Genomic DNA, 41,753 nt, shown 5'->3' on the forward strand with positions numbered 1-41,753 from the left:
TAAACAGCATCATAAGTGCGTTTGAGTGTTTGGGTAAAAGTAGGACCATCCCATTCTTCTGCACCTTGCCCTATACATGCTGGATTTGTGGCACTACATTGCTTATATCTGTAGCGTGTTTCAGTTACAATCTTGGTTGTTTCAATTAAATCACGCCCCTCATTGAGCAGCGTATCACCCTGCATCTCAATGTTGCCATTAGCAGCAATCAAACTATAGCTATTGCGGATATCACCGGCATGGACCGTGAGATGACGCCCTACCAAAATCTGTGCCGCATTATTGGTAAAATGAGGCTGCTGACGAATGATCGTAGTGTCGATATTTTTCTTGATCCTTGTGTGTTTATCAACATTTGGGATATTTTCCCATTCTCCTTGCACGTAACTGTGAGAAACCACTTTATCGCTAACTTCAACCCCACCTTCACGCATGTTGGTAAGCGCTGAGACATCGAAGGTCATATCGCCGGACACGGCTTCTAAAAGACCCGAGCTGTTGATCACATGACCAGCCCGCTCTCCACTTAAGCCACGGATGATGAGATTGTCTTCAGCAATGACATCGGCAAACTTATTAATAAAATCCCCATCCAAGGAGAAAATGGCAGATTTCTTGGCATAAATCAGCCCACTATTACTCAGATCAGCGCTCACATTGAGCGCAACCCCATCACCACTTGAACCAATACTGCCGGCATTGTCCAAAACATCTGCGGTTAAGACAAAAGAACCACCACTTTTGAGAACACCGTCTTCACCATTTAAAACCAGAGCAACTTGCCCCAATGACGGATCATAGCTTTCTGCCACAAGCGTAAAGGCGCCATTGGATAAAGTACTTCTAGTAGATATGGTTATAGCAGTGCTAATCTTCACTATGCTGTTCTACAAGGAGCTATTAACCTTGTCGCGCAGAAGGAAAAAATATCTACAACACATTTGGGTCTTGTCCGAACCTACGAGCAACTCTCTTTCACCCCAAAAGATATGCAAGATGCAAATAAGAGTACTGTGGAAAAATGGTTACTCACAACCTATGGAACCATACAACATGACAAGTAGTTTCTATCTTGATACGCTGTTATCCTATGTCTTCCTAAAGGGAAAGATCACCAATGCCCTCATTAGTACAACCGCAAAATTGAAAAATGCAAAAATGTTGGCGATCTCCACAACTGTTAGCAAACAATTTGCAACGGGTATCCAAGGCGTAACATTCGAACCGCAGGCACAGCTTGCCTATCAACATTTGATGTTTGATACCATTAAAGATGCTGATAATCTGACCATTGAGATGCAAAATCCTTCTCAATGGATAATCCCGTGTTGGTGGACGTTTGACAAAAACCATTGCCACTGAAAACAGTCGTCCTATGTCTTTCTATGGAAAAGTAAACTTAATCAAAACCTTTGGTGATGATCAGACATTCCATATTGATAAGTATTATAAATGTGACCCCTCGGGAAGTTCCGTTGAAGGTGGCCCACAATTGTCCGCTAACCTCTCCCTTCATGGTGATGTCAGCTATCAACAAAAGCTTCAAAAACTGGTATAAGTGGTGCAAGCTTTTCAGGAGGAATACTCTATCAGTTTTAAATCAAGACTGTAAAAATAGCCTATTCAATTTAACAAAAAGGCAGCATATTGCTGCCTTTTTGGTTTATTATAAGCTGTTTTTAAGCGCTTTTTTAAATAGAGAACAGCGAAATATTTGAAGACAGTCATTGACCATTGGCTGTTTTTTACAAAAAATTCTTTTTATAAAGAATAAAACTGTAAAAAAGAGAACAACCAAAAACAAAATGATATTGTAAAATAATGAGAAGCTTTTCTAGAAAATACAACATTACTATCTTTTTTATTTCTCACGAATTTAATGCTTAAAATTCCAAAATAAAACTTTTGAACATAAAATGATAAGTAAAAAATAATGCAATAATATCAAACAAAGGGATGTATGTTATAAGTCACTCATATATTTCAAAATGGAAGTTCTAATAGGATTTAAAATATTACAGCTCAAACACTGCCCAGAAAATTCATACTGAAAAAATCCTATTATCCCCTTCCCTCTTAACAATGCCGCCAAACATCTCCAGAAACTTCAAAACAAATAAAATTGCATTTTCTCTTCTGTAAAATTGATCATGCTCTTTGCTCTCTATGGACAATAGGCTCTATACTTGCTTCAAAAAACTCCTTTGTATAATCGTGTTGCGCATGTAGATTACGCAATTCATCATTGCTAAGCTCTTCAAGAATAATCCCTTTATGCATAATTCCAACACGTTCACAAATATGTGCAACAACAGCAAGATCATGGGATACCATTAAATAAGTAAGCTTTTTTCTCACGCGCAGTGATTTCAACAAGTTTAAAATTTCAGCCTGTACCGACACATCCAATGCAGATGTTGGCTCATCAAGCAACAACACCTCTGGCTCAATAATTAAAGCACGTGCAAGAGCAATACGCTGACGCTGCCCTCCAGACAACTCATGAGGATAACGATAAAGAAATGAAGAATCTAAACCAACGGAATCTAAAGCATCCTCCACCCACTCTCTTTGATTATCCATTCCATGGATTTTGAGCGATTCAGAAAGAACCGTATGGACCATTTTTCTTGGATGCAGCGAAGCATAAGGATCTTGAAAAACCATTTGAATACAGCGTAAAAAATCCTTACTTCTTTTCTTTTCAACTTCTTGTCCAGCAAAAAGGAATTTTCCACTATAATCTGGAATAAGCCCCACCAATGTATTCAAAATAGTTGACTTTCCACATCCGGATTCACCAATCAAACCATAAGCTTCACCACGCTTAATATGAAAATTAACATTTTTAACAACTGTTACTGCCTTATGCCTGTGCCCAAAAGTTACAGATAAATTAGAAACATCAATAATATTCTCACAATTTGTCATGAGGAACCTCCTCAACGCCATTAACAATCGTAGGATTATACAACCAATCAGGATCACGCTCAGGAACAGCCAAAATATCAACTGGATTATCAAGCCGTGGCAAACTCGCGAGCAACGCCTTTGTATAAGGATGACAAGCGTGAGACAAATCAGAAGCAGGCAACTCTTCTAAGACACGGCCCGCATACATCACCAAAATACGATCACAAAAATCAGCAATCATATTTAAATCATGACTAATGAAAATAAGTCCCGTTCCAGATTTTGTCACAAGTTCATCTAATACAGATAAAACTTGTCGTCTGACCGTAATATCAAGTGCAGATGTTGGCTCATCGGCAATAATTAAATCAGGTTTTGGAATGAGCATCATTGCAATCATCACGCGCTGCCCCATCCCCCCAGATATTTCATGAGGAAAGAGACGCATCACATGTTCAGGATCACGAATATGAACAGATTCTAACATAGATATGGTGCGCTCCCTCGCTTCAGCTTTTGAAACACGGTAATGAATACGGTAAGCCTCCATAATCTGTTCCCCGATCCGTATTAATGGATTAAGTGAATATTTGGGATCCTGTAAAATCATTGAAATACGTTTCCCACGGATTTTTCGCATCTGAGATTCACTTGCGGCCAATAAATCAACATCCTCAAAGCGCATTTTTTTAGCTTTAACAATGGCTGCTTTTGGACTCAACCTTAGTATTGCGCGCCCAGTCATCGATTTTCCAGATCCGGATTCACCAACAATTCCAATTTTTTCTTTTCCAACAGAAAAACTAACGCCACGCACAACTTCTGAAATGCCGCGCGTTGTAGGAAAAGAAATACGTAAATCTTCTACTTCTAATAATTTATTACCCATTGCGTGGATCCAATACATCACGAAGACCATCACCTAAAAGGTTGAAAGCAAGACTTGCAAATAATATTGCACAGCCTGGTATTGCCGCCAACCACCAATTTGTCATCATAAATTCCCGCCCTGAAGAAAGCATCGCACCCCATTCAGGACTTGGAAGTTGAGCTCCCAACCCTAAAAAACCAAGACCAGCAGCCGTTAAAATAATTCCAGACATATCCAAAGTTAATCGTACAATCACTGAAGGAATACACATGGGCGCAACATGAAACAAAATAATTCGCCAAGCAGAGGCCCCTTGCAGGCGAACTACAGAAACATAATCAGAAGAACGTATTGTCAAAGTCTCAGCACGTGCTAAACGTGCAATTGGTGGCCATGCTGCAATTGAAATTGCAATAGAAGCATTTTCAATCCCTGGTCCCAATGCGGCTGAAAATGCAAGAGCTAAAATCAAACCTGGAAAAGCAAGAAAAATATCGACAATGCGCATGAGCACAGTATCAACCCATCCGCCCATATAACCAGATACAGTTCCAACAATAAGCCCTATTGGACCTACAATAACTGTTGTAAGAAAAACAACATAAAGAGTAATACGGGAACCAAAAACAAGGCGACTAAAAATATCACGTCCCAATTCATCTGTTCCAAAATAATGCGCCATAGAGGGTGGCTGCAACCGATGCCCCAGATCATTGCTAAGAAAATCATGCGTAGCAATCCAAGGAGCAAAAAATGCACATATGATAATAATACAAATAATAAGCAGACCGAATACAGCCGAAAAGTTATGAAAAAACTTAGCCAGTGCGTGATAAATTCTTTGTATGTTCGCTTGAATTATGGAGTTTGGAACAGGATCGTTTAACCAACTACCCAAAGAAGATGATGATCGCGATTTATGATGATTACTTACTGTCATATTCAACGTGTCCTTGGATCAAAAATGCGATAAAGCAAATCAGAAAATAAATTAATGGCGACAAAGATAAATCCTACAAGTAAAGTACATCCTACAACTGCATTCATATCTCCGGCTAAAAGAGCATTTGTCAAGTAATGTCCAAAACCAGGCCAAGCAAAAACTGTCTCCGTTAAAACAGCCCCTTCTAATAAAAAAGCATAAGAAAGTGCAACAACGGTAATAATTTGAACAGCAGCATTTCGAAAGGCATGCCCCCAAACGGTTCGCGCCCACGATAATCCCTTTACACGTGCAGTAATGATATATTCCTGATTAAGCTGCTCAATCATAAACCCACGAGTCATACGGCTAATATAAGCCATAGCACCGAAAGCCAAGATCAAAGCAGGCATAATAACGTGACTAAAAACATTACCAAAAGCCTCCCATTGTCCTTGGCTTGCAGTATCCCAAAGGAAAAATCCTGTTTTTGGTTCAAAAGAATATTCATAAAGAAAATCAAGTCGTCCTGGGCCACCAACCCAGCCAAGCTTGGCGTAAAATATTAACAACGCCATTAATCCGAGCCAAAATGTTGGAGTAGAATAACTTACAAGTGTAAAAACACGGACAACATAATCAATAAATGAATCGCGATACATTGCTGCAAAAACACCAAATGGAATTCCAAGACTTGTGCCAATAACAATAGCAACGGTTGCAAGCTCTAATGTTGCAGGAAATACACGCATAATATCGGCTAGAACAGGTCGCCCAGAAGTTAAAGAATCTCCAAAATCAAACAAAAATACATTATGAAGATATTTCCAATATTGGACAATCAACGGCTTATCAAGACCCAGCTTATAATACATTGCATCATAAGCTTCCTGACTAATATTATCACCAAGAATAGATAGAACCGGATCTAGAGGAAGAAGATGACCAAGAAAAAAAGTGATCGTCACCAACCCAAGCAATGTGATAAAAACTGAAATAAGAAGTTTCAATCCTTTGCATAAAAAATCCCATAAAAATAATTTTTTCTGCTTTTCTGATACAGCTCTTTCAGTCTCTGAAAGTGGCAAAACCATTATAAAAATCCCCTCTGTAGCGACAAAACATAAAGCAAATACTTTTTTATATAACAAAACAATCTCTTATTAAGCATGTTCTACAATCCTTTTCTATAACATGCTTCTTTTTATTTTTCTGCTTCATTGTAATAAAGTCTATAACTGTTCCAAATCCATTTTTTGACATCAGGCCCCATACCAACGGTATAATATGTCTGAAATAAATAAACCATAGGACCATGCTCTAGCACATAATGCTGTAAAGTACGATATTGCATGATACGCTTATTGGGGTCTTTCTCAAACAAAGCATCCATCACCATGTTATTAATATTTTCATCATAATACCCAGCGCGCCAAGCTAAATACATATTGTGCTTTTTTGTAAATGTTGGATCAGGGTTAAACACGTGATTTAATGAAGCAGGATGTCCATCAGGATCGGCACTCCCCCACCCCATAATAGCAGTATCATAATTTCCACCACGTACACGGCTCAACAATTGATTTTGTGCCATTTTTTCAATTGTAAGCTCAACACCAATTTTGCGTGCATTGGCTTGAATAGACTGTGCAACAGACGACATATAACTAAGGCTTCCAACTAAAAGATTAGCTTTAAACCCATTAGGATAACCAGCTTCAGTAATCAGTTGTTTTGCTTTTTTCAAATCCAACTGAAAAGGCAAACCTTCTTTTTCATCTAAAGCACCTGGAACACCTAAAGACATATAAGTTGCCCGAGGAATAGCAATCCCTTTCAAAACAGTTTTTCCAAGACCTTCATAATCAACCAAATAACGAAGTGCCAATCTGACCTTTTCATTCGCAAAAATTGCATTCTTATTATTTAACGATAAGTAAATAATCTGCGGACGCAAAACACGACTAATTTTGACTGGGCCTCCTTTTTTTTCAAGATCTAAAATATCCTCTGAAGAAAGATCACGCACTATATCCACATCACCTTTTTCCAAAAGAAGTCTTTGACTTGATGAATCCGCTACATGCTGCACAACAATCTGCTTAATTTTAGGCACATCGCCCCAATAATGTTGTGTCGCCTCTAACACAACTTTATCTCCTGGAGACCAGCTCACCAATTTATAAGGTCCAACACAAGCTGTATGTGTTGCTAAATATTTATTCCCCATATCACCGTTAATACTCTGTGCTTCAATTGTTTTCCGATCAAGCAAAGCAGAAGCATAAGATTGTCCAATAACAGTCAATATGAGCTGAATAGGATAGGGTTTATCTAATTTTAATTGTAAAGTCTTATCATCAAGAGCCTGAATATTTGTTTCAATATTGTTTTTGGTAAACCCATAATCCATTAAAGATTGAGCATAGCTTAATCCTAATTTAATAATCCGTCGCATCGACCATACCAGATCTTGCGCTGTAGCCATCCTTCCATCATTAAACTTTAAATCATCACGAAGATGAAAGACTATTCTTTTGCCATTGTCTAAAACGTCCCAAGATTTTGCCATAGCAGGGCGAATTTTTGTAGGATCATGCTCATCATATTGCACTAACGCGCTGCAAATATTCGTCAATAACTCACTCGTCACAACCTCAACAGTTTGCGCTGGATCAAAACTACTAATTGAATCAATATTCCATGCCATTACCAATATATCTTTAGATGAGGCACTGAATGCCGATGTTACAGCCCCATTAAAAAAAACGATTGAGCTTAATAAAATAGAAAATTTTTTCAATATTCTTTGTTTTCCCATTTTATCTCTTCCTTTTGTATTCTTCTACCTTTTCACACAAAGTGATTGTTATTTTGCTTAAATAGCATAGCATTAGACATCAATTTCATTTAATCAAACTAAGCATCTATAAAATAATTTTCTTATACATCAGTCTATATTCGGGATGCAGAGACTATAACCATAAACAAAGATCCTCCCCAATATAACTTTCTATATTCATCGCTCCCTATAAACGATCTTAATTATATACTGCTACTACACAAATATCCCTCACAGTTTCATCCTAAAAAAACTGAAGAGCTTTATATGGGAGAATATTTTCATCATGCAATTATGATTAAGCTCTTTTTAGCTTTGATAACACTAAAAAGACACACTTATTTTTCAATTTTACTATAAAAAATACGCGGTGCACTATTCCAAACCCATTTTTTGACATCAGGCGTCATCGCGACAACGCTATATTGTTGAAAGATAAACGCATAAGGTCCTTTTTGCATTAATTCACGTTGTAAATCAGCATAAAGTTGTGCCCGTTTTTGCGGATCTTTTTGAAATAACGCCTCTTCAACTTTTTGATTCATATTGGCATCAAAATACCCATGCTGCCAACTAGGATAGGCTGTATTTCTAGCCTCAAAACGATTATCTGGATTGAAAATAAGACGTGAAGCCATTGTATGAGGATCCACAGAATCATTATTCCATCCGATAAAAGCCGTATCAAAAGCCCGTGCATTAACTTTTGAAAACAACTGTGTACCTGCTACACGTTCAATTTTAAGACGCACCCCCGCCTGTGCGGCACTATCTTGGAGTGACTGAGCAAGTAACAAAGTATAAGGAGTGTTTGACACGAGAAAATTTGCCTCAAATCCGTTCGGATAACCAGCCTCTGCTAAAAGCTGTTTTGCTTTTGCAATATCAAGTTTAAAGGGTTGCCCCTCTTTTTCATCCAAAGCCCCAACATTGCCAAGAGGAATAAAACTGGCCCGTGGGATACCAATCCCTTTGAGAAGCTTCTTGCCAAGACCTTCATAATCTATGAGATAACGCATCGCCAAGCGCACTTTTTCCTTAGCAAAAATAGGATTCGTCGTATTGAATCCCCAGTACATCATAGTTGGCACTAACACTCTTTCAACTTTAACATCTGTTGTTTTTTGCAGATCTGCAAGATCTTCAGGTGTCAAATTACGAGCAACATCAATATCATGTTTTTGCAACAACAAACGTTGTGTTCCGGGCTCTGCAACATGGCGAATTAAAATCTGCTTCAGTTTAGGCGCTTGTCCCCAATAGTGAGAGCTTGCACGCAACAAAAGAGCTTCTCCAGGGCGCCAACTTTTTAACTGATAAGGACCAACACAAGCAGCATGACTTTTCAAATACTGATTTCCAAAATCGCCATTTTTTTCGTGCTTCATAATCGTCTTACGATCAAGCAAAGCTGTTGCACGACTCGCAACAATATTATTAAGAATGAGCTCTGCTGGATAAGGCTTATCAAATTTCATCACCACTGTTTTCTCATCGGGAGCTTGCAAAGCATCATCAACATTTTGTTCTGTAATTCCATATTCATTAAAAATTGCCGCATTACCCATCTTCAATTTGACAATCCGCTTCATACCCCAAACAAGATCATTGGCATTGGCTGATCTGCCATCATTAAACTTCAAACCATCACGTAAATGAAAAGTAATCACCGTACTGTAATCATCACCTGAAACATCCCAATGTGTTGCTAAAGCGGGAACCATTTTAGCAGGATCATCTGTCGCAGTACTGACCAAATTATCACAAATATTGTAAATAATTTCACTTCCATAAACATCATTAAGTTGTGCGGGATCAAATGTACTAATTGCATCAAGATTCCAAGCCATCACAAGGGTATTAGCCGGTGTTTTTGCTGAAACTTGTTGTGCAACCATCGCCAAAGCTATAAAAGCAGAAACAAGAGAGCTGCTACTTTTCAATATTGTTTTCTTCAAGTTCATAAACTTTTCCCTTTATTTATTTTTTATCAATTAATGACGCTGAAATAATATAGCAAATTTATAATTATAACATTGAATAAATACGTTCTAATCGCCTATATTTCTAATCACCTACACAGAGTCATCTACTTGATAAATTCATTGACTTACGTCTCAATAAACCATAGCGAACATACAATATATGTTTTGCTAACCAGTATTACATTCTTTTCATAACCTCTTTGCATATGATAATGCACTATATCAGTTCCCTATTAATCATCAACAAGCCTTGTCGCCCAAAAAAATAGTGAGCTTTAAAAAGATCATTACGCAAAAATTTATGAATTCATTATTCTATTCCTTTAGGCGACATTTAAAATAAAATATGCAAACTTTAAAAATAGTCATCCCCCTCAAACACTCAGTTTCAAGATGCGGCGCATCTTTACTACATGACCAAAACGGCACTGAAACAGCAGAAAGACATAAGAAAATATCTTTTCTAAAACGCTACCCCCCACAACAATCTGCTTAATCTTTTGAAAACTAAGTGTCAAAAGTTTTACGTTTTTACCAACAAAACCAAACGCGTTAACAAAGATAAAGGAAAAATGAGAAGAATCATTCCCTCCACGCTTTATCTTTTTAGAAATAAAGCTTACAATAAAAGAATACACACTAAAATGCATTCTCCCATTGATAAAAACAAAATTCATTAGACGCTTCCCCCCAAAGACATAACGAATACAAACCCTTCTAAACTTTAGTGTGCATCATTGCTTTACCACTATAAAAATAGAACAGAAAGCAACATACCGCAATAGAACTCTCGTTTCCAGCGGAAACATACAGAGATTCAACGAAGCAATGCAGTGAATACCAGTCTGTCTGAGCTTAAGTATCCTCCCAAAACTGGAGCTCACACGCAGTAAAATTCCTCTCTAGTGAAGGAAAGTTATCAGATAATAAAACCTAACACAAGCAGCTTGAGTCATTTAACTTCAATTTTTCATCGCTGCATTTCATTTTATATTGCCTAGGTAAGCATTGGGCAATCGACCTACATATAAATAAACCAACAGTCATACAAGCAAAGTAAAACAATGCAACAACAGCACCCCATCTAAAAACCACTTTGCATTCGTCAATAAACATGAATAAAATATTCATTAATTATAACGGTCATGTCACTAACGGAAATAAAAACACCTCTTCTGAAGCATTATAAATGCCAAAGACTGTTACACAACATTGAGAGCTAGTAAATGTGTGATGGTGCCGATCTTCTCCTTCATAAGCGTAAAGATGGAGTGCACGATGGATTTACTGTCAAGCATTCATGAGCTGCATCGCAAAATGGGCTTTGGTGTAACTAGATGTTTCTTTAAAACATACAAGACATTACCATTATCTCACTTCAGATACATAACAGTTAAGATATCACTCCTTTTTGCGTCTGTTTTTTCATCCTCAAAATTATACCTTTATCGTTTTTAGTGCCAACAACAATAGAAAATCATTAATATTGTATAGTTTGTATATTTCAATTATCTTATACAGCGGAATTGTATAATTTATACATTTATTAAATAATTCAATTATTATCCTATTGATCATTACTCTTACAAAAGACAGTTTGCCAATTTATCGACAAAAACATCCTTCAAGATGATCATTAACAATCCCTACGGACTGCATAAAAGCATAACAAATTGTGGGACCAACGAATGTCCAGCCACGTCTCTTCAAGTCTTGAGAAAGACGAAGAGAAGCAGGTGTCATAGGGTTAGCCAACAGTGTTTGAAAATCTATCTTTTCATAACGCTCTGATGGTGGTGGTTGAAAAGACCAAAAATAGTGGGACAAACTTCCCCACTCTGTTATAATTTCTTGTGCTCTAAGTGCATTATTAAGCACTGATTGAATTTTTCCTTGATGGCGAACAATGTCTTTATTTTGCATTAACATTTTCACCTTTAGCTCATCGTAATGAACAATCTTTTCAAAGTCAAAGTGATCAAATGCAACGCGAAAAAAAGAGCGTTTTTTTAAAATTGTAAACCAAGAAAGCCCCGCTTGGAAACCTTCAAGACAAATTTTCTCAAACAAACGAATATCCTCAAAAACAGGCTTTCCCCATTCGGTATCATGATAAGCACAATAAAGTGGATCCGTTCCAGCCCATGCGCAACGAACTTTTCCATCTACTCCCTTAAGAAGACCTTCCGCAAGCATGGCATTAACCGTATTAAAAGAGAGTTCCTTGATCATCGCTTGGCGACTTTATCTGCTTGTGTTTTGACCGTTTAGCGGAAATAGGCTCTTGTGTTGCAACACTGATATCTCCATCAAAAAAACGTAAATTTATGTGCCCCATTTCAGGAAACTGAGCCAAGCGTTTAATGGGCTTATTCTCTTTCCCCAAAGCCAAAACAAAACCGCGCTCCAAAATATTCTGATATGAAGTGCTTTTTAAAAGCCTAGATACTACCTCTAACCCAGCACGTTGTTTTTCCACACTACGCACAAAAGCACGCTGAAGACGTACCGTATATTCCTTTGTATTGCGTTGTGCTTTTTCACTATTTAACAAACGCAGTGAAAGACGCACACCAAGTGCATGAAAAGAAAAACGTTTTTTATCGTAGCTTACACAAAGAGCACGCTGCAATCGACTTGAAGTTTCATCCAAACCACGCCGTGGTAGAGCAAAAAGTTGATCGGCAGTCGGAAGAGCTCGTAGAGTAGCACGCAATTTTTGTCGATAAAAATCCAAATAACGCGCGAGTCCCTTGCGCAAACGTGCATCAAGCGATGCCACCAGCACCTCGAGATCAAGCTTAACAGGAACAGCCCGTTCTGCTGCGGCGGTAGGAGTTGGAGCGCGCCAATCAGCCACATAATCAATCAAGGTCCAGTCCGTTTCATGCCCAACAGCAGAAATAACAGGAAGAGAAGATTCATAAATAGCACGAACAACAGCTTCGTCATTAAACCCCCACAAATCTTCTAAACTTCCTCCTCCCCGTGCAACAATAATAAGATCAGGTTTTGGAATAAGTCCACCTGGACCAAGAGCATTAAAACCTTCAACAGCAACAGCCACTTCCCTCCCACTTGTTTCCCCCTGAACACGTACAGGCCAAACCAAAATATGCAACGGAAAACGATCGGATATACGATGAATAATATCACGAATAACAGCACCTGTTGGTGATGTTACAACGCCTAAAATTCGAGGCATATAAGGCAAAGTTTTTTTCTTTTCTTCATCAAACAAGCCTTCTTCTAAAAACTTTTTCTTACGATTTTCAAGAAGTGTCATCAAAGCACCAACCCCCGTTGGTTCAAGAGCCTCAATGACAATTTGATATTTCGATGACCCTGGATAAGTTGTAAGTTTACCAACAGCAACTACTTCCATCCCTTCTTCAGGAGGAAATTTGAGCTTTTCCATAACTCCACGCCAAATAACAGCTTCCAACCGTGCCTTATCATCTTTTAAAGCAAAATAAGCATGTCCCGAAGCATGAGTACCACGGTACCCTGATATCTCCCCACGCACCCGTACATAACCAAACTTTTCTTCAACAATACGCTTTAGAGCCCCTGCTATTTCGGAAACAGTGAATTCTGCCACATTTGTTACACCTGTTTTTTCACTAAACAAACTTACCATTTTTCAATTCTTTACGCCCGTTTCTGTGAATCTTTTTGAAACAACACATCTTTAAACTTTTGATTTATAGCTTCATCAAAATACCCATAACACCGGCTAGAACAGCTTATATTTTTAATTTCAAATCGATTATCAGGGTTGTAAAAAAACTTGAAGCCGTTGTATGGGGATGTCTAAAGTCATTATTTCATCCGAAAATTGTATCAATAGAAGTTAAAATATTCAATCCTAACATCCAAACAAACACATCTTCTATAAGAATTCCTGAAATAAAATTCTCTACACAACATAGTAATCCATTCCCGATAAAATCCAATGTATTGCAAAGTATTAAAGAGCTTTGCAATACATCAAATATATCATGACCATGTTTTTTATATTTTATAAACCTGATACCTTTTTATTTTTCAATTGCACTATAAAAAATACGTGGTGCACTATTCCAAACCCATTTTTTAACATCAGGTGTCATCGCTATCGTGTGATACGTCTGATAGATAAAAGCATAAGGTCCTTTCTGCATAAATTCACGTTGCAAATCAGCATACATTTGCGCCCGTTTTTTGGGATCTTTTTGAAACAACGCATCTTGAACCTTTTGATTCATAGTTGCATCCAAATACCCATGGCACCAACTCGCATAGCCTGTATTTTTAGCCTCAAGCCGATTATCTGGATTATAAATAAGACGTGAAGCCATTGTATGAGGATCCGCAGAATCATTATTCCATCCGAAAAAAATTGTATCAAAAGTACGTGCAGATAGTTTTGAAAATAACTGCGTGCCTACGAAGCGTTCAATTTTAAAACGTACCCCTACCTTTTTTGCATTATCTTGGAGAGACTGAGCAATAGGCAAAGCAAAAGGATAAGGAGAGGCACCGGCAAAAATACTGGCCTCAAAACCATCCGGATAACCTGCCTCTGTTAAAAGTTGCTTTGCTTTTTGGAGATCAAGTTTAAAGGGTTGTCCCTCTTTTTCATCCAAAGCTCCAAGATTACCAAGAGGAATAAAACTTGCACGTGGAATACCAACATCTTTGAGAAGAGTCTTACCGAGTCCTTCATAGTCAATAAGATAGCGCATCGCTAAACGCACTTTTTCATTGGCAAAAATAGGGTTTGTCACATTGAACCCCCATATGATCACGGATGGCTCTAACACTCTTTTAACTTTAATATCCGTTGTTGCTTGGAGATCTGCCAAATCCTCTGGCATCAGATTACGTGCAACATCGATATCGTGTTTTTGCAACAATAAACGTTGTGTTCCAGGTTCCGCAACATGGCGAATTAAAATCTTCTTCAATTTAGGCGCCTCCCCCCAATAATTGGAGCTTGCACGCAACAAAATTCCTTCTCCAGGGCGCCAACTCTCTAGCTGATAAGGACCAACGCAAGCAGAATGGCTTGCCAAATACCGGTTTCCCATATCACCATTTTTTTCGTGTTTCATGAGTGTCTCACGATCAAGCAAAGCAAGAGTACGACTAGTGGCAAAATGGCTAAGAATGAGCTCTGCTGGATAAGGTTTATCAAATTTCATCACAACCGTTTTGTCGTCCGGTGCTTGAAAAGCCTCATCAACATTTTGTTCTGTAATCCCATATTCATTAAATGTTGCCGCATTAGACAATTTCAATTTGACAACCCGCTTCATGCTCCAAATAAGATCATTGGCATTCGCAGGACGACCATCGTTGAACTTCAAACCATCACGCAAATGAAAAGTAATCACCGTACTCTGATCATCACTTGAAACATCCCAACTCTTCGCTAAAGAAGGAACCATTTTAGCAGCATCATCTGTAGCAGAAACGACTAAATTATCACAAACATTAACAAGAACTTCATTACCATAACGGTCATTGATTTGTGCGGGATCAAATGTACTTATTGTATCAAGATTCCAAGCCATCACAAGCGTATCGGCAGGTGTTTTCGCTGAAACTTGTTGCACAAACATCCCCATTGCAAGAACAGCAGAAACAAAAGAACTGCCCTTTTTCAATATTTTTCTTTTCCCGTTCATAGAATTTTCCTTTTAAAATTTAAGGTTATTGTATAACTTCCCATGTGACAACATGCAAAAATGATAAGATCATGCTTAGAAAACACGCCTCCTAGAGGTAAAATATCAAAATCTCTAAAAGCAGCAGCCACTTTTCAAAAGCTCCTTCCCCCCCAAATACGTATAGAACAAACGAACATATGCAACGCAAAACGATCTGATTAAAATGAAGCTATCACGCACGATAGCACACGACATCACGGCACTTATAATTCAGAGCATATCAGACCAAAATCCTTCCTTGCTTCATTAAAAAGATTTCTTTTTCAAGTTTCTTCTTGCGATTTTCTAAAAAGTATCATCAAAGCGCTACTCTAATTACTTCAAAAGCCTCAAAACAATTTGATATTTTGATGATCCTGAATAAATTTTTTCGTAACCATTTTCACCCTTCTTCAGAAGAAAATTCGAACTTTATTATAACTCCGTATCAAATAACAGCTTCGAACCTATAGATTATCATATTTTAAGTCATAAGGAATGTAACCTGAGGTATGAGAAGAGTAGCTTGATGTTTCCCACGTACCCGCATACAACAGTTTTTTTCACCAAAACATTTTAAAGTCCCCATTTTTTCAGAAACACTAAATTTTGCTTTATTCGTTACACCTGTCTTTTGCAACAAACAAATTTATTACTTTTTATACATATAAATTGAAATATCAAATATTAATATCTATACATGTAGAATTTATCGAGATAAATAACCTCTCTTCCCAATAGAATGTTTTGAAATAAAATTCTCTACACAACATAGTAATCCATTCCCGATAGAATTCAACGTATTGCAAAGTATTAAAGAGCTTTGCAATACATCAAATATATCATGACCATGTTTTTTATATTTTATAAACCTGATACCTTTTTATTTTTCAATTGCACTATAAAAAATACGTGGTGCACTATTCCAAACCCATTTTTTGACATCAGGTGTCATCGCTACAGAAACATATGTCTGATAGATAAAAGCATAAGGCCCTTTCTGCATAAAATCACGTTGTAAATCAGCATACATTTGCGCCCGTTTTTTGGGATCTTTTTGAAACAACGCATCTTGAACCTTTTGATTCATAGTTTCATCCAAATACCCATGGCACCAACTCGCATAGCCTGTATTTTTCGCCTCAAGCCGATTATCTGGATTATAAATAAGACGTGAAGCCATTGTATGGGGGTCCCCAGAGCCATTATTCCATCCGAAAAAAATCGTATCAAAACCACGCGCATAAAATTTTGAAAACAACTGCGTACCTACAAAACGTTCAATTTTAAAACGTACTCCAACTTTTTTTGCATTGTCTTGGAGAGACTGAGCAATAGGCAAAGCAAAAGGATAAGGAGAGGCACCGGCAAAAATACTGGCCTCAAAACCATCCGGATAACCGGCTTCCGTTAAAAGTTGCTTTGCTTTTTGGAGATCAAGTTTAAAGGGTTGTCCCTCTTTTTCATCCAAAGCTCCAAGATTACCAAGAGGAATAAAACTTGCACGTGGAATACCAACATCTTTGAGAAGAGTCTTACCGAGTCCTTCATAGTCAATAAGATAACGCATCGCCAAACGCACTTTTTCATTGGCAAAAATAGGGTTTGTCGCATTAAATCCCCATATGATCATGGAGGGCGCCAACACTTTTTCAACTTTAATATCCGTTGTTGCTTGGAGATCTGCCAAATCCTCTGGCATCAGATTACGTGCAACATCGATATCATGTTTTTCCAATAATAAACGTTGCGTTCCAGGCTCCGCGACATGGCGAATTAAAATCTTCTTCAATTTAGGCGCCTCCCCCCAATAATTGGAGCTTGCACGCAACAAAATTCCTTCTCCAGGGCGCCAACTCTCTAGCTGATAAGGACCAACACAAGCAGAATGACTGGCCAAATATCGGTTTCCCATATCGCCATCTTGTTCGTTTTTCATGAGTGTCTCACGATCCAGCAAGGCAGCAGTGCGATTAGTGGAAATATTGCTAAGAATGAGCTCTGCTGGATAAGGTTTATCAAATTTCATCACCACCGTTTTGTCGTCCGGTGCTTGAAAAGCCTCATCAACGTTTTGTTCTGTAATCCCATATTCATTAAATGTTGCCGCATTAGACAATTTCAATTTGACAACCCGCTTCATACCCCAAACAAGATCATTGGCATTCGCAGGACGACCATCGTTGAACTTCAAACCATCACGCAAGTGAAAAGTAATCACCGTACTCTGATCATCACTTGAAACATCCCAACTCTTCGCTAAAGAAGGAACCATTTTAGCAGCATCATCTGTAGCAGAAACGACTAAATTATCACAAATATTGTTAACCACTTCAATTCCATAACGGTCATTGAGTTGTGCAGGGTCAAATGTATTTATTGGATCGAGATTCCAAGCCATCACAAGCGTATCGGCGGGTGTTTTTGCTGAAACTTGTTGCACAAACATCCCCATTGCAAGAACAGCAGAAACAAAAGAACTGCCCTTTTTCAATATTTTTCTTTTCACGTTCATAGAATTTTCCTTTTAACGTTTATTGTATAAATTCTCCATGCAGCAAAACGTGCTTAATTTAAGTTTAGACGAACGATAGGCTCCTAAAGACCAAACTTTAAAATCTTCAAGAACAAGCACCTCTTGCCAATGACTCCTCTTGTCTACACTTATAAGCCAAACTAAAACATACAAAGGAAAACACTCTGATATACAATGAACGCTCACCAACAACAGAGCTTAATCACGATATCATAACGCCTACTATTGAAGACTATAAAACCTGTATTTTTTCTATCTTGTTAAGCAAGCTTGTCTCGTATTTCTTCCGGCGTTTTCTATACCATCAAAGCACTATCCCTTTTAGCTCAAGTACCTTAATAACAAAGAGTCTTCATAACAATTTGACGATTTGATAAAACAGAAAAATTCGTTAGTTTGCCAAATGCAACGACTTTTATTCCTTCTTCAAAAGAAAATTTAATTTTTTCATCACTCCCCGTAAAATAACTCCCTCCAATTGACATCTCATCATCTTTCAAAGCAAAAGAAAATATAAACACCATAAAAAACTGATATCCCTTGTGTACCCCCATAACAAAACTTTCCTTCAACATCGCAAAACCTTTGCACCTTTAGCACTACTAAATTCCGCGACATTTGTTACACTTCGTTTCTTTATGTTATACTCAGTTTTTTAACAAATAAATTGACCACTTTCTAATTCAGAAAAATTGAAATATCTATCTTAACATCCACTTAAATACACCTCTAATGAGAATGAAAAATATCTTTAAACGAATGTCTTGAAAAGACACTCAACAATATATCACGCATTACCTATGATCTTCGACGCACTGCAAAGCTTAAAATTTATACAATACGCCGAATATATCATGACGATGCCCTTTATCTATTGAACAACATTGAAGACACTCTTATTTTTCAATTTTACTATAAAAAATATGTGGCGCACTATTCCAAACCCACTTTTTGATATCAGGTGTCATCGCGATAACGCTATATTTTTGAAAGATAAACGCATAAGGTCCTTTTTGCATCAGTTCACGTTGTAAATCAGCATAAAGTTGCGCTCGTTTTTGCGGATCTTTTTGAAATAACGCCTCTTCAACTTTTTGATTCATATTGGCATCAAAATACCCATGCTGCCAACTAGGATAGGCGGTATTTTTTGCCTCAAACCGATTATCAGGGTTATAAACAAGACGTGAAGCCATTGTATGAGGATCCGCAGAATCGTTATTCCATCCGACAAAAATCGTATCAAAAGCCCGTGCATAAAGTTTGGAAAACAACTGTGTACCTGCCAAACGCTCAATTTTAAGACGCACCCCTGCCTGTGCGGCACTATCTTGGAGTGACTGAGCAACCAACAGCCTATAAGGAGCATTTGATACGAGAAAATTTGCCTCAAATCCATTCGGATAACCAGCTTCTGCTAAAAGCTGCTTAGCTTTTGCAATATCAAGTTTAAAGGGTTGCCCCTCTTTTTCATCTAAAGCCCCAAAGTTGCCAAGAGGAATAAAACTGGCCCGTGGAACACCAACACCTTTGAGAAGCTTCTTGCCAAGACCTTCATAATCTATGAGATAACGCATCGCCAAACGTACTTTTTCCTTAGCAAAAATAGGATTTGTCATGTTAAATCCCCAGTACATCATAGATGGTTCTAACACTTCTTCGATTTTAACATCTGTTGTTTTTTGCAGATCTGCAAGATCTTCAGGGGTCAAATCACGAGCAACATCAATATCGTGCTTTTGCAACAACAAACGTTGTGTTCCGGGCTCTGCAACATGGCGAATTAAAATCTGCTTCAGTTTAGGCGCTTGTCCCCAATAGTGAGAGCTTGCACGCAACAAAAGAGCTTCTCCAGGGCGCCAACTTTTTAACTGATAAGGACCAACACAAGCAGCATGACTTTTCAAATACTGATTTCCAAAATCGCCATCTTTTTCATGCTTCATAATTGTCTGACGATCAAGCAAAGCGGTTGCCGGACTTGCAACAATATTATTAAGAATGAGCTCTGCTGGATAAGGCTTATCAAATTTCATCACCACTGTTTTTTTATCTGGGGCTTGCAAAGCATCATCAACATTTTGCTCTGTAATTCCATATTCATTAAAAATTGCCGCATTACCCATCTTCAATTTGACAATCCGCTTCATACTCCAAAGAAGATCATTGGCATTGGCTGATCGACCATCATTAAACTTCAAACCATCACGTAAATGAAAAGTAATCACCGTACTGTGATCATCACCTGAAACATCCCAATGTGTTGCTAAAGCGGGAACCATTTTAGCAGGATCATCTGTCGCAGTACTGACCAAGTTATCACAAACATTGCGAACAATTTCACTTCCATAAACATCATTAAGTTGTGCGGGATCAAATGTACTGATTGCATCAAGATTCCAAGCCATCACAAGGGTATTAGCCGGTGTTTTTGCTGAAACTTGTTGTGCAACCATCGCCAAAGCCATAAGAGCAGAAACAAGAGAGCTGCTATTTTGTAATATTTTTTTCTTCAAGTTCATAGACTTTTCCTTTTAAAGTTTACTATATAAATTTCCCACACAACAAGCACATGCTTAATAATAAGGTTAGATGATCCATAAGCGCCTCAAACAAAGTATTATTAAAACCTTCAAACAACACCACTTACCAACCACGGACTTCTACCCATGGCTATAAGCCAAGACAAACCAAAACATGCAACAACAAACACTCTGACATACAATGAATGCTCCCCCATAACAGAGCCTATTCATGATGTCATAACGCCTACGATTGAAGACTATAAAACCACTATTTTCTCTCTTTTGTCGGGTAAGCTTGTCTCTTCTTTCCTCTCGCCTTTTTATGCCATCAAAAGGCTCTTCCTTGTTAGCTTAAACGCCTTAATAACAAAGAGCTCTACTAACAATTTGACATTTTAACAAAACAGGAAAATTTACCCATCAACCGACATGACCTCCTCCCCTACAAGAGGAATTTTGAATTTTTCCATAATCCTCTGCTAAATAACAGCTTTTAAATTATATTTTATTTCTAAATAAAAGGAGCATAGGCTCCCCTGATATTCCTTTACGCACCCACACATAACAAAACTTTTTTCCACATCGTATTTTTAATATCTTTGCTCCTTTAACAACACTCAATTCATTGCTTACATTTTTTCAGAAAAAAAAAAGATCTTTTCAATGCACTAAGGTTGAAATATCTAAATATAATACCTATATAAGCACACCCTTATTAGAATAGATAGTCTTTTTTTAAGTAAACTGTCTTGAAATATTATTTCTATACACGACAATAATAAGTTCGTTACAAAATCTTCAATATACTAGAACTCTCACTCTGATAAGAAATGCTGAAACGTTATAAAATTTCTCTACAAATTCTCGAGACGAAAGGATATCCCTTCATTTAATAAAAGAAGCGCCATGAAAATATCGCAAAAAATGCAATAAAACATGTGTATATTTCAAAAACCAGCACCGTTAACCAGACTAAGGTGATAAACTCAAAAAGTAAGAAAAAATAAAAAAATGTTTTTCCTTTATGATAATAACATCGTTGTACTATGATAATACAATAAAAAACACGATCTTCGAAAGTATCTTAGAATGAAGCGAAAAAAAAATTTATTAAATTCTTTTCATGCGTTTCTTGGAGAAAAATTAAGCCGCGTTAGTCTAAAATTGCTTATTCTTTCATTCTTCATTGGCATCGTAATGAATTTTTTGGGATGGACACCTCGAAACCTCATACAAAAAATAGTAGATTTTTTTCAATCACTATGGGAAGCAGGATTTATAACGCTTACAAATTTCTTCCATATAACTATGACAGGAGCTATTGTTGTTGTGCCTATTTTTCTTATCTTACGAATTTTTCATAAAAAATAAAAGCCTTAACATTTTCCTTGCGTTAATCTTTTCGAAAAATCAAACGACACAAAAATCCTGTAGTAATAGCAATAATCACTGCAACAATACCATATAAAAAACGATACTTGTGCGCTGCATAAAAAATTGTATAGGTGATATGTGCTTTAACAATTTCAAGAGTCGTTGTTGCACTATCAATAAACTGTCCATCACGAAAAAGATAAGCACGAACTTTATAATGTCCAACTGGGATATTTGCTGGCAAACGAAAATGCGCTGTGAAAAGTGTGTCAGAACCAAAACGAACCCCACCCACTTCCTCATAATAAAGGCTTTTAGCTTTTTGCAATTTTATAAGTTCATCGCGAAAGATTTGTATTTTTTTCTGATCTTGTTCATCCGTCTGCAATGGCAAATAGAGTAATCCTAACCCTAAGCGTTTATAATCTTCAATGCTCGTAATACCGTCAATTTCACGTGTTGTGACCATAGAGTAAAAAAGAGGAACCTTTTTAAAAATAAGAGAATCTGTATTGACCCATACACCGGCATTGCGTTTTTTTTCTCGCATCACCATTGTCCGATCTTGTCCCTCCAAGCTTACAACAATATCATAACGGTTCTGTCGAGAATATAACGGATCAATATTTTCCAAAACACCAGCAATATAAAGATCACGACCAGCAAAATTTGCATCCACAGTGATCGTATTCGTTGTTACAATAATTTGGACAGTTTCGTGGTCAACTTGATCAATGAATGTAGCTGGCGTCCCAACATGTGACCATGTAGAAAAAGAAATAAAACAAAAGCAACCTGTAATGATGTATAAAGAAAATAATCTACCCATTTTTATCTCATAAGAATATCCAGAGAGAAAAGATTATCAGGGCGTATAAATAATTGAAAAGCAAGACGCATACACACAATCAACACTAAAAATGCAAGTGCCATACGCAATTGTTCAGCCTTTAACTTCCGTCCAACCCGTGTTCCATATTGCGCACCAATACTTCCTCCAAGCATTAACAAAAAAGCCAAGACAATATCAACGGACTGATTAGTCATACTTTGCAAAACTGTCGTGAAAGAAGACACAAATGTAATCTGAAAAAGTGAAGTCCCAATCACCACACTGGTTGGAACACGCAGAAGATAAATCAATGCTGGTATCATAAAGAACCCCCCACCAATTCCCATAATAGAAGACAACAACCCCACAATGAGACCAATCCCTAAAACTGGAATAATGCTAACATATATCATAGATGTCCGAAAACGCATTTTTAAGGGTAAGCGATGAATCCAATTATGTCGACCAGCAAGACGAATATTGGCTTTTCCTGCCTTACGCTTGCGCATCATATCATACCAACTTTCAACGATCATCAAGCTTCCTACACTTCCAAGAAGAATCACATAAAGAAGCGAAATCATTAAGTCTAATTGACCTAACTTTTTCAAAACAGAGAAAACCTGAATCCCGATTAAAGAACCAATCCCTCCTCCAATCGCCAAAAGAATACCAAGTTTAATATCGAGCGTACGTCTTCTAAAATGTGTAATTGCTCCTGTTACAGATGAAGCAATCATCTGGTTAGCACCTGTTCCAACAGCAATAGCAGGAGGAATATTATAAAAAATCAATAACGGCGTGATGAGAAACCCACCACCGATTCCAAAAAGGCCTGAAAAAAAACCAGCAACGACTCCCATACCAATCAAGATCAGCATATTGAGTGACATTTCAGCAATTGGTAAATAAATACTCACTTACAGAACCTTCAAGATAATTTTAGGTTTTTTTAACAATTAGAGAATCCTCTCCAATTATCCTCTTTTCCAATAATCTCTGTTGCGTGTTTAAAGGATAATTTTAGTTGCTACAGCTTCCGCACAAACACGAATGCGCAATACATTTCACATCTAACATCAACATCATAAAAACTAAAAAAAATGAGCTCCTTTTAAAAAGCTATAAAAACATAACGTTATCGCTACCACAAATGCAACGGTTAAAAAACAAAGAACACCTTTTTTTACCAAATAAGATAAAAACGAGACATGTTCCCGAGACTGCGTCCTTAAAGAAGAAAAATCATTCTCAATACAATGATTAGATGCCTGAGCACCCATCATCCCCTTTTCTTCTATCACAGCATGCTTCACTACTCCCTCAACCTTTTTAAAAGAAGATTGCAGAGCATCACTGGGCAAAGGGCTTCTATTTTCTTGCTGCAACGTATTTTCAACATTTGTTTGGAGTGAAATTATGCTGTTTTCTTTCGAAAAATTTTGCACCTTTTGAAGTAATAAGCGTTCTTGATTTCCCTCACATTCCATGTGAGCAAGTTTTTGTACAACAGAATCAGGTGATTTTGAACGAGACACCCGTCGTGTTACCGCTGCTTCTTCTAAGCTTTTTTTTTCACTCTGCAAACTTTGAACAATTGTTTTAATCTGCTCTAAAGACTGGAAAAGCTTTTTTTCTCTTTGACGACGTATATAATGTTCAGCCAAAATGGCCCGACTAATATCATCTAAGTAAGATTTAAAATGCTCTTCTACAGAACTCTGCTGCATTAAAGAACGAGGCGAATGCTTCATTTGCATTTGCGCATAAACGGTGCGTAATTTTTGAGCAATATCCGACATCGTTACTTCTACAGAAGTATCCATTCTCTCTTTCTGTTCAACAAAAGAAAAGACTTTATCGTTCCTAACCTGTTTGGTCGCCTGGTCGATCGTATGACCCTTCGTATTCACAAACGCCTACCCCTCATTAACCTTTTTGAAAAGAATCGCAACAAATGATGAGAAAGTGTGCTCTATTTTAGTAAATAGAGCTTTAAGAACTCTCAAAAACTTTTTTGTTAGAAATATTTTCCCCAATTTTTATCCAAAATATTTGAAAGAAAGATCTTTGATTTTTCTTTCTTCAAGATTTGAAGAGCAAAATCATTCCCCCATTTTTATCTTTTTCACTTAATTTTTCATTGCATAAAGGACCTATTGCACCATCATAAACAAAGCATAAGAAGCTAAAAAAGAATATTCTCACAAGACAGATTGATTTTTTTACTTTTTATTCAAGCAAATAAGGCAATTATGGCAATGCAAAAATATGAAGATTGAAAATGACGACGAGAAAGTACAAGTAAACATAAAAAAGCTTATACGAAAGAGAACACAAGTTATAAATTGAGACTTCATTCTAAACAATTTGGTTTCTTATGAGTATTGCTATAAACTTGTAACATACAAACAAAGAGGATCATTATGAAGATAATTGTCGCTGTCAAACGTGTTGTTGATTATAACATCAAGATACGCGTCAAACCGGATAGTACAGGCGTTGATCTGTCTCACGTAAAAATGTCTATGAATCCTTTTGATGAGATAGCCGTGGAGGAGGCCGTTCGCCAAAAAGAATCCGGTAAAATTTCAGAAGTTCTTCTTGTTTCAATTGGCCCAGAAGCAGCTCAAGAAACTCTACGAACAGGACTTGCAATGGGAGCTGATCGCGCACTTCTTGTCACAACGGATCAAACACTTGAACCCTTAGCAATTGCTAAGATTCTCAAAACCATTGTTGATGAAGAAAAACCCGACATGGTCTTTTTAGGAAAACAAGCAATTGATGACGATAGCAACCAAACAGGACAAATGCTCGCTGCTCTTCTTGGGTGGGGACAAGCAACTTTTGCCTCACATCTTAACATAGAAAATGAGCATGCTACAGTTACTCGTGAAGTTGATAATGGAACACAAACCCTTTGTCTTCCCCTTCCCATGGTTATGACCGCCGATCTACGGCTCAATGAACCGCGTTACACCTCTCTTCCCAATATCATGAAAGCAAAAAAGAAAATCATTGAACAAAAATCTCTTACTGATCTTGGCGTCGATACGAAAGCACGCTTAACAATTTTAAGCGTTGAAGAGCCAAAACCCCGTCAATCCGGTATAAAAGTGGCAAATGTAGTAGAACTTGTCAGAGCCTTAAAACAGAAGAACTGCATTTAATATTCTCACCACTAGAGTAAAAGCAACACTCACATAAAAGGGCAAAAACTTATGGCAATTCTTTTATTGGCCGATCATAATACAGAAGAAACAGCAAAAGTACTCACCGCTGCATGCGTACTCAGTAACGATATCGATATTCTGGTTTGCGGAGAAAAAATTCAAACGATAGCGGAAAATAGTGCTAAACTTAATGGTGTGCGGCAAGTTCTTATTGCAAAAGCAGACTATTTAGCCCATCAACTTGCCGAGCCTATGTCAGATACAATTCTCATGTTAGCAAAGGATTATGATGTGATCATGGCAGCATCCAGCAGTACTGGGAAAAATGTGATGCCGCGCGTAGCAGCTCTTCTTGATCTTATGCAAATTTCAGATATTACCGCCATTCTTTCACCCAACACCTTCAAACGACCAATTTATGCAGGTAATGCATTTGAAACTGTACGCACCAATGATTATAAAAAAATTATAACAGTTCGCACCGCTTCTTTCACCCCAACGCCTTCCCAAAATAATTCTGCTCCCATTAAAACAATAACACCAGCTCCCAATCCAAATCTTTCTTCTTTCGTAAAAGCAGAGACAAACAAAAGTGATCGTCCTGAGCTCACCTCAGCACGTGTTATTATATCAGGCGGGCGTGGTCTTGGTTCTCAAGAGAAATTTATGGCCCTGCTTCTTCCTCTTGCAAACAAATTAAATGCTGCTTTAGGTGCCAGCCGCGCAGCAGTGGATGCAGGCTATGCTCCCAATGATTGGCAAATTGGACAAACAGGAAAAGTCGTTGCCCCTGAACTCTATATCGCCGTTGGCATTTCCGGTGCAATCCAGCATTTAGCCGGTATAATGGATGCACAAATTATTGTTGCCATTAATAAAGATGAAGAAGCTCCCATCATGCAAATTGCCGATTACACCCTTGTAGGTGATCTCCACCAAATTATTCCAGAATTGGAGAAAGCTTTATAAGCCATGAAAGCACCTCTGCATGACCAACGTGAAAGTATGGAGTTTGACATAGTCATTGTCGGAGCAGGACCTGCAGGGCTTTCTGCCGCAATTCGTTTTAAACAAATTAATCCTGAGCTTTCTGTCACAATTGTTGAAAAAGGGACCGAAGTTGGTGCACATATTCTCTCTGGCGCAGTTGTTGACCCCATTGGTATCGATACACTCTTACCAGAATGGCGAAATGATAACGACCATCCCTTCACAACCCCTGTCACACAGGACCAATTTTTTTTTCTAAAGCCTCAAAAGTCCACAGTATTTCCCAATATTTTGCATCCTAAAATCTTATCAAATAACGGATGTTATATCGTTTCGCTTGGGAGCGTCTGCCGCTGGCTAAGCAAAAAAGCTGAAGCGTTGGGTGTTGAAATCTATCCTGGTTTCGCAGCAACAGAACCCATCATCCAAAAAGATAACGGAGCTATTATTGGTGTTCTCACCGGAGATATGGGGCTTAACAAAGATGGAACCCCTGGAAAAAATTATATGCCTGGTATGGCTTTATTGGCAAAATATACTCTGATTGCGGAAGGAGCACGCGGCTCAATTGCAAAACAACTGATACAACATTTCAGCCTTAGCAAAAATCGTGAACCACAAAAATTTGGTCTTGGTCTCAAAGAGCTCTGGGAAATTGATCCCAACAAACACCAACGCGGTTTAGTACAACATTTCACGGGTTGGCCCTTAGACAATAATACCGGTGGCGGTGGCTTTATTTATCACCAAGAAAACAATATCATTTCCGTCGGTTTTGTTGTGCACTTAGATTACAAAAATCCTTATCTTTCTCCCTTTGAAGAATTTCAACGTTTTAAAACACATCCAAAACTCTATAAAATCTTTAAAGGTGCAAAGCGTCTTTCCTATGGTGCACGTGTTATCAGCGAAGGAGGTTGGCAATCTGTACCAAAACTCACCTTTCCTGGTGGGGCACTTATTGGCTGCTCTGCTGGATTTGTCAATGTTCCTCGTATCAAAGGATCACACAATGCCATCTTATCTGGCATATTAGCTGCCGATAAAATCGCTACCGCTCTTGCACAAGGGCGTGCCCATGATGAGGTTAAAGAAATCGAAGAACAATGGCGAAAAGGGCTCATTGGCAAAGATCTTTATAAAGTGCGAAATGCCAAACCGCTCTGGGCAAAATATGGGACAAAATATGGAATTAAACTTGCTGGTTTTGATATGTGGTGGCAACAATTGTTCGGATTTTCCTTATTTAAAACACTCTCCCATGGAAAGGAAGATTATGCATGCCTTGAACCAGCAGAAAAATTTCAACCCATTGCTTACCCAAAACCAGATGGCGTTATAACCTTTGATCGCCTTTCAAGTGTTGCCCTTTCCAATACGCATCATGAAGAAAATCAACCTTGCCATTTAAAAATAGCCTCATTAAAAAAGCAAAAGGACTCTGAATATGCAATCTACGGAGGACCTTCCACAAACTATTGCCCCGCCGCTGTCTACGAGTGGCTAGAGTATAATGATCATCTGACTTATGTGATCAACGCTTCAAATTGTATACATTGTAAAACGTGTGACATCAAAGATCCAAACCAAAATATCACTTGGATCTGTCCGCAAGGCAATGAGGGCCCCTTCTATCCCAATATGTAATTTTCCAATGTATAATCATTGTTCATTCTCCTAAAATTGAAATATACAAAACGCAATGGATAAAAATATTTCCCTCAGATCAGAAATTTATCAATTACCTTCCTGCATACGTTCTTTCACAATGTAAAAAGAACTCTATTCTCATATAAAATACTCTCCCTACCGTATGACTTTTTTCAATAGAAAAACATAACATATTTTTATCAAAATTTTTTTATTTAAATGACAAAACAATAATGAATATATTCATGACAATTCTGCGATAAAGGAACAGCCGCGGTTCTCGAAAACCTGAAGGAAAATAAGCCTGTTCTACTTTACCCCCTCTCCCATATGATCCAAAATGCTTTTAGCCCTCTCATAAGAAACATCAATCGTTTTAACTAGCCAAGAGCCCCCCCTGAAGATGCGCTTCACATTTATTTTTTCTCCTACACTTGCCAAGTAATGCTCACTCAAGAAAAACCACGAATGAATGTAGAAAAAACATTGTGAGATAAAGAGATAAAGAGCATGCTTGTTCAAGCCCTTTATAATGTTTCTACTGATAATGACACGAAAAAATCTTAATCTCACATTAACCTTTTATTTTTGCATCAAGGATAATCGCCTTGCGTCTAACCTTTACCAATATACTGCAATGAATGTATACAAATACCGTAAGAATAAGCAGATGCCAAGCCATGGAGACTATCGCTATTAGCAAAACAACCTGATAAAAAACAAAATAGCTTTCATGACCACTTTATGACGCGTTTTATAGAGTTGTTTTTTATAAAGCTTGTGCTTTCGCTATTGCTTGTAAATCAACATCCAAATTGAACACAAGTGGTATATTTAAAAGAAAGATTAAGGTGAATGAAAGCTCTGCACGCCGTTCCAGCTTTTGTAGCTAGAGCAAAATATTGCATATTCTATTTGAGTAATCTCTGAAACGAAAATACTGCTTCATTTAGAAAGAATATGAAATCTGAAAGGAAAAATCTGTTTTCCTCTTTACTATCATCTGTCCATTCGGTTTTAAAACTTTCAAAAGCATCACAATATCCTCTAAAAAGAAGAGATAACGTATTGTCCCCGCTTTTATTACTTACGTTTTTTTATGAGAGCATATCCTTCAGAAAAAATAAGGTATCCAAAATTAAAGCAGACTTGTGTTGTTCAGTCATGGGCTTGTTTTTAAGAGATAGCTCTCATATCAAACAATTATTTTGCGACACTATCCGAAAAAGGTATAACGCAATCCTGTGAACGAACAGTTCCATATTTATGAAATAAAAAGTACAAGCTAACAGCATTATTTTCTCTGCGATCTCCAATGAGGCGATAATCTTTGTTTTAAGGAGGTTTCAAGATGCACAAAAATGATTTTGATTAATTGACTATAAGAAGATCTGAGATAATGTTACGATATTTAAAGCTCCTAATTAATAGGCAAAATAATAAATTTTCTATTATAAATCAAATCTTTAAGATAAAATTTAGCCTTAAACTTTTCTAAGGTACTCATTATACTGCATACTGTTAAAGCTGTAGAGAATATGAAAAAATAAAGTATTTTGCTGATAAGAGCTTATATTTGATCAATAACAATACAGTCAGCTGCCAGTTAACTGTATGTGTTTCAAAAGGGGCTGTTTACATTTGCTCAGAAAAACAGTTTGGATATCAATAGAATATTTGAAAAATCGGCGTTATGGAAATAATCTAAAAAGCTTAGCTTTTCAAAGAGCACAAACAAGCATGAGATTATAACATGGGTAAAGTTGTTTTTTTTGTTCTCGAAGGAAAAACTTTATAGAAAATCATGGGGCTGATAGAATATTGGTTACATTTGGAATTTGTTTTACTGGAAAAAATAACGCGGATCAAAATAGATAATAATGTTAAATTAAGACGTTAAATATGAAATTATCTTATTGTAGTGTAATCGGATTATTCGAATAAGGTAAGCCTTTGTAATGATAAAAAAGTGCTGGTAAAAAATGAGCCAAAATGGCTTATGAGTATGGATAAAAATCTTGTGGTGAGGAGAATTTAATGAAAAGAAAAGAGCATGTGTGAAAAAGCATATTTTATAGGTGCGCATGCTTATTCTGCACCCGTTATAGAATCAGGGCTTTATCTTGTGGCAACACCTATCGGAAATCTTGCAGATATTACGCTTCGTGCTTTGCAAGTGCTTGCAGGAATTGATATTTTAGCGTGTGAGGATACGCGAGTAACACGTGTTTTGTTGGAACGTTACGGCATTCAAAAAAAACCTTTTCTCTATCATGAATATAATGCGCAAAAAGCGGGTCCGAAGCTCTTAGCGGCTTTAGCAGAAAACAAAACAGTAGCACTTGTTTCAGATGCCGGAACACCACTTATTTCTGATCCTGGATTTCGATTGGTGGAAGAGGCCCGTAAAGCTGGTCATAAAATTATTCCTATTCCTGGAGCATCCGCTCTTTTATCCGCTCTTATACCGACAGGGCTTCCTACTGATAGCTTTTTTTTTGCAGGTTTTTTGAGTGCACGAAAACTACAGCGCCGAAAACGGTTGGAACAATTAAAAGAGATTCCAGCAACTTTGATTTTTTATGAATCACCGCATCGTCTTGTTGAAACTTTACAGGATATGGTCACACTTTTTTCGGCTGATCGACCTGCTGCCATTTGTCGTGAATTAACAAAAAAGTTTGAAACAGTAGATGTTTCCAATTTGGGAAATTTGTTAGAAAATTACAGAAAACAAGCACATATTCGTGGGGAAATTGTTGTACTTGTTGGAGAATCATCTTCTTCTTTAAATGTGATAAGTGATCAAGAAATTGATGAAATGCTATTAGAACGCGCACGGACACATTCTGCTGCTCAAGCGGCAGCTTTTGTTGCAAAAAAAACCGGTTTAAAAAAGCAAGAACTTTTTCAGCGATTAATCTTTTTAAAAAATGCGTAAAATGATACAAAAAAAACGCAGACAAAAGTCTTTTTATCGAGGGGTTCGTGCAGAAAAATTGGCAGCTTTGTGGCTACGTTGCAAAGGGTTTCACATTGCCGAAAGGCGTTTTAAAACAAAATGTGGAGAAATTGATTTAATTGCACGACGCGGAAATCTTGTGTTAATCGTTGAAGTTAAAGCACGTTCAACGTTGGCTGAAGCAATGGAAGCGGTTTCCCGAATGAATGAAAAGCGAATTGAGGCAGCTGCCGATATTTGGCTCGCACGGCAAAAAGATTATGCCCTTTTGTCTGTACGCTTTGATTTAATTGCAATTTTACCTTGGCGTTGGCCACAGCATATCCCTGCATTTTTTACATCTAATCAATAAAAGGCCTCCCCGTTTTAACCATATTCAATAAAAAACATTTCGTTTTTATGTGCATATGCGTTAAAAAGTGTGTAATAATTGAGCGCTATAAGGAGCGAAATATGGATGATTATGAAAAGTTTGCAACAGGTTTGCTCATCATTTTTGGAGCGCTAATTATTGGTGGCTTAATGGCAATGCATATTGTGCTTATGAATAAACCAGGTTTTTTATTTGCATTAGCCGCAGCTGTTGTTGGTTGGTTTTCTGCTTTTGCCGTTCTCTTTGACAAGCCTAAAATTTATTTGGGCTTGATTATTTTTGCTATGTTATGTGTTGCTTCTTCAATTAGCGTTTATGTTAGTTAAAACACCTGAAATGTTGATTGAAATTCCTTTTAAAATATGAAACTGAGAAATAGATAATGAGACTTGGCTTTTTGGGAACGGGTACAATCAGTGCTTCAATGGTGAATGGCTTAATGACAAGCAACTTTGATGTTTCTTCCATTATTGTTTCGCCTCGCAATGCACAAACAGCAAAGCGCCTTTCACGCACTTATGATAAAGTTATGATTGCTGAAAATAACCAAGCGTTGCTCGATGTTAGTGATTGTGTTTTTCTTTGCTTGCCCAACCAAATTGCAGAAGACGTTTTGCGCTCTCTTCGTTTTCGTCCAGAACAGCTGGTTATTTCCGTACTTGCTATGGCAAAAGCAGCAGAAATAGAAGAGTGGATTAATCATAAAGTTTATCGTGCTGTTCCATTACCTTTTGTTGCAGAATGCAAAAATTTGACACCAATCTATCCCAATCATCCCTTTTTACGCACTTTATTTGATGCATTGGGGGGCACATTGGTGCTGGATAAGGAAGAGCAGTTTAATCTTTTTATGACAGCTGGTTCACTTATGGGAGTATATTTTAATTTTATAGAAACTGCCCATCAATGGTTTATAACACAAGGGTTAAAAAAACAACAATCAGCAGAATTCCTTACCATGATGTTTGGAAATCTTACAGATGAAATGCGTAAAACTATAGCAACGGATCGTTCTGTATCTCTCGATTTTGCACTGCTTGAAAAAGAGTTTTCAACAAAGGGTGGAACAAATGAATTTTTGTCAAATTACTTTTCTCAACAAGGGGGAAGGAATGCTTTAACAATGGCTCTTGAAGCTACTTTGCAAAAAATGAATGCTTCTAAAAAGACTTGACCAATATTTTTATCATCTCAATAAGAAAAAACTAAATGTTGAAGATGTATATCAAGAAAACTCACATCAAAAAATGCTTTTTTATGAAAAAATTGATTATTAAAATATTTTTTACAACCTTTTACAATTTTTCTAAATTATTTTTATTTTCTGTCTTCTTCTTTTAGCCTCAAGTCCAATATTTTTTCTACCTCACGGCTCTAACTCTTCAATTTGCTTCCCCTTCAGGTTATCCAAAAGCATAAATAGTTTTTTATTTATTTAACCTAATATACTCCATTCTCACATTAAAACTTCCCCTTCCAAAGAAGAAACTATTTTTATGTTTTTCATGATTGTGTTTTAATAAACTCTCTAAAAAAACATTCAAAAGAGTTGATTTTTTATTTGATCAACAATTTTACGATATAGTTTAGCATGCTCTTCACTAGGCTTAGCAACAAAAATAGGGATTCCTTCATCTGAAGAAAATCGTAAAGCTGCATCAAGCGGTATTTCCGCTAAGAAAGGGACTTCTCGACGTTCCGATTCTGCCCGTGCACCACCATAGCCAAAAATATCATAGCGTTTTCCCGTATCAGGAGCGATAAAATAACTCATATTCTCAATGAGTCCTAAAATAGGAACATTAACTTTCATGAACATTTCTATTGCTTTACGTGCATCCACTAAAGCAAGATCTTGGGGCGTAGAGACAACCAACGCACCTGTTAATTGTACCTGTTGGGCAAGCGTTAATTGTGCATCCCCTGTACCGGGCGGCATATCAACGACTAAAACGTCCAGAGGCCCCCATACAACATCTCGTAACAATTGCGTTACAGCTGCCATAACCATAGGACCACGCCATACTACCGGCTTTTCTTCCTCAACCAAAAATCCCATCGACATCAATTTAAGTCCAAATTTTTCAAGAGGTTGAATCTTTTTTTCTCCAATAAGCTGTGGTTTTTGATTAACAAGTCCTGTCAAACGTGGCAACGAAGGACCATAAATATCAGCATCCATCACCCCCGTCTTGAAACCAGAATCTTGTAAAGCTAAGGCGATATTTATTGCCATCGTAGATTTTCCGACCCCTCCTTTTCCAGAAGCAACAGCAATCACATGCCGCACACCTTCTATGGGCATTTTGATCGGTAAGAGATTTGCTCTTCGACTAGGTGCTGTCTTTGTTATTTTTTCTGCTGTAAGTGTAACAACAGCAGATTTCACTCCCTCCAAAGCACATACCACCTTTTCAGCAGAACGACGCAATGATTCCCATTTTTGCACACCTCCATCAGGAACTGTAATGGAAAAGAAAACCTTACCATCAGCAATCAATATTTCTGAAAGAAGACCCAACGACACAATATCGCTTTCAAGATCTGGTCCTTTGATTGTACGTAATACGTTGCGGACAGCCTCACTTGTGATAAGATCCATGTTCTTTCCTCTCTATAAAAATACCAGCAAATATAAGCATAAGAACGAAAAATACTTACAAGGTTCATCACCTGATAATTTTCTACTTTACTCAGCATTATAAAGTATATATCTCTTATCTCTTTAAAAATATGAAACCATCCTTAAAATAAAGAAGCTCAAACATAAAATCTGCTATAAAATCCTATCAATCACGTTTGTGCTACAACCACTTTAATGAATATTCTGATAAAAATTTTGTAAAAACAAAAACTGAAAAAAACTCTTAATCTTAAAGGATATTTTAAATTGAGCATACAGTAATCAGTCACACCTTCTTTAATTCTTTAAGGCCCTCGCCATTTATGTTCTGTAGATTCAATCGTTATTTTCTAACACTCGTACAGTATTGTAAAAAAGCGTTACAGATAGTTATAAGGTGTTTTGTATTCTTTCAAGAGAGAGAAAAACAATCTAAGATTGACTTTTTTTATATTTTTCCTTATGGGTTAACAGCCGTATGATAGGATAAAATTGTTTATCTCGCGCATAACTACTCATAAAACGAAGATTAAGAAGGGCCGCACTCCGCGGTATTAAAATAAATGAAACGTACTTACCAACCCTCTAAACTTGTCCGTAAACGCCGCCATGGGTTTCGTGCACGCATGGCCACAGCTGGAGGACGTAAAGTTATTGCTGCAAGACGTGCTCGTGGACGTAAGCGGCTTTCTGCTTAACCATTTAAATTTTCACAACCATTGAGGATTGCTCATCGTTTCTTCGTTGTGAAACTTTTATTATGAACCTACAATGTCTGCTTGCAGGCATTTAATGAAATTGCGAAATATTCTTTTATGAAGAAAAAACATCCCTGCCGTATTCGCAAAAGAGCAGACTTTTTGGCTGTCCGTACAGGAGAAAAACGACGTGGTCCTTTATTTTTGCTCGAAGTTAAATCTCGTGAACAAACAACAGAAAGAAAAGATTCTCTTTTTGCACGTGTAGGCTTCACTGTTACCCGTAAAAACGGTAATGCTGTGAAACGTAATCGTATTAAAAGGCGCTTGCGTGAGGCCGTGAGAGTTGGTGTAACAAACCACATGGAAGCAGGAACAGACTATGTCATTGTAGCGTACCGTGATGTGTTACATGCACCTTTTACATCCTTGATTAGTGAATTAAATCGGCGAATAAAACCAAAAATAAAACATCAGCAACAACAACAAGGGTGTACGGATGGAATATAATCGCAATTTCTTTATCGCTATTGGCTTATCTTTCGTGGTGCTCATCGCATGGCAATTTCTTCATGTTGCTCCCAAACAAGCAAAGTTACAAAAACAACAAGTCATCGCACAGCAATTGTCAAAACAACAATCAGCCCTTTCTACTACCACGACAGATTTTTCTGACGATACCTCAACGTATCAAGCTACATCTATCATCGAACAGCCCATGACACCTGAAATCCGGAAAGCTGTATTGGACAAAACAGAGCGTATTGCGATCAAAACCAATGAACTGGAAGGCTCTATTAATCTTGTTGGTGCACAATTTGATGATCTTCACCTCAAAAAATATCGTTTAACAGTCGATAAAAAATCACCGGAAATCGATTTGCTAAATCCTAAAGGTTTCAAAACGACCTACCTTGCTGAATTTGGTTTTGCAAGTGCGTCTTTGCCAGCAAAAGCCTTGCCACAATCGGATACAAAATGGCAAATAGAGGGAAACAATACAATCCTGACTCCTTCAACACCCATCACTTTAATTTATAATAATGGACAGGGACAAATCTTCCGGCGGACCCTTTCTGTTGATAATCATTTCATGTTTACCATTGAGGATTCTATCAGCAATGAAAGCGATCAACCAATACATCTCTCGTCCTATGCTCGCGTTGCACGTGCTGCACCACCAGAACATACAAATGCAACCTATTTACTTCATGAAGGTATGATAGGTATTGCAGGAGATTCGCTCAAAACTGAAAAATATAAAACCTTAGCAGAGCTTGACCCAAATCCTGATAATGGGCAAAAAAGCATGACTTTTTCCAAAGTAACAGGAGGTTGGATTGGTATTACCGATAAATATTGGGCTGTAGCAGTTATTCCCCCGCAAAATAAAGAATATACAAGCCGTTTTATTTATTTTGATCGTTTGCAAACGCATTATCAGTCTGACTTGCTAGGGTCGCTTTTAACGATTGCCCCAAATGAAACAAAAACTGTTACAAATCGTCTTTTTGCTGGTGCAAAACAAGTTGAAATTATTAATAATTATCAAAATGACCTAAAAATCAAAAAGTTTGCTCTTTTAATTGATTGGGGCTGGTTTGATTTCATCACCAAACCAATGTTTTCCCTCATTGATATTCTTTATAAACAAACAGGGAATTTTGGTATCGCCATCCTTCTTGTCACAGTTCTCTTAAAAACTCTTCTTTTCCCTCTAGCCAATAAATCTTATAAATCTATGGCACGCATGAAGCTTTTACAACCGCGGTTGCTAGAAATAAAAGAAAAGTATCCCGATGACCAAACCAAACAACAAAAGGCAATAATAGATCTATATAAAACCGAAAAAATAAATCCCCTTGCAGGCTGTTGGCCAATGTTGGTTCAATTCCCAATATTCTTTGCTCTTTATAAAGTTCTCTATATCACTATTGAAATGCGCCATGCCCCTTTCTTTGGCTGGATTAAAGATTTAGCGGCACCCGATCCAACTTCTCTTTTTAACTTGTTTGGTCTCTTGCCATATACAACGCCAACATTTCTTATGATTGGTGCATGGCCTTTGATTATGGGAATAACGATGTTTTTACAAATGCGTATGAATCCCGCTCCTCAAGACCAAACCCAAGCGATGATATTCACATGGATGCCTGTTGTCTTTACTTTTATGCTCGCCTCTTTCCCTGTTGGTCTCGTCATCTATTGGGCATGGAACAATATATTATCAATCATTCAGCAAGGTATCATGATGAAGCGCCAAGGAGTTAAAATTGAGCTTTTTGATAATCTGAAAGCCATCTGGAGAAGATCACCCAAAAAAGAAGTGCATGAATGACAAGAGATTCTTCCCTTTCTGGAATTTTTTCTCGCAATTGGATTTTTATTCGTGGTGTACCAGCAGTACGCTTTCTCCCCCCCGAAGGACCACCAGAAATTGCATTTGCAGGACGTTCCAATGTTGGAAAATCATCTTTAATCAACGCACTCGTCCAACAAAAAAGCTTAGCACGTACCTCAAATACACCAGGACGGACTCAAGAGCTTAATTATTTTGTCCCCGATGGATTCAGTGGGCAACTAGGAGACCTTCCCCCTCTAGCATTAGTAGATATGCCTGGTTATGGTTTTGCTGCTGCTCCTAAAAATCTTGTTGATGCGTGGACAAATTTGATTTTTAGCTATTTACGGGGGCGCACAACGTTAAAACGTGTATATATCTTAATTGATTCACGGCACGGAATCAAAAATAATGATGAAGATGTTCTTGCTCTCCTTGATAAAGCAGCTGTTTCTTATCACATTGTTTTGACAAAAAGCGATAAAATCAAATCAAATGCCTTGGAAAAATTAATTATGAGCACACAAACAAAGCTTCTTAAACGCCCAGCAGCTTATCCTGAGCTTCTTGTAACCTCTTCAGAAAAAGCTATCGGTTTAGAAGAATTACGTGCTGCCATTTTGCAAACCATCGCATAAGAGAACAATTCCTAGTCATTAACAATTTATTAATTATAATTACTAGCAGCTACTAATGATCTTGTACTTCTAGTCAAGCATCTTTATAAAAATGATTACTTGAAAGAATTCTCTTCAACTCTATTTGATAGTGTAAATTATGCTGACACTTTTTCACTCTCCCCTATCCTCTGCCTCGCGCTTCATACGCCTCATTCTTGGGGAATATGGTGTAACCACTCAACTGATTGAAGAATATGAATGGGCAAGAAGACACGAATTTCTAGCCCTCAATCCCGCTGGTCATGTTCCTGTTTTTCTCGATGAACACGAGGTTCCATTATCAGGTCCTCTTGTTATCTGCGAATATTTAGACGAAACACATGGAAGTTTACGACAAGAAAATAAGCTCTTTCCAGAAAATCCTTTAGATCGTGCGGAAGTACGCCGTCTCAATGACTGGTTCTTAAATAAATTCGAAAATGAAGCAACGCGCCATATCGTACGAGAACGAATCCATAAACGTGAAATGCCACTTGCCATTGGCGGTGGTGCTCCTAATTCACAAATTTTACGCAATGCACGTGCCAATATTTTACCACATATGAACTATCTCAATTGGCTCTGTGCCTCTCGCGATAGCTTAGTCGGTTCTGCCTTGTCCTATGCAGATCTAGCAGCAGCAGCTTCTATTTCTGTACTTGACTTTCTAGGGGAAATTGACTGGGAACAATCTCCTGCTGCCAAAGACTGGTATATGAGAATTAAATCACGCCCTTCTTTTCGTTCTCTTTTAACAGATCGCGTCCGCGGAATTGTTGCAAGTGCTCACTATGCAGATCTTGATTTCTAGCCTTCTCTCACAAACAAAAATAAAAGTGATATTTTATCTAAAGGATATTTATAGGTTTATGAATTTTTATGCATGCGTATAAACAATATAATAATACATTGATTTATGATCGTATTAAACAGAGAATAAAACCCATTATAATTGAATCACAAAAATCACTTTCTTATCGTGTCACAAAAAAAGATTAGCACAGGAATAAAAAATATTTAAGAAAGCATTTTAACGACTCTCTTTAAATACAAGAGCTGTAGCATCATTAGAAGCTAGGCAAATAAAATAACAATACTTAACGCATGTTATCCTCAAGTCTCCCCAATATATGAAAAAACGCATTGCATAACATATATACTATTTGCTCTATAATAAAAAAAATCCTCATCATGCGTTTTTACAACATAACAATTTTTTTAACTGACTTTCCTAAAAGATGAAGAATCCGACCAACTCTCGTGTGAAAACAATCCAACTTCTTGTTAGCCCCTTGTTTTTATCCCCTTTTACGTGATTTTATTTATGGATAACATATTGATATACAATGATAAATAATCGTTTTTTTACCTTAATCATCAATTCCAAATATCTTTTTCTCATTACCTTCATCACATTTAAAACAATCAAAATCGCTTTCTTATGCGTCACAAATGGAATTGGTAAATGAAAGAATATTAAAGAAAAGAATGAAAATGCCTAAGTGCCAAGAATTATTAAAACATTAAAGGCTAACAAAACGTATGATAATGCTAATTTTCTCTATTTATGAAGCATAAAGATAGTGGCGCAGAATAGATGTTATATTATTCATGGATACTCTCTCGTGATACCACTCACGAGCACTATCATAAAATAAGTTTAGAAGAATTTATAAATATTTCTTTAAGAAAAGCGCATGAATTGACAACATAGGTCTATTTTGTTTGGGAGATCTTATTTTGCATGAAGAACGCTCCCCCCTTAAAGAACGAAAGAAACAAAAGCGTAAAGTAATACACAATCTCCTTTAGGTGTCATAAGCAAACCTTACTTAGGAATATTCATCACACACTCTAACGAAAAACATCTCTATTTAAATTTGTAGATCTTATATCACTTGCTCTAAACAACAGTATTTTACAGCACAACAAGATAAATTAAAGCAGGAAAAAAATTTTTCTATAAAGAAAAAGAACCATTGGAAAGAAGGCAAGAATTTGCCTATACTGCACAGTGCCTATACTGCACAGTAAAGTATTATAAGGAGATAAAAATGCGCCTTACAGTTGTTGGTGCAAATGGAAGAATGGGACGTGAACTCATTACAGCAATCCAGCAGAGGAGAGATGTAGAACTTTGTGCTGTTCTTGTACGTAAAGGCTCACCGTTTGTAGGAAAAGATGCCAGTGCATTAATTGGTTCAGATTCTCTTGGGATTAGTATCACTGACAATCCCGAAAATGCCTTTTCTAATACAGAAGGTATTTTAGATTTTTCACAACCAGAAGCCAGTATTCTTTATGCTAACTACGCTGCTCAAAAAAGCCTTGTCCATATTATTGGCACCACAGGATTTAGCAAAACAGAAGAAGAAAAAATTGCAGATTTTGCGAAATATACAACTATTGTCAAATCCGGGAATATGAGCCTTGGAATAAATCTTTTAGCCAACCTTGTAAAGAAAGCCGCTAAAGCATTAGAAGCCGATGATTTTGATATCGAAGTTTATGAAATGCATCACGCTAACAAAGTTGATGCTCCTTCTGGAACAGCCCTTCTTCTTGGCCAAGCAGCAGCTGAAGGGCGCAATGTTATGCTTAAAAATGTGCGTGTCAACGAACGCAATGGTCATATAGGTAAACGCAAAAAAGGCACCATTGGCTTTTCCTGTTCACGTGGTGGGACAGTTGTTGGAGAACACAGTGTCATTTTTGCTGGTTCCAATGAGCGCATTGTTCTTTCACATACAGCGCAAGAACGCTCTATCTTTGCCAATGGCGCATTAAAAGCAGCTTTATGGGCACAAAATCATGAAAGCGGTCTTTATTCAATGTTCGATGTTTTGGGATTGAACGATGAATTTTAAACAATCAATAGAATAGAGGCAATTTATAATGGGACGCATACTTACACTAATTCGTCATGGACAAAGTGAATGGAATCTCAAAAACCTTTTTACCGGTTGGAAAGATCCCGATTTAACAGAAAAAGGTCATGCAGAAGCGATAGCAGCAGGAAAAAAACTGAAAGAATATGGTTTGAGATTTGATATCGCTTATACATCTGCCTTACAGCGAGCTCAAAAAACCGCTCAGCACATTTTAGAGCAAATGGGACAATCAGATTTAGAAGTGATAAAAAATCCCGCATTAAATGAACGTAATTATGGTGATCTTTCTGGTTTAAATAAAGATGAAGTACGCCAACAATGGGGGCAGGAGAAAGTGCAAATGTGGCGCCGCTCCTATACGATTGCGCCGCCGAATGGAGAAAGCCTACGCGACACCGGTGCGCGCATCTGGCCTTATTATCTTTACCATATCCAGCCTTATATTTTGCGCTCTCAAACTGTTTTGATCGCAGCACATGGAAATTCTCTTCGTGCTCTTATTATGGCGCTTGAAGGTCTCTCCGGTGAGGAAATTATATCTCAAGAATTAGCGACCGGCATTCCGATTATTTACACATTTAATCCGGATTCAACAATTTTATCAAAGACAGTCCTCACACCTTAAACTTCTAAAATCATGATCTCTCTCAAAAGTTCAATGCTATCGTTTTAAGCTGAAAAAATAAATTCTATAATTTTATTGACAGAGTTGCTTCATGCGCTTAGATGAATTTTATAAGCCCAGATGGCGGAATTGGTAGACGCGCAGGTTTCAGGTACCTGTGCCGTAAGGCGTGGAGGTTCGAGTCCTCTTTTGGGCACCATGTTCTTTTTTATCCAAAATAAATTATTGATTTTCCATATATTTTTTACAGTGAGGGACGCGTAAATAAAAGT

The 41,753-nt window shown here is 37.4% G+C and carries 32 protein-coding genes, 1 tRNA gene and 2 pseudogenes; 17 read left to right on the forward strand and 18 right to left on the reverse strand.

The window, feature by feature from the left end:
• Positions 1–878, reverse strand: a pseudogene (locus ACFILT_RS06765) (filamentous hemagglutinin); the annotation flags it as partial.
• On the opposite strand from ACFILT_RS06765, the pseudogene ACFILT_RS06770 reads away from it, so the two are divergent.
• Positions 849–1,599, forward strand: a pseudogene (locus tag ACFILT_RS06770) (autotransporter domain-containing protein); the annotation flags it as partial. The pseudogenes ACFILT_RS06765 and ACFILT_RS06770 sit on opposite strands and share 30 nt — an antisense overlap.
• A 549-nt stretch (positions 1,600–2,148) precedes the next feature.
• Here ACFILT_RS06770 and ACFILT_RS06775 read toward each other — a convergent pair.
• The 13 genes from ACFILT_RS06775 to ACFILT_RS06835 all read right to left on the reverse strand — a co-directional run bounded on the left by ACFILT_RS06775 (position 2,149) and on the right by ACFILT_RS06835 (position 20,284).
• Positions 2,149–2,931, reverse strand: a complete 783-nt coding sequence (locus ACFILT_RS06775) for an ABC transporter ATP-binding protein (RefSeq protein ID WP_375679789.1) — start codon at positions 2,929–2,931, stop codon at positions 2,149–2,151.
• Positions 2,918–3,802 (reverse strand): ABC transporter ATP-binding protein, encoded by an 885-nt coding sequence (locus ACFILT_RS06780; protein WP_375678700.1) that lies wholly within the window; start codon positions 3,800–3,802, stop codon positions 2,918–2,920. Before ACFILT_RS06780 ends, ACFILT_RS06775 begins: the two co-directional genes overlap by 14 nt.
• The gene (locus ACFILT_RS06785) at positions 3,795–4,724 is read right to left on the reverse strand and encodes an ABC transporter permease (RefSeq protein ID WP_375678701.1); all 930 of its coding nucleotides are present in this window, start codon (positions 4,722–4,724) and stop codon (positions 3,795–3,797) included. The genes ACFILT_RS06780 and ACFILT_RS06785 overlap by 8 nt, the downstream gene beginning before the upstream one ends.
• Positions 4,725–4,726: 2 nt before the next feature.
• Positions 4,727–5,800 carry an ABC transporter permease gene (locus tag ACFILT_RS06790; protein WP_375678702.1) on the reverse strand — a complete coding sequence of 358 codons (1,074 nt, stop codon included), beginning with the start codon at positions 5,798–5,800 and terminating at the stop codon, positions 4,727–4,729.
• A 110-nt stretch (positions 5,801–5,910) separates the two neighbouring features.
• Positions 5,911–7,527 carry an ABC transporter substrate-binding protein gene (locus ACFILT_RS06795; RefSeq protein WP_375632502.1) on the reverse strand — a complete coding sequence of 539 codons (1,617 nt, stop codon included), beginning with the start codon at positions 7,525–7,527 and terminating at the stop codon, positions 5,911–5,913.
• Between the two features lie 359 nt (positions 7,528–7,886).
• Positions 7,887–9,512, reverse strand: coding sequence for an ABC transporter substrate-binding protein (locus tag ACFILT_RS06800; protein ID WP_375678703.1), 1,626 nt, complete (start codon positions 9,510–9,512; stop codon positions 7,887–7,889).
• Positions 9,513–9,907: 395 nt separating this feature from the next.
• A complete protein-coding gene (locus ACFILT_RS06805) occupies positions 9,908–10,210 on the reverse strand; it encodes a hypothetical protein (RefSeq protein ID WP_375679790.1) in 303 nt (100 codons plus the stop codon).
• A 928-nt stretch (positions 10,211–11,138) separates the two neighbouring features.
• On the reverse strand, positions 11,139–11,765 hold the full coding sequence (locus tag ACFILT_RS06810; protein ID WP_375678704.1) for a DNA-3-methyladenine glycosylase I: 627 nt from the start codon (positions 11,763–11,765) through the stop codon (positions 11,139–11,141).
• Positions 11,743–13,173, reverse strand: coding sequence for an exodeoxyribonuclease VII large subunit (gene xseA / locus ACFILT_RS06815; protein WP_375679791.1), 1,431 nt, complete (start codon positions 13,171–13,173; stop codon positions 11,743–11,745). Before xseA ends, ACFILT_RS06810 begins: the two co-directional genes overlap by 23 nt.
• A gap of 400 nt (positions 13,174–13,573) precedes the next feature.
• Positions 13,574–15,205: an ABC transporter substrate-binding protein gene (locus tag ACFILT_RS06820; RefSeq protein ID WP_375679792.1), complete on the reverse strand. Its 1,632-nt coding sequence runs from the start codon at positions 15,203–15,205 to the stop codon at positions 13,574–13,576.
• 904 nt (positions 15,206–16,109) lie between these two features.
• On the reverse strand, positions 16,110–17,741 hold the full coding sequence (locus ACFILT_RS06825; protein ID WP_375679794.1) for an ABC transporter substrate-binding protein: 1,632 nt from the start codon (positions 17,739–17,741) through the stop codon (positions 16,110–16,112).
• 356 nt (positions 17,742–18,097) lie between these two features.
• Positions 18,098–18,316, reverse strand: coding sequence for an exodeoxyribonuclease VII large subunit (locus tag ACFILT_RS06830; protein WP_375679795.1), 219 nt, complete (start codon positions 18,314–18,316; stop codon positions 18,098–18,100).
• Positions 18,317–18,658: 342 nt separating this feature from the next.
• Positions 18,659–20,284, reverse strand: coding sequence for an ABC transporter substrate-binding protein (locus ACFILT_RS06835; protein ID WP_375679796.1), 1,626 nt, complete (start codon positions 20,282–20,284; stop codon positions 18,659–18,661).
• Between the two features lie 1,092 nt (positions 20,285–21,376).
• Between ACFILT_RS06835 and ACFILT_RS06840 the strand changes: the two genes are divergently transcribed.
• Positions 21,377–21,658 carry a DUF6460 domain-containing protein gene (locus tag ACFILT_RS06840; RefSeq protein ID WP_375678710.1) on the forward strand — a complete coding sequence of 94 codons (282 nt, stop codon included), beginning with the start codon at positions 21,377–21,379 and terminating at the stop codon, positions 21,656–21,658.
• A gap of 22 nt (positions 21,659–21,680) precedes the next feature.
• On the opposite strand, the gene ACFILT_RS06845 is transcribed toward ACFILT_RS06840, so the two are convergent.
• The 3 genes from ACFILT_RS06845 to ACFILT_RS06855 all read right to left on the reverse strand — a co-directional run bounded on the left by ACFILT_RS06845 (position 21,681) and on the right by ACFILT_RS06855 (position 24,406).
• Entirely contained in the window at positions 21,681–22,490 is an 810-nt protein-coding gene (locus tag ACFILT_RS06845; RefSeq protein WP_375678711.1) for a TIGR02186 family protein, read from the reverse strand.
• A 2-nt stretch (positions 22,491–22,492) separates the two neighbouring features.
• A complete protein-coding gene (locus ACFILT_RS06850) occupies positions 22,493–23,413 on the reverse strand; it encodes a sulfite exporter TauE/SafE family protein (protein ID WP_375613503.1) in 921 nt (306 codons plus the stop codon).
• Positions 23,414–23,587: 174 nt separating this feature from the next.
• Positions 23,588–24,406 (reverse strand): hypothetical protein, encoded by an 819-nt coding sequence (locus ACFILT_RS06855; RefSeq protein WP_375679797.1) that lies wholly within the window; start codon positions 24,404–24,406, stop codon positions 23,588–23,590.
• Between the two features lie 513 nt (positions 24,407–24,919).
• On the opposite strand from ACFILT_RS06855, the gene ACFILT_RS06860 reads away from it, so the two are divergent.
• The 7 genes from ACFILT_RS06860 to ACFILT_RS06890 all read left to right on the forward strand — a co-directional run bounded on the left by ACFILT_RS06860 (position 24,920) and on the right by ACFILT_RS06890 (position 32,818).
• Positions 24,920–25,666: an electron transfer flavoprotein subunit beta/FixA family protein gene (locus ACFILT_RS06860; RefSeq protein ID WP_375679799.1), complete on the forward strand. Its 747-nt coding sequence runs from the start codon at positions 24,920–24,922 to the stop codon at positions 25,664–25,666.
• 51 nt (positions 25,667–25,717) lie between these two features.
• Complete coding sequence (locus tag ACFILT_RS06865; protein ID WP_375679800.1) at positions 25,718–26,638, forward strand: electron transfer flavoprotein subunit alpha/FixB family protein; 921 nt, start codon at positions 25,718–25,720, stop codon at positions 26,636–26,638.
• A gap of 3 nt (positions 26,639–26,641) precedes the next feature.
• A complete protein-coding gene (locus ACFILT_RS06870; RefSeq protein WP_375678714.1) occupies positions 26,642–28,306 on the forward strand; it encodes a 4Fe-4S dicluster domain-containing protein in 1,665 nt (554 codons plus the stop codon).
• Between the two features lie 2,056 nt (positions 28,307–30,362).
• Entirely contained in the window at positions 30,363–31,250 is an 888-nt protein-coding gene (gene rsmI / locus ACFILT_RS06875) for a 16S rRNA (cytidine(1402)-2'-O)-methyltransferase (protein ID WP_375678715.1), read from the forward strand.
• A gap of 4 nt (positions 31,251–31,254) precedes the next feature.
• Positions 31,255–31,623: a YraN family protein gene (locus ACFILT_RS06880; RefSeq protein ID WP_375679805.1), complete on the forward strand. Its 369-nt coding sequence runs from the start codon at positions 31,255–31,257 to the stop codon at positions 31,621–31,623.
• A gap of 101 nt (positions 31,624–31,724) precedes the next feature.
• Positions 31,725–31,970 (forward strand): hypothetical protein, encoded by a 246-nt coding sequence (locus tag ACFILT_RS06885; RefSeq protein WP_375679801.1) that lies wholly within the window; start codon positions 31,725–31,727, stop codon positions 31,968–31,970.
• Between the two features lie 56 nt (positions 31,971–32,026).
• Positions 32,027–32,818, forward strand: a complete 792-nt coding sequence (locus tag ACFILT_RS06890) for a pyrroline-5-carboxylate reductase (RefSeq protein ID WP_375679802.1) — start codon at positions 32,027–32,029, stop codon at positions 32,816–32,818.
• Positions 32,819–33,184: 366 nt separating this feature from the next.
• Here ACFILT_RS06890 and ACFILT_RS06895 read toward each other — a convergent pair whose 3' ends face one another.
• Positions 33,185–34,246, reverse strand: a complete 1,062-nt coding sequence (locus ACFILT_RS06895; protein ID WP_375678717.1) for an Mrp/NBP35 family ATP-binding protein — start codon at positions 34,244–34,246, stop codon at positions 33,185–33,187.
• Positions 34,247–34,830: 584 nt separating this feature from the next.
• On the opposite strand from ACFILT_RS06895, the gene rpmH reads away from it, so the two are divergent.
• The 8 genes from rpmH to ACFILT_RS06935 all read left to right on the forward strand — a co-directional run bounded on the left by rpmH (position 34,831) and on the right by ACFILT_RS06935 (position 41,680).
• Positions 34,831–34,965, forward strand: a complete 135-nt coding sequence (gene rpmH / locus ACFILT_RS06900; RefSeq protein ID WP_005864709.1) for a 50S ribosomal protein L34 — start codon at positions 34,831–34,833, stop codon at positions 34,963–34,965.
• Between the two features lie 117 nt (positions 34,966–35,082).
• Entirely contained in the window at positions 35,083–35,475 is a 393-nt protein-coding gene (gene rnpA / locus ACFILT_RS06905; protein WP_375612257.1) for a ribonuclease P protein component, read from the forward strand.
• Positions 35,465–37,303, forward strand: a complete 1,839-nt coding sequence (gene yidC, locus ACFILT_RS06910; protein WP_375612256.1) for a membrane protein insertase YidC — start codon at positions 35,465–35,467, stop codon at positions 37,301–37,303. Before rnpA ends, yidC begins: the two co-directional genes overlap by 11 nt.
• Complete coding sequence (yihA, locus tag ACFILT_RS06915; RefSeq protein WP_375678719.1) at positions 37,300–37,944, forward strand: ribosome biogenesis GTP-binding protein YihA/YsxC; 645 nt, start codon at positions 37,300–37,302, stop codon at positions 37,942–37,944. Before yidC ends, yihA begins: the two co-directional genes overlap by 4 nt.
• A 139-nt stretch (positions 37,945–38,083) precedes the next feature.
• Positions 38,084–38,776: a glutathione S-transferase family protein gene (locus ACFILT_RS06920; protein ID WP_375612254.1), complete on the forward strand. Its 693-nt coding sequence runs from the start codon at positions 38,084–38,086 to the stop codon at positions 38,774–38,776.
• A gap of 1,243 nt (positions 38,777–40,019) precedes the next feature.
• Positions 40,020–40,832: a 4-hydroxy-tetrahydrodipicolinate reductase gene (gene dapB, locus ACFILT_RS06925; RefSeq protein ID WP_375679803.1), complete on the forward strand. Its 813-nt coding sequence runs from the start codon at positions 40,020–40,022 to the stop codon at positions 40,830–40,832.
• Positions 40,833–40,860: 28 nt separating this feature from the next.
• A complete protein-coding gene (locus ACFILT_RS06930) occupies positions 40,861–41,481 on the forward strand; it encodes a 2,3-bisphosphoglycerate-dependent phosphoglycerate mutase (protein WP_375630331.1) in 621 nt (206 codons plus the stop codon).
• Between the two features lie 114 nt (positions 41,482–41,595).
• Positions 41,596–41,680, forward strand: a tRNA-Leu gene (locus ACFILT_RS06935).
• The last annotated feature ends 73 nt before the right edge of the window (positions 41,681–41,753 follow it).

It is taken from the genome of Bartonella sp. AP7XZML (genome assembly GCF_042195745.1).
Lineage (GTDB): Bacteria > Pseudomonadota > Alphaproteobacteria > Rhizobiales > Rhizobiaceae > Bartonella.

What these genes read in the sequence shown, in the direction of transcription:
- ACFILT_RS06870 (WP_375678714.1), top strand. Translation starts at nt 26,642, where the DNA reads ATGAAAGCACCTCTGCATGACCAACGTGAAAGTATGGAGTTTGACATA.
- ACFILT_RS06890 (WP_375679802.1), top strand. Translation starts at nt 32,027, where the DNA reads ATGAGACTTGGCTTTTTGGGAACGGGTACAATCAGTGCTTCAATGGTG.
- yidC (WP_375612256.1), top strand. Translation starts at nt 35,465, where the DNA reads ATGGAATATAATCGCAATTTCTTTATCGCTATTGGCTTATCTTTCGTG.
- ACFILT_RS06840 (WP_375678710.1), top strand. Translation starts at nt 21,377, where the DNA reads ATGAAGCGAAAAAAAAATTTATTAAATTCTTTTCATGCGTTTCTTGGA.
- xseA (WP_375679791.1), bottom strand. Translation starts at nt 13,173, where the DNA reads ATGGTAAGTTTGTTTAGTGAAAAAACAGGTGTAACAAATGTGGCAGAA.
- ACFILT_RS06805 (WP_375679790.1), bottom strand. Translation starts at nt 10,210, where the DNA reads ATGAATTTTGTTTTTATCAATGGGAGAATGCATTTTAGTGTGTATTCT.
- ACFILT_RS06785 (WP_375678701.1), bottom strand. Translation starts at nt 4,724, where the DNA reads ATGACAGTAAGTAATCATCATAAATCGCGATCATCATCTTCTTTGGGT.
- ACFILT_RS06835 (WP_375679796.1), bottom strand. Translation starts at nt 20,284, where the DNA reads ATGAACTTGAAGAAAAAAATATTACAAAATAGCAGCTCTCTTGTTTCT.
- ACFILT_RS06820 (WP_375679792.1), bottom strand. Translation starts at nt 15,205, where the DNA reads ATGAACGGGAAAAGAAAAATATTGAAAAAGGGCAGTTCTTTTGTTTCT.
- ACFILT_RS06795 (WP_375632502.1), bottom strand. Translation starts at nt 7,527, where the DNA reads ATGGGAAAACAAAGAATATTGAAAAAATTTTCTATTTTATTAAGCTCA.
- ACFILT_RS06775 (WP_375679789.1), bottom strand. Translation starts at nt 2,931, where the DNA reads ATGACAAATTGTGAGAATATTATTGATGTTTCTAATTTATCTGTAACT.
- ACFILT_RS06780 (WP_375678700.1), bottom strand. Translation starts at nt 3,802, where the DNA reads ATGGGTAATAAATTATTAGAAGTAGAAGATTTACGTATTTCTTTTCCT.
- ACFILT_RS06885 (WP_375679801.1), top strand. Translation starts at nt 31,725, where the DNA reads ATGGATGATTATGAAAAGTTTGCAACAGGTTTGCTCATCATTTTTGGA.
- dapB (WP_375679803.1), top strand. Translation starts at nt 40,020, where the DNA reads ATGCGCCTTACAGTTGTTGGTGCAAATGGAAGAATGGGACGTGAACTC.
- ACFILT_RS06825 (WP_375679794.1), bottom strand. Translation starts at nt 17,741, where the DNA reads ATGAACGTGAAAAGAAAAATATTGAAAAAGGGCAGTTCTTTTGTTTCT.
- ACFILT_RS06830 (WP_375679795.1), bottom strand. Translation starts at nt 18,316, where the DNA reads ATGGGGGTACACAAGGGATATCAGTTTTTTATGGTGTTTATATTTTCT.
- ACFILT_RS06860 (WP_375679799.1), top strand. Translation starts at nt 24,920, where the DNA reads ATGAAGATAATTGTCGCTGTCAAACGTGTTGTTGATTATAACATCAAG.
- ACFILT_RS06790 (WP_375678702.1), bottom strand. Translation starts at nt 5,800, where the DNA reads ATGGTTTTGCCACTTTCAGAGACTGAAAGAGCTGTATCAGAAAAGCAG.
- ACFILT_RS06895 (WP_375678717.1), bottom strand. Translation starts at nt 34,246, where the DNA reads ATGGATCTTATCACAAGTGAGGCTGTCCGCAACGTATTACGTACAATC.
- ACFILT_RS06810 (WP_375678704.1), bottom strand. Translation starts at nt 11,765, where the DNA reads ATGATCAAGGAACTCTCTTTTAATACGGTTAATGCCATGCTTGCGGAA.
- ACFILT_RS06930 (WP_375630331.1), top strand. Translation starts at nt 40,861, where the DNA reads ATGGGACGCATACTTACACTAATTCGTCATGGACAAAGTGAATGGAAT.
- rpmH (WP_005864709.1), top strand. Translation starts at nt 34,831, where the DNA reads ATGAAACGTACTTACCAACCCTCTAAACTTGTCCGTAAACGCCGCCAT.
- ACFILT_RS06800 (WP_375678703.1), bottom strand. Translation starts at nt 9,512, where the DNA reads ATGAACTTGAAGAAAACAATATTGAAAAGTAGCAGCTCTCTTGTTTCT.
- ACFILT_RS06845 (WP_375678711.1), bottom strand. Translation starts at nt 22,490, where the DNA reads ATGGGTAGATTATTTTCTTTATACATCATTACAGGTTGCTTTTGTTTT.
- yihA (WP_375678719.1), top strand. Translation starts at nt 37,300, where the DNA reads ATGACAAGAGATTCTTCCCTTTCTGGAATTTTTTCTCGCAATTGGATT.
- rsmI (WP_375678715.1), top strand. Translation starts at nt 30,363, where the DNA reads ATGTGTGAAAAAGCATATTTTATAGGTGCGCATGCTTATTCTGCACCC.
- ACFILT_RS06920 (WP_375612254.1), top strand. Translation starts at nt 38,084, where the DNA reads ATGCTGACACTTTTTCACTCTCCCCTATCCTCTGCCTCGCGCTTCATA.
- ACFILT_RS06865 (WP_375679800.1), top strand. Translation starts at nt 25,718, where the DNA reads ATGGCAATTCTTTTATTGGCCGATCATAATACAGAAGAAACAGCAAAA.
- rnpA (WP_375612257.1), top strand. Translation starts at nt 35,083, where the DNA reads ATGAAGAAAAAACATCCCTGCCGTATTCGCAAAAGAGCAGACTTTTTG.